The sequence below is a fragment of the Rhizocola hellebori genome (genome assembly GCF_016862955.1).
Classification (GTDB): domain Bacteria; phylum Actinomycetota; class Actinomycetes; order Mycobacteriales; family Micromonosporaceae; genus Rhizocola; species Rhizocola hellebori.
The window spans coordinates 171,025-215,198 of sequence record NZ_BONY01000005.1 but is presented as its reverse complement, the minus strand read 5'-3'; the positions used below and the strand labels follow the sequence as shown (position 1 = coordinate 215,198).

Genomic DNA, 44,174 nt, shown 5'->3' with positions numbered 1-44,174 from the left:
CCGACTGTCCGCCATGCCCGGCCGCGCTTATATCGCCACTGGCGTGAGCAGGCCCCGCCGCCGACTGTCCGCCATGCCCGGCCGCGCTTATATCGCCACTGGCGTGAGCGGGTCCAGGCGCCGACTGTCCGCCCTGGCCGGGCGCGCCGCTGTGACCGGACACTGTCGATGGGCCCGGCTGGCCGGCCTTGCTCGCACCAGATCCACTCTGGACTCCGCCAGAGCGTGACAAGGCCCCGGCCTGCGCAGCCGCCGCCGCAAGACCGGCCGCCGCGCTACCCAGCCCGATGCCGAGGGCGGTGCCCAGCCCAGCGAAGCCACCACCGACCACCGCATGGCCCATCACCGCGCCCGCCCCCTCCGAGCCGAACCACGCGAAGATCCCGGCCAGACCCATGTCAGAGCACGGCTCGCCGCTGTCGGTAACACACTCCTGCCAGCCACCGTCGTCGGCCCACACGCCTCGCGCCCGCAGCACCGACACGGCCAGCGACACCGCGAACAGCAATGCCACCGCTGCCACCCCCGGCCGCGCCGACCCACGGGCGAGCAAGAACGACAACACCGCGCACCCGACTCCAAGTGCCAAGCCGACCCACCAGTTGCCGACCAGCCAGTCCACCAGCAGGCCCAGCGCTTCGCCCACCATCACCATGAACGGCCCGACCAGCAACACCGCTCCGGCGCCGCCTCTCGGCGAGGCTATGCCGCACAACGCTTTCCAGATCCGAATCAGCGCAAAATTGAGAATGACACCAACCGGCGTCGCCGCCAGAGTCAGCAGCACGAGTCCTAAAGCGAGCGACACCGCAGACGAAATCACCGTCGAAATGATCAGGCTGATCGAGGCGCCCCAGAGCAGCATCGCTGTCGCCGTGCCGCGGCTGTGCGACATCGTCTCGCCGAACCGTCGCGGAATCGCAGCCAGATCCGAGGCCATTGTCCGCCAGCCGCGCTGCCATCCATAGCTGACCAGCCCACTGACCAGGCTGAACAGCAGCAGCCAGAACAACCAGTTCTGCGGCTGCCCCTCAGCGGTGGCGATCGTGTCACCATCTGGATCGACGACGTAGCCCTCAAGCTCGACCGCCATGATGTAGGTGTTCCAGAACCAGCCGAAGACGAACGCCAAGACACTCAGCAGAACAGTCATCCCGAGGTGTTTACGGGTCCAGCGCCCCCACTGCGCCAGCACATCCGCCGTCCACACCAGACCCGCGCGAACTGTCACGCTCTCGTCCATCTTGCCCCCTCGTCTCATGTCTCGCGGAGCAAATTTTGCGAGCAGAATAGAGCAAGGTTGACTATCGGGTCCAAACTATTCATCTACATGAGCCGTTCGCACGGTGTCATCGTGACCTGACGACGCATCATTCCGCCCACAAGTCGGCGGGCCGCAGAAAACGGTCTCGGGACCGCCGGGAGGAGGCTGTCCCGAGAACCAGAAGGAAGACGGCCTACTGCTCAGCAGCCGCTCGTCATCTGCTGCCAGCCCACCCACAACTGGCCGTAGGAGCTGATGTCGACGGTGGTGCCCCTAACGCCCACCGTGTTGCTGGCCCACAGCACAGCGCCGCCGTAGTCGTACAGGACGAAGTTTCCGTCCTGCTGATAAATCGCGTACGTGTCATTCCATCCGCGGTCTGCGGTGTTCGAGGCCCAGCACACCTTGGTCGCTTGGTGACTGGAGGAGCCTTTGTACATGACGAGGTTGGTGTCGAGCTGCATGATGAGCCAAAACGTCCTGTTGGTCCCGCCATACGTCACCGAAATGTACTCGCCGGGGTAGAGTGCCTGGCCCCGGGAAAGTGCTGTCCCGCCCGCCGAAGCTGACGCGGGAGCCGCTTGGGAAACGATCAGGGTTCCGGTGAGCGATACGACAAGGACGAGCGCGCTGAGGAGTCGTCCGAGCTTCGTCGATGGCCTGTCGTGTTTGCTGATCGACTCTGTGATCATAAGAATCCCCCACTAGTCGAGTCCGCGCCTCCGCTAGAAGGAAGTCGCGACTTGAATAGGGTCAGCATGCGGTGGCGTCAGCCATGCTGCAACGGTGTTCGCCTGTGACCGAACGATCCACCACATTGGCGACGCGCCATCCAGAATTCTGGATGGCGCGTCGCTTTCTAAGGGGAGGAGTGAAAGTTAGAGGGTTAGGGTCCAGCTGTCGATGAAGCCGGTGTCGGCCGAGGCGTTGTCGTTGACCCGCAGGTTCCAGGTGCCGTTCTTGACCTCGCTGGAGAGGTTGACGGTGTAGGTCTGGTTGATGTTGTCCGCGGATCCGCCGGCCCTGTTGTGCAAGGTGTAGAGGGTGCCGTCGGGGGCGACCAGCTGGACGAGAAGGTCACCGATGTAGGTGTGGACAATGTGGACTTCCACCGTGGAGGCGGTTGAGCCGTTGCCACTGCAGCCGGAGATGGTGACCGGGCTGTTGACGGTGGTGTTGTCGGAGATCGTCACGTTGGTGCCGTTGGTCCCGGTGCATCCTGGCGGCGTGCTGGCGGTCAGGTTGAGGGTCCAGGTGTCGATCGTTCCGATGTCACCGCTTGCGGCGTCCTGGACGCGGAGCTTCCAGGTACCGTTGGCGACCTCGCTGGACAGGTTGACGGTGTACGTCTGGTTAATGTTGTCGGCGGATCCGCCTGTCCTGTTGTGCAGGGTGTAGGCGCTGCCGTCGGGGGCGATGAGGCTCACCACGAGGTCACCGATGTAGGTGTGGATGATGTGGACCTCGACCGTGCTGGCGGTGCCGGCATTGCCGGCGCAGCCGGAGATGGTGAGGGAGGATTCGACAGTCGTCAGATCCGGGATGGCCACGTCGTTGCCATTGGTGCCGGAGCATCCCGGCGGGCCGTTGACAGTCAGCGTGTAGGTGGTGCTGCGGGTGGAGGAGGCGCCCGTGCCGGTGACGGTGATGCTGTAGGTGCCGGCCGGGGTGCTTGCCGTGGTGGCGATCGTCAGGGCCGACGTGCCGCCGGCCGAGGTGATCGACGTGGGGCTGAACGACGCGGTGGCACCGGTCGGCAGGCCTGACGCGCTCAGGGCCACCGTTTGCGCGGACCCGTTGGTCAGCGTCGCGGTCACCGTGGAGGTGGCGGAGCCGCCCGGGTTGACCGATCCGGAGTTGGGCGCAGCCGCAAGCGAGAAGTCATTGCCGGCCGGGCAGGCCGCGTCGCTTCCGGCAACGTTGACGGCTGTCCACGCCGCCTGAACGGCCTTGTACTCGACGCTGCACAGGCCGTAAAGGTCGGTGGCCGCGGTCAGCGTGTAGGCACGGGAGGTGTTGGCCGGGGTGGCCGTGTTCACGTAAGAGGTGTTCGAGGTGAAGTAGACGTCGAGTGCGCGGAACCAGATCTTCTCGGCCTTGGCGCGGCCGATGCCGGTCATCGCGGGCGCCGAGCCGCACAGCGGCGAGGTGCCGAACGGTGTGGCGCCGGTGCCTTCGGCGAGGTTGAAGTAGAAGTGGTTGGCGGGGCCGGACGAGTAGTGCACGTCGACGTTCTTGGTCGTGGTCGACCAGCAGCTGTGCGACGAGCCGTCGAGGCTCGGGTTGTACATGTAGCGCAGCGGGGTTCCGTTGCCATTGATGTCGATCTTCTCGCCCACCTGGTAGTCGCCGGGGTCGGCCGTGGTGTTGGCGTAGAACTCGACCATGTTGCCGAAGATGTCACTGGTCGCCTCGTTGAGGCCACCGGACTCCCCGGAGTAGGTCAGGCCGCCGGAAACCACGTTCTCGGTGACACCGTGTGACATCTCGTGGCCCGCCACATCAAGGGCGACAAGCGGTTTGGCGTTGCCCGAGCCGTCGCCGTAGGTCATCTGCGCGCCGTCCCAGAACGCGTTCACGTAGCTCGCGCCGTAGTGAACCCGCGACGGAGCGCCGGTGCCGTTGCCGAAGATGCCGTTGCGAGCGTGGACATTCTTGTAGTAATCGAACGTCATCGCAGCGCCGAAGTGGGCGTCGACACCCGCGGACTGGCGGTTGGAGTTGGCTCCGGTGCCCCACACGTTGTCCGCGTCGGTGAAGTTGGTGCACGTCGAGGTGCCGTTGTTCATGTCGCAGGTCCGGTTGTTACCGTGCGACGGATCGATCATGGAGTAGGTGCTCCCGGACAGCGTCGCGTCGACCGGCACCGCGCCCGAGTAGAGGCTGTTTCCTGTACCCACAACGGTTTCGATGTCATCGAAGGAGCCGATGAACGCGCCGGTGTTCGCGTCGGTGATCACGTGCAGCACCGACGGGGTCTGGCCGTCCGGGCGCCAGCCTGAGACCACGGTTTCGTAGGCGAGGCGGCCCAGCCCGGAGCTGGCGTCAACGAATAGCTCGGGGGTCGCTACCGCGTTGATGGTGCCGGTGAAGCTGGTTTTCGCCGCGGCGGTGGCCGCGGCCTGGGTGACACCGGCCACAGTGGACAGTGTCAACGGGTTGACCAAGCCGACCGAGCTTCCGGCATAGCTGCCGTCGGCCTTGCTGTGGATGACGAAGTCGCCTCCGTACACACGCAAACCGTTGAAGGTGCGGGTGTAACGGACATGGCTGGCGCCACTGGCGTCAACGATGCTGCGGTAGACGCGATAGCTGTCTCCGCCTGCGGCGCGTACGTCAGCGGGGTGTGCCGAGATGGCCGAAGCGGCGCGAGCCGTCGGCGACGAGCCCGGCCCGTCCGGTGCGGCGGCGCTGCTTGCTGCCGACACTGCCACGAACGCGCCTGCCAGAATGGCGGCGCACGCGGCGGCAAGGGGTTTTCTCACGAGTCCTCCCCGACTCCAAGGGTTCCGTGAACGGTAGTCACGGGTAGCCATCTGGATACCGGAGTTTTGGTGAAAGTGAAAGACCTTCTTATTGTCACTGATGTATGTAACAATCCTTCGATGTGATGCGCGGGTCTGGCACCGTCCACATAGCACCCAGCGATCCAGCCGCAATCAAGGCGGTCGACTAGGTAATGATATCAATAGATGGCATCGTCCAATCGCGACCACGTGGTCCGCTAGCGGCCGCGGGCCAGCCGGCACTATTCGGGCCTAAGAGGGATGGCCTGGAACAATAGCCGCGTTGCTGCCAAAGGGAGAGCCCGGATGGAGTGCCCTACGTGATGATCGATGGATAAGTCCTACGTGGACTCTTGCGGCTTCTGACCCGGAGCTATTTGTTGGCCAGTTCGGGCATGCTTGGTAGGTCCTCGATGACGGCGTGGGCGACGTGCGTCAGGTGCAGATTCCTACTGCGGGCATAGCTACGAATAAGTTCAAAAGCCTCATGGGGGCTGATTCCGCGAGCGTGGGCCAGGACCCCCTTGGCCTGTTCGATGACGATGCGGCTGTTGAGGGCGGATTGAAGCTGCTCGACGAGGATTTCGCTGCGGCTGATAGCCCTTTCCTGCAGCAGGCCAATCGCGGCGATATCAGCCAAAGCTTGCACGATCTGAACTTCGGCGTCACTCAACCGGGCACCGGCCGCGCCGGTGAACACGTTGAGCGCACCGATGGTGTCCTGGCGAAGCCGCAGCGGAAACGCGTGCACAGAATGGAATCCGGCGGCCACCGCGCGGGGCGCGAACTCGGGCCAGCGATCGGTGGCCGCGGCGAGATCGGCATTTACCACGGCACAGTGGGTTCGGAAGGCATCCATACATGGCCCTTCCTGTTCCTGGATCTGGAAGAGCTCCAGCAATCTGAGCGTCTCGCTGGAGGCGGCCATGAACTGCAGACGCCCATCGTGGTTGGTCAGAAGCAGGCCAACCGAGGTGCCCTCCAGCAGCTCGGCAATGCGGTCGGCCAGCCGCTGCAGGAACTCTATGAGATCAAATTCGTCGATGAGCGTGTCGGCGAACTCGACGAATGTCCGCGCGACGCCTTCAGCGGAAATGGTGGTCATGGCTGCGGAGCGCCTCCTATGTGCGGTGTGAATGCGAAGTGATCATGGTTGCGCCGATTCAAGGTGCAGTCTTCCAGCGATGATGTCGGCGGCGATGTCACTGAGGCGCCGATCGTGCCGGTACGCGTGAGCGCGCATACGTGCCAGGGCGTCGGCAAGGCTGATCCCCAGCTGCGCGGTAACCATGCCCTGTGCCTGGAACACTTCGGCGCGTGAGCCCAGCAGGTCCTGCCCAGCCCTTCCCCGTCAACGGCGTCGCCCTCGTTGAGCAATGTGGAGGTTGCCATTTCGGCGAAGGTGAAGGCGAGCCCAAGTTCCTTGTGTGGCAGCATTCCCGCGCTGGCGCGGAAGACATCCAGGACACCCAGGCGCGCCGCACCGACTTGCAACGGAAACGCGAAAACGGCCCGCACCCCCAGAGTGTGCACCGCCAGCCCATAGGCCGGCCAGCGAGCCATCGCCGCGGCGTCCAGGTCCGGGACCAGCACGGGGCGGCGCTGCGTGAACGCCTCCACGCAAGGACCTTCACCCATCGTGAACTGCAGCTCCTCCAGCTGCTCGGCCAGCGGGTCGGAGGCGGCCTACAAGCCGCGGACCATACCCTCGGCCATCAGTGTCACGCCTACGCCTAAGGCGCCCAGCACCGGCGCTGCTGCGGCGCACAACCGGTGCATCCGGTCGGCCGGGCTGGGCGGGGTGGGGCAGGGCAGGCTGCGCGGCGATCAGCTCAGCGACGTGCAGGAATCGCTGATCCACTCTCGGGTCACCCCATGTCCCGGTCGGGGCAAGGGCGCGCACAAGATGCCCACTTACCTGGCATGCCGTGCCTTCCGAGGAGGTGCCGTGTCAGAGCAGTCCCCAGCCCCTAACACCGCGATGCGGCATCCGGGCCGGTTGATCAATCCGAGGCGACACCTGCGGCGATGCCATCGTGCAGGGTGAGGTTGCGGCCGGTGGCGGGGTTGAAGAGGTGGATTCGGTTCAGTGGCAGCCAGATCCGGTGCGGCTGGCCGGCGGTGGCGGTGGACTCGGCGGGGAAACGGACGGTCAGGTTGGAGCCGCTGAGCATCGCTGTGTCGCCGGTGTCGGCGGCTAGTTCTTCGAGCTCTGCGGCGCTGGCCGAGGCGCCTTCGATGGTGAAGTAGACGAATTTGTCTGAGCCCAGCGACTCCACGAGGTCCACTGTGGATTCGAACTGCACCCCAGGCCCCAGGTCTTGCCCTTCCACCAGATCGGCGTCGAGGAAGTGCTCCGGGCGAACTCCCATCACAAGTTCGTCCGGCACGTCCGGGGCCTCGAGCATTTTCTGCATCCGGCGGCCGACCGGCAGGTCGCCGACAGCGGTGCGCAGCATGCCGTCGGCCACGCTGGCGTGGAGGAAGTTCATCGAGGGCGAGCCAATGAAACCGGCGACGAAAATGTTCGTGGGGTTGTCGTAGAGGGCTTGTGGCTTACCGACTTGCTGGACTGCTCCGCCGCGTAGCACCACGACCCGGTCGCCGAGGGTCATCGCCTCGGTCTGGTCGTGTGTCACGTACACCATGGTGGTGCCCAATTGCTTTTGAAGCCTTGCCACGACGGTGCGCATCTGGACCCGTAGCTTTGCGTCTAGATTGGACAGTGGCTCGTCCATGAGGAAGGCCTGCGGGCTGCGCACGATGGCGCGTCCCATCGCCACGCGCTGCCGCTGACCACCCGACAGGTTCGCCGGACGGCGATCCAGCAGCTCGGTGAGCTCCAGAAGCTTGGCCGAATCATTGACCCGCTTGTCGATGGTCGCCTTGTCGATCTTCGCCAGCTTGAGCGGGAAGGCGATGTTCTCCCGCACAGTCATGTTGGGATAAAGAGCGTAGGACTGGAACACCATGGCGATGTCGCGCTCACGCGGTTCACGGTCGTTGACCCGCTGACCGCCGATGCGCAACTCTCCGGAGCTGATGTCCTCCAACCCCGCGATCATATTGAGGAGAGTGGACTTCCCGCAGCCGGACGGCCCGACCAGAATCACGAATTCGCCGTCGGCGATCTGCAGGTCGACCTCTTTCACGGCGATGGTGCCGTCGTCGAATCGCTTGGTTACCTTATCGAGTACCACATCGGCCATGGCTTATCTCATCCCTTTACTGCGCCAGAGGTCAGCCCGGCGACGATGCGGCGCTGGAAAAGCAGGACGAACACAATGATCGGAATCGTGATAACCACGGCCGCGGCGGAGGTCGCGCCGGTCGGGTCTTCGAATTGCGTGGCCCCGGTGAAGAAGGACAGCGCCGCGGGCACGGTGCGGGCGCGTTCGGTCGATGTCAGCGATATCGCGAAGAGGAAGTCGTTCCAGCAGAAGATGAATACCAGGATCATGGTGGTAAACACCCCGGGTGCGGCCAGCGGCACGATCACCTTCTGGAAGGCTTGTGCCTGGGTGGCGCCATCGGTCTTGGCGGCCTTCTCCAGGTCCCACGGAATTTGCTGGAAGAAAGCCGTCAGCGTGTAGATAGCCAACGGTAGCGCGAAGGCGATGTAGGGAATGATCAGGCCCAGCCAAGTGTCGAAAAGCCCAAGCCGCCGCTCGATTTCGAATAGCGGGGTCACCAGGGAGACCTGCGGGAACATCGCTGTGAGCAGTGCGGCGGCCACCAAGGCCTTCTTGCCGGGAAAGTCCAGCCGGGCGATGGCGTAGGCGGCGAGGATGGCCAGCACGACCGCGATCGCGGTGGAGATGACCGCGATGCCGATGGAGTTGATCAGCGATCGGACGAACTGGTCGGTCTGGAAAATCTGCTGGTAGCTGTCCAGCGACCATTGGCGTGGAATGAAATTGCCGTCGGCCAGGGTGGCGGTGGTCTTGAGCGACAGCGAGGCGATCCAGACCACCGGGAAGAGCGCGTAGATCACCACCAGGAGGTCCAGCAGCCCCCAGCGCACATGCCGGCCGGACATCTTGCGGGCCATCAGCGCCTCCCTGTGTCGCTACCGGGCGCGGCGGTGCCGAACAGTTTGACGAACACAAAAGCGATGATCGCGATGGTGAGGAAAATCAGCACAGACATGGTGGAGCCGATTCCCAGGTTCAAGCCTTTGATCAGATTGTTGTAAGCGATCATCGATACCGACGAGGTGTTGTTGGCGCCGCCGGTCAGCACGAAGATGTTGTCGAAAATCCGGAACCCGTCCAGCGTGCGAAACAGAAGCGCCACAAGGATTGCCGGCTTCATCACCGGCAGCATCACCTTGACGAACTTCTGCCACCGCGTCGCGCCGTCCATCGAGGCCGCCTTGAGTAGATCATCAGGAACCAGCGCCAGACCGGAAAGCAACAGCAGCGCGGTGAACGGCGTGGTTTTCCACACTTCGGCCAGAATGATGATGGCGATCGCGCTCGGGCGTTCCGTCAGCGGAGCCCCGCCGGTCAGCTCGGCCAGGTATCCGCCACCGGGCGTCCACGCGTACTTCCACGAGAAGGCGGCAACGACGGTGACGATGCCGTAAGGGATCAGCGCCGCGGTGCGCACCGTGCCTCGCGCCACGATGGTGTAGTGCATGACGAGCGCCAACCCCATGCCCAGAACCATCTCGATCGCCACCGAGATCACAGTGATCAGCACCGTGACTCCGAAAGCGCTCCACCAATACTGATTGGTCAGCACTGTGACGTAGTTTGCCAGTCCGATGAATTTCTGGTCCTGCGGGAACTTCAGATCGGAACGCTGAAGCGAAAGCCAGATCGCATAAATCATCGGGTAGGCGGCCACCGCGGCCAGCACGATTACCGCTGGCGCGCAAAGCATCCAGGCCAGCCTGCGCTCGGCTCGCTTTCCCTCCGAAAGCCTTGCCTTGCCGACCCGGCTGCGCATCTGGTTACTGGCGGCCGCCGTCGCGGCAGCCTGGCTCATGGCAGCACCCCTTTGGACTCAAGCGCATCCTGTATCTCACGGCGCAGCTTGTTCGCGGTCTTCTCCGGCTCAATGTCCTGGGGCGGGGACAGCCCAGCCGAAAGCACAGTGGACACATTCTGATACGCGGGTGTTCGCGGGCGCACGGCCGGATCCCTTAGCTCTTCGAGAATTTCATTTTTCATCGGGTACGCCTCGTCCATCTGCGGATCGTCATAGACGCGCTCGATCGTCGGCGGAACGCCGTCGTGGACCGCCGAGAACAGTTGGTGCTCAGCGTTGCGCAGGCAGGCTGCCACTTCGAAAGCCAGCTCCGGATGGGGAGAGTAGCGGCTGACCGCCATGTTGTAGCCGCCGATGGTCACCTTGCTCGGCACGTTGGGGTCGACCGCCGGATAGCGAGCCCATTTAACGTTTTTGAGCAGGTCGGGTGCGGCTTCTGCCATGGCTGCGTAGACGAACGGATAGTTGAGCTGAAACGCGCCTTGGCCGCTCTGGAACTGCAGTCGCGCGTCGTCCTCCTGGGTGTTGGTGAACGACGGGTTGGTTATCCCGGCGGAGGCGAAGCGCTGCAACAGGGCGAGCGCCTGCACCGCCCCGGCATCCATCACCGCCTCGGTGCCGGCTTCGTTGATGATCATGCCGCCGGCGCTGGCGACCAAGGTGTTGTAGAGCACGACGAGGCCCTCATACTGCGCGCCCATGGTGATGACCTGATACGTCTTGCCCTGCGCCTTGAGAGCCTCGGCCGCTTTGATCATCTCGTCCCAGGTCTTCGGTGGCTCGCTGACGATGTCGGAGCGGTACCACAGCAGCTGGGTGTTGGTGTTCTTCGGCGCCGCATAGAGCTTTCCTTGGTACCGGGCCGACTCCAGCGGCCCGGCCAGCGTGCCGGTCTCGACCTCGGTCCGGCGATCGCCGGTCCACTCCAGAATCCATTCGGCGCTGGCGAACTCGGGCGTCCATGTCACATCCAGGCCCAGCACGTCCATGCCGGTGTCGCCGGCCGCAAGCCTGCGGACCATCTGCACCCGTTGATCGTCGGCGCCGCGCGGCAGAATCCGGTAGGCGATCTGGTATCTGCCCTGCGCCTGGCCAGCACACTGATCGACGACCTGCTGAAAATTCTGCTCAGGCGCGTAGTAGACGTTGATGGTCGGGATGCCGTCGCCGCCGGACCCGCACGCCGCTAGCGGAGCCAGCAGCGTCAGAGTCGTCGCCACTGCGGCAAAACGTAGTCCCGCACGAGAGGTCACGTTCGTACCGTATAAATTGCATCGGCGATATGTGCATCATTTCGCCGTTTTGGTGCCATCGGTGCCGTGGCGAGGCTTCCGCCATCAAGCGACTCGGGCGGGCTGCTGGCGTGTCAGCTCCAGATCGAGCCGGATCGGAAGGTCCGGCCGGTCCAGTGCGTGCCGCGCGTGGGCCAGCGCGCCGTGCTCGATCCGGTCGCGCAGCGCGCCAAGGTCGGCGTCCCCGTCGACGTCCACAGTGACCGCCATCCGTGGCTCCTCGGGATCGCCGATGAGCCACACCCTTGCCGCCCGAACGCTGTGGTATCCCTCGATTTCGCCGCGGACCGCGCGGGCGACGGCAGGAGCCGCGAGAGTCGTGCGGTCGGTGGCGCGGTCGGTGTGCAACGCGAGCACCCGCACCCGATCGGTGGAGAACAGCACCGCGAAAAGCCAGCGCAGCACCAGCAACAACACGATCACGGCGACCGCGGCGGCGACGGGCCAGAGCCAGCGCCCGTTGTCGCCGAAGTAGCGGCTGAGGGCGCTGTCGGCGAGGGTGCGGTCGGCCAACGCCGAGCCAAACGCTCCGGAGCCGGCGAGCAGGCCCGCCACGCCGGCCGCGGTAAGCAGCAATCCGAGTAGCAGCAACAGGATTCGGTTCGTACGGTCGGCATGCATCACGGCCTCCGGGAGATGTTCACCGCGAGCTGCGGTGGGCGACGCAGGTGGAGCCGATCGAGCCGTCGCCTTACCGAGCTGGTGACAGCGTCGCTCAGCGCGGCTGGATCGCTATCGGTGCTGCCTGCCGCGGCCCGGACTCTGATCCGGCGTCTGCCAACTATGACCCGCTGCGGTCGCACCCCGTCGACCTCGCTGACGGCCGCGGTCACGTCGCGCACCAGCCCGCGTCGCGTGATGGACGCGTCGGTCGCAGGATCGGGGCTGTCAACGGCGAGGCGGCGTACCTTCGACGGCCACAGCTGCCCGATCACCAGCGCCAGGCCGATCAGGGCGAGCAGCAGGCTCACGCCCATCACCGCAATATCGCCCCAGGTGGTGCGCTGCGCCCACGCGTATGCCGCGGGCCAGTCCACCAGCACCGGATCGGCGCCGACCAGCTTGGCGACCACCTCCGCGATGACCACCACGGCCAAGGCGATCACGGCCAGGCCGACGATCAGCGCGAGCAGGCGGTTGACGACGATTCTCATGCTTCCCCTTTAGCTAGCGCACCCGGGCCGCAGGCACCGTTTCGGTGACCAGATCGGCAACAGCGACGCGCACCTCACCAACCTGCAAGCCGGTCAGCTGCTGCATCCTCTGGCGCAGGTGCTCGCTCAGGGACGCGGACACCTGCAGCACCGACGCCGGCCAGCGGACGCTGACTACCAGATCGAGGTGTATCTGCCCCTCGTCCAGATGCGCGACCACCTTCGGCTGCCGGTGCAGGTCGGCTCCCCCGCCGCTGAGCATGTCCCCTCCAGGCATTCGCGCCAGCCCTCGCGCCGGCCCACCGACGTCTGGCAGTTCGGTCGCGGCCCGGGCGGCGACCTTGGCGATCGCTTGCTCGCTGATGCGGATCACGCCTAGCTCGGGCGTCCAGGCATCCTGGGCGGGACGCTCGGTGAAGACGGTCATCGTGGGCTCCGCCGTTGCTGCGTCATCGAGGTCAGACTGCTCACGTCAAGCTCGCCGGCCAGGACCTTGGTGACCGCCCAACCGGCCGCCCCGAACAGGGCCACCACCAGCATCGGCCCGAAGCCTGCGAAGACGAGCACCAAACCGAGGACCACGCCCACGACGGTGCCGAATTGTGTCCGGTTCATAATCGGTTACTTCCCTTCCGCCGGGGCGGATCCCCGAGATCGGCGATCGTCACGTCGACCGCGCGCTTGCCGACCAGCGGCGTCACCGCGGCCCGGATGCCGGCGGCGATCTGCGGCACCGGCATATTCCACGCGGCGCGCACCTGTACCTCGACCGCGCCGGTGCCCACCCGGACGCCAACCAACCGGCGTCCGGGCAGATACGTCGCCACCTCGCCCGGGAAGCCACCGTGCAGGTCCTCGACGCCGCGACAGCCGCGCGTGGCTCGCGCCACCGCGTCCACATCGACGCCGTCGATGACGCTGCTCATCACGACACCCGAGCGGGGCTGCGTTCATCCTCGCCCGTGTCGGGCAGGTGCACGTCGTCCACGTTGACGTTGACCTCGACCACTTCCAGTCCGGTCATCCGTTCTATGGACTGCTTGACGTTGCGCTGCACGCCGCGCCCAAGCTCGGCGATGTTCGAGCCGTAATCGACCACGATGTCGAGATCTATCGCGGCCTGCGTCTCGCCGACCTCAACACCGACGCCCTGCGCGACATTGGGTCCAGAACTTCCCGGGATCCGCTCCCGTATGGCCCCGAAGGCACGCGCAGTGCCGCTGCCCATCGAATACACCCCGGAGACCTCCCGGCACGCCAGACCGGCGATCTTCTGCACCACCCCCTGCGCAACACTGATCTTGCCGTCGTCAGTGGTGAGGCGGTCATGCCTGGGCTTGTCTTCCGCGCCTCTCTCGGCACTCTGCGCCGAAAGGCGATCCATCGTCTGCGTCATGAGCCGTGCTCCTTCGCTAAATGGGAAAGCGTGACGAGACCTTATTACCCATATTTGCCCGACTCAGACATATTTTGAGCTTTTCTTCGCTAATATCCAGCGGCTAAGCGGCGCGGTTGTCGGCGGCACGATCCAACAGCCGCATCACCGGGGTGGCGGTGATGCCATGAACCACGACCGAGACCACGATGACGAAGCCGGTGATAGCCCAGATCAGGTCGGCGCGGGGGAACCCGGCGTGATTGGTCGCGTAGGCGAGGTAATAGACCGAACCGACGCCGCGGATTCCGTAGAAGGCGATGACGGCGCGCTGCCCACGCAGCACCGGCCCGCGGTAGAGCGCCAGCCATCCGCTGACTGGCCGGACCACGAAGAGCAGAGCGAGTCCAACCAGCGCACCGGTCCAGGTCAATGGGGTCAGCAGGCCGCCGACCACGGCGCCGCCGAGCAGACAGAGCAGCGCGACGGTCAGCAGCCGTTCGGTCTGCTCGGCGAAATCGTGCAGCACCTGGTGGTACTCATGAGATCGCTCGGCCGCTCGGATGGCCCGGGCGCAGACGAACACGGCCAGAAAACCGTATCCGCCAATCAGTTCGGTGATGCCGTAGGCAAGGGCGGTGGCGGCGATGACAAGGAAACCCTCGGAGTGTTTGGCCAGGCGAAGGGTCTGTGAGCGAGCGCGGAAGAACAACCGGCCCAGCAATCGTCCGATGATGAGGCCACCGGCCACGCCGGCCACGACCTTGTAGAGCACGTCGACGGTGAGCCAGTGGGCGATCCAGCCACCCGGAGCGGTGCCGGCTACCGCCATGGCCATTGCCGCATAGACGAAAGGAAAGGCCAACCCGTCGTTGAGCCCGGCTTCGGAGGTGAGGGCGAAGCGCACCTCGTCCTCGGCTTCTTCCGGCGCGGCGTCCGTTGCGCTGTCCTCATTGGGTTCGCCGACCTGAACATCAGCGGCCAGGACGGGGTCGGTCGGGGCCAGCGCAGCGGCCAGCAGCAGCGCGGCGGCGGGGGCCAGTCCAGCCCACCATCCCAGCAAAGTCATGGCGGCGATGGTCAGCGGCATCGCGACCGCCAGCAGCCGCCACGTCGACGACCAGCGCCGCCAGCCCAGTGGGCGATCGATCTTCAGGCCCGCACCCATCAGCGCGATGACCACGCAGACCTCGGTGAGGTGTTCAACGAATGGCAGGTGGGCTTGTGGATCTGGTTCGGGCAGGCCGGTGGGCAGCGCGAACAGGATCATGCCCAGGCCGAGGAACACGATGGGCATGGACAATGGCCGTCGTTCCAGCAACCGGGGCAGCAGCCCGGCCAATAAGGCTCCCGCGCCAACAAGCGCAAAAACAAGATCGTTTGTTTCCACCTCACCCCCAAGACCATTCTGTACCCCGAGGGACCACGCCACACGCATGACCGGGGACAGGCCTCGGTCAGACTGTCCGGAATGGACCGCCGGAGCTGCCTGGGCGTCGGCGCTTATGACGTGCGCAGAGCGTCGGTGGGGTTCAAGCCAAACCCGGGTGCCTGCGTCGACAAGGTTGATGCCCAGCTGGGTGGCGGCCTCGTGGCCGAGCACGACGACCGGGGACCGCATAGTGGCCTTGTTGAGGAAGACGCTGCCGTGGCGGTGACCCGCTGGACACCGCTGGTGCGGGCGATGCCGGTGGCCGCCGACTGCGGCAAGGCCGCCTCCTCACCGCCGACCCTTTGCCCGTTGACCACGGTGAGCAGGTTGGTGCCCAGCCGATCGATGCGGGCCAGCAGGTCGGACTGGCTGGAACGGGTGATGCCGAGCACGCCGATGATGGCCGCGATGCCGATGGCGATACCCAATGTGGACAGTGTGGCGCGCAACGGACGGCTGCGCATACCTATGGTGGCCAACGGAAGCAGGCCGGTGGCACGTACCCGGGAAATCATGCGGTCCATCCAGAGTCGGCGACGATCCGGCCGTCGCGCAGGTCGACCCGCCGCGGGCAGGCGGCGGCGACGGTGGTGTGCCTTCGGTCAGCGTGTCGCCGGTGACCTCCACCGTCGCGGTGGCTTCATCGAACAGTCCCGTCTGCACCGGCACTAACCGGCGACCGTTGTCGTCGATGACGGCGACCTGATACCCGCCGGATTCGCCCGCGAGCAGCGCGGTCACCGGGACCAGCGGGCACACGGGCTCAGCTAATCCACAGGTGGAGGGATGTGTACTCGGTATAATACTGTGTATAGTACCGGGTATGCTTACCGAAGGTGATCGGCTATGAGCGTCCGCCACGCCCTGCTGGCGCTGCTGGCGGAAGGCCCGAAATATGGGCTTCGCCTGCGCCAGGAGTTTCAGGCTCAGACCGGCGAGGTCTGGCCGCTGAATGTGGGACAGGTCTATACGACGCTGCACCGGCTCGAAAAAGAGGGCAACGTCGAATCCGACGAGGTCGACGGCACCCAGAAACGCTTCCGGATCACGGCAGAAGGCTCGCGTGAGCTGCAGCGGTGGTTGCACACACCCCCGGACACCGATGCGCCGCCCCGCGACGAGCTGGTGATCAAGGTGCAGGTGGCCTTGCGGATGCCGGGCGTCGACGTCATGGAGCTGCTGCAGGTCCATCGCCGCCACATGGTGGAGGCAATGCAGCGCTATACCCATCTCAAGGCCGAGACCCCACCCGGGGAGGTCGGCCTCGGCCTGGTGATCGATGCCCAGCTGTTCCGGCTCGAAGGCATCGTGCGCTGGCTTGACGCCGCTGAGGCCCGCCTGCGTCACCTGCCAGATCAGTCCTGGGCAGCGTCCGATGTGGACCTCGCCCCGGACACGGGATCCCTGCGCCAGCGGGCGAACGCCTTGGGAGGCAACCGATGAGCGCAGTGCTTGAACTACGCACAGTGTCCAAAGTGTACGGTGAAGGGTCGGCGCAGGTGCATGCGCTACGGGAGGTCGACGTCACCGTCAGCTCCGGCGAGCTTGTGGCGGTGATGGGCCCGAGCGGGTCAGGCAAGAGCACTCTGCTCACGATCGCCGGCAGCCTTGAGGAACCGACCGCGGGCGAAGTGCTGATCGGCGGGAACGACATATCGCGGATGTCGGGCAACGACCGCGCCCGGGTACGCCGCCGTTGCATCGGATTCGTCTTCCAGGACTTCAACCTGCTCGCCGGGCTGACCGCGCTGGAAAACGTGGCGCTGCCCCTCGAGCTCGACGGCCTCGCCACCAAGGACGCCCGCAAAGCCGCCCTCAGCATGCTCGACGAGCTCGGGCTCGGTGAGCGGGCCGCCCACTTCCCCGACGATCTGTCCGGCGGGGAAAGGCAGCGCGTGGCGATCGCCCGTGCCGTGGTCGGCGACCGCAAGCTGCTGCTCGCCGACGAACCCACCGGCGCGCTCGACTCGGTCAACGGCGAGATGGTGATGCGCATGCTGCGCGCCGCGTGCAAGAACGGCATGGCCGGTGTGGTGGTCACCCACGATGCGCAGCTGGCGTCGTGGGCCGACCGGGTCGTGTTCATCCGCGACGGCAGGATCGTCGACCAGACCAGGACTCCGGATGGCCCGGAAACCTTGCTCAGCACGGGATCTCCATCATGACGGCGCTGGCCGAACCGGCGGTCAAACGGGCCGCCGGGGGTGGCCTGCCCGCCCGGCGCGCGGTGATCCGGTGGGCGGTAAGGCTTTACCGGCGCGAGTGGCGTCGCCAGATCCTGATGCTGATTCTGCTTGCGGTCGCGGTGGCCGGTTCGGCGTTCGGCGTGGCCGCGACCTACAACATGTCGTCGACCAGCGACGGCAAGTTCGGTAGCGCAGGACATCTGCTGACCTTCGACGCCTCCGACCCCGCACAGCTTGCCGCCCGCATCGCCGCCACCCGGCAGTGGTACGGCGCCACCGACGAGATCGGGCACCGGTTCGCTGCGGTCCCAGGTCTTTTCGACCCGGTCGACATCCGCGCCCAGAAGCCCGGCGGCGTTTACAGCACACCGATGCTGGCCCTGCGTCAAGGCCGCTATCCTCAGGGCCCCAACGAGATCGCGCTCACCGACAAGGTGGCCGGCACCCTCAAAGCCGCGATCGGCGCGCCGGTCAGCCTCGATGGCAAGACCCGCACCATGGTCGGCCTCATCGAGAACCCGTCCGACCTCAACGACGAATTCGCTGTCGTCGACCCGGCCGCAGCCGACCCGGCGCAGTCGGTGACGGTACTGGTCGGGGGCAGCGTCCAGAACCTTCAGGACTTCCGCCAAACCCTTGCCGGCCCGGTGGCACGCGAGTCGCGCCCCGATCTGAGCCGCACCTCGATCGCGCTGATCGTGCTCGCCCTGGCCGCTGTCGGGCTGCTGCTCGTGTCGCTTGTCGCCGCGGCGGGATTCGTGGTGGCCGCCCAGCGCCGCTTGCGCCAGCTCGGCATGCTCGCCGCCATCGGCGCCACCCAGCGGCATCTGCGGCTGGTGATGCTCGCCAACGGCGCGGTCGTGGGCCTGATCGCCGGCGTCGCCGGCACCGCGGCCGGAATCGCCGCATGGCTAGCTGTGGCAACGACGGTCGAGACCGCGGCCGGGCACCGCATCGATCGCTTCGACCTGCCCTGGACCGTGCTCGGCCTGGGCATCGTGCTCGCCTTCCTGACCTCGACCGCCGCCGCGTGGTGGCCGGCCCGGGCCATCGCCCGTACCCCGGTCCTGAACGCCCTTTCCGCCCGGCCGGCCAAGCCCCGGCCCGCTCGACGCTCCGCGCTGCTCGCCATCATCCTTCTCGCCGCAGGATCCGCGGCGCTGTGGGCATCCGGCGGCACCAGCCCGGCATTGCTCGTCGGCGGCGCTCTGGCGACCGCGATCGGCGTGCTTTTCGTTGGCCCGCTGGCGATCCGGGCCCTCGCCGCGCTCAGGCGGCTGATGCCGGTGCCGATCCGGCTGGCACTGACCGACCTGGTCCGCTACCAAGCCCGCTCGGGTGCCGCCCTCGCGGCGATCAGTCTCGCCCTGGGCATCGCCGCCGCGATCGTCATCGGATCGGCCGCCGCCGAATACACCGCCCACCGCGAGGCCGGGCTGGGCAACCTCGCCGACAGCCACCTGCTGGTGCGCATCGGCGAGCCCGCACCCGTCATCCCCGAACGCACAGCGCAGCAGTCCGCTGCCCTGCAGGCACAGGCCGATGCCATCACCGCCGCCCTCGGCGGGAGTTCCTCGGTGATCCCGCTGGACATGGCGGTGGTGTCGTCCCACACCGACAGAGGTGGCAGCGGCCAGCCGGGGCATCCGGCGGTCGAGCTCAGCATCGAGATACCCGGCGAGGAATACCTTGCCTCTTACCCGCTTTTCGTGGCGACACCGCAAATCCTTGCCCTCAACGGGATCGACCCGGCCACTATCGCCAACGACGTCGACGTGCTCACCTTCCGCACCGGGCGGTTTCAGCTGTCCAACATCCCCATGCGGGACCTGGTACCCGTCACCAAATCCATCCCTAAGCCGGACTATGCCTCATCGCCCAGCTCCCTGATCACCCCTGCCGCCATGGCCCGGCACGGCTGGGAGGCGGCCCGCGTCGGCTGGTTGATCCAGGCCGACCACCCGCTGACCGCGACTCAGCTAAATGCCGTACAGGACTTGGCGGCCAGCTCCGGCCTGACCGTGGAAACCCGCCGCGAGGAGGCCTCGCTCGGCTCCTTGCGCAGCGGCGCCACGGGAGCCGGTGCGCTACTTGCCCTGGCGGTGCTGGCCAGCACGGTGGGCCTGATCCGCAGCGAGGCCGGCAACGATCTGCGGTCGCTGACGGCGATGGGTGCGCCAGGGCGAATCCGGCGCACCCTGACCGCAGCCACGGCCGGCGCGCTGGCGCTTCTCGGCGCGATCCTCGGTGCGGCAGGGGCCTATCTTGTCCTTGCCGGCGCCTACCAGAACGACCTCACCGTTCTCCAGCAGGTACCGGGCTGGCACCTCGCCGCGATCGTCGTCGGAATCCCTTTGCTGGCAACGCTCGCGGCCTGGCTACTGGCCGGACGCGAACCCGTCGTCTTCGCCCGGCGCGTCCTCGACTAACTTTTTTGACGGGTACGAGGTCAGCGCGCGCCGACGCTGACCTCGGTCGATTTCACCAAGGCGGTTACCTCGTCGCCGGCGGCCAGACCCAGGTCCTCGGCGCCTTCCCGGGTGATCGCGGCCGTAAGCTCCTGTCCGCCTGCCAGGTCAAGCTTGACTGTGGTCATGACGGCGCCGTGGTCCACACCGGACACTGTGGCCGGGATCTGGTTGCGGATGCTGACCAGACCCACCGGGCCGACCGCCACCGCCACCTCCGTCGACTTGATCAACACGAGGGCCGGGCTGCCCACCGCGAGGCCGAGCTCGTCGATCGCTTCCAAGGTGATCGCTGCGAGGATCTCCGTTCTGGCGGTGAGGCGGATCCGGACAGTGCCCATCACCTCGCCCCGGATGACGTCGGTGACCTCGCCGTCGAGCTGGTTACGGATGCTCAGGCGCATGTTGCCCCAATCTCGAGCCGGTCGTGGTCATACTCCTATCATGCAATCGCTGCCCTCGTGCCGCCAATAGGTCTGATTCTGCGAGCTTAGAGACCGCTATGAGCTAGCAAATGCGGAAGGTATCGTGGCGGGCGTGACATCGTTTCGGATCGGTGAGGCAGCGGCGCTGCTAGGTGTCAGCCCGGACACGATTCGCCGCTGGGTGGACGCCGGCCGGTTGGCAGCCGTCCGTGACGAGCACGGGCACCGCACGATCGAAGGCACCGACCTGGCGGCGTTCGCCACGACACTGGCCGCCGAGACCGATGAGCACAGTGAGGTTTCCTCGGCGCGCAACCGGCTGCGCGGCATCGTCACCGCGATCGTCAAGGACACGGTCATGGCCCAGGTCGACATTCAGGCCGGACCGTTTCGGGTGGTGTCGCTGATGAGCCGCGAGGCCGTCGACGAGATGGGCCTGCAGGTCGGGTCGCTGGCCGTCGCGGTGATCAAATCGACGACCGTGGTGGTGGAAAAGCTGAGCAGATGAATGGCCACCGCACCGGCATTGAGGGAGGGCTTGCATTGAAGATAAGTCGTTTACTGGCCGCGACCGTCGCAGCGGGCGTCATGCTGCTGGCCGGTTGCGCCAATGAGACCCCAAGCGCGCCGGCGACCAGCGCGGCCGGGGTGACCGGCAACGTGACCGTGTTCGCCGCTTCGTCTCTGACCGAGGCGTTCAAGAAGATCGGCACGGAGTTCGCGGCCGCCAACCCGGGGGCCAAGGTCACCTTCAACTTCGCCGGCAGCTCGGCGCTGGCCACGCAGATCAATCAGGGCGCCCCGGCCGACGTTTTCGCCTCGGCCGCGCCTGCGAACATGAAGACGGTCACCGACGCCGGAAACGCCGAGGGCACCCCAGCCGTCTTCGTCAAGAACCAGCTCGTCATCGCGGTGCCGAAGGGCAACCCGAAAGGCATCAAAGGCCTGTCCGACCTAACCAAACCTGGGCTCAAGGTGGCGTTGTGCGCTGAGCAGGTGCCCTGCGGCGCGGCGGCGAAGAAGGCTTTGGACGCCGCGAAGGTGACACTGACCCCGGTGACCCTCGAACAAGACGTCAAGCAGGCGCTGTCCAAAGTGAGCCTAGGCGAGGTGGATGCCGCTCTGGTCTACCGCACCGACGCCAAGGTGCCCACCGCCAACGTTGACGGCATCGAGTTCCCCGAATCAGCCGGGGCGATCAACGACTATCCGATCGTGGTGCTCAAGAACGCCCCCAATAAGACTGCCGCGCAAGCGTTCCTGGCCTACGTCCAGTCCGACAAGGGCCTCGCCGTGCTGACCACGGCCGGATTCCAGAAACCCTGACCCAGCACCCATGACATCGGATACCAGCATCGGGACCGCATCCAGACGGGTGCGGTCCCGCCGCCACGGCCGGTCCCGAATCCCACTGGCTCTCCTCATCCCTGCCGTCATCGGTCTGGCATTCCTGGTCATGCCCCTGGCCGGCCTGCTCATCCGCACCCCCTGGGCCACCCTGCCACAGCGTCTGGCCGAGCCCGGAATCCTTACCGCCCTTGGGCTCTCGCTGCAAACCGCCACCCTCGCCACCGTGTTGTGCATCCTGTTCGGTGTCCCTCTGGCGTGGCTGCTTGCCCGCGCCGAGTTCCCCGGCCGGCGCCTGGTGCGCGCTCTGGTCACGGTGCCCCTTGTGCTGCCCCCGGTCGTGGGGGGTGTCGCGTTGCTGCTGGTTTTCGGCCGCCGTGGGCTGATCGGCTCCTGGCTCGACGCCACCTTCGGGATCACGCTGCCGTTCACCACCGCCGGGGTGGTGCTCGCCGAAGCGTTCGTCGCCATGCCCTTTCTTGTCATCGCCGTCGAAGGCGCCCTGCGCGGCGCCGACTCCCGCTACGAGGAGGCCGCGGCCACCCTGGGCGCTACCCGCTGGGCCACCTTCACCCGCGTCACCCTGCCGCTGGTCGCCCCGGGCATCGCCGCCGGAGCGGTGCTGTGCTGGGCCCGCGCGCTGGGCGAATTCGGGGCCACCATCACCTTCGCCGGCAACTTCCCCGGGCGTACCCAAACCATGCCCTTGGCCGTCTATCTCGCGCTGGAAACCGACTTGCAGGCAGCCATCGTGCTCAGCCTCATCCTGCTCACCGTCTCCGTCGCCATCCTCGCCGCCCTGCGCGACAAATGGATTGCCAGCCCATGAGCGCATCGCCAGCGTCCGCATTGGACGCTCACATCAAGGTCGGCCTGGGCGGATTCGACCTAGACATCAATCTCACCGTGGCCGCGGGGCAAGTCGTCGCGCTGCTGGGCCCGAACGGCGCAGGAAAAACCACCGCTCTGCGCGCTCTGGCCGGGTTGCGTCCGCTGTCGGGTGGACACATCCGCCTTCAGGGCGACACCCTCGATGACCCGGACGGCAATGTCTTCACACCGCCCGAAAAACGCCCCATCGGCGTGGTGTTCCAGGACTACCTGCTTTTCCCGCATCTGTCCGCATTGGACAATGTGGCCTTCGGGCCGCGCCGTCACGGTATGGCCAAGGCCGAAGCCCGTGCTCTGGCGGCACGTTGGCTTGACCGGATGGGTCTTGCCGAGTTCGTCGGCCGCAAGCCGCGGCACCTGTCGGGCGGGCAGGCGCAGCGGGTCGCGCTGGCTCGCGCCCTGGCCGTCAACCCGGCGCTGCTGCTACTTGATGAACCCCTTGCCGCCCTTGATGCCCGCACGCGCGTGGACACCCGCGCTGAGCTGCATCACCACCTTCACGATCACCCCGGGGCCACCCTGATCGTCACCCATGACCCGCTCGACGCGATGATGCTGGCCGACCACCTCGTGGTCATCGAAGACGGCGCCATCGTCCAGCAAGGCGACGCGCAGACCGTCACCGCCCGGCCTCGCACCGACTACATCGCCCGCCTTGTTGGCCTCAACCTCTATCAGGGCACCGCCACCGCCACCGCTGTCGCGCTGCCGGGCGGGTTCATCCTCACCACCGCACAAACCCATAGCGGGCAAGTGTTTGTGGCCTTCCCGCCCGCAGCGGTGTCGCTTCACCAGAACAGGCCCGAAGGCAGCCCGCGCAACACGTGGCAGGCCACCATCACCGGCGTCCACCGCCACGGCGACAACCTGCGCATCCAGCTCGGCGGCCCGCTCACTACCGCCGCCGACATCACCCCGGCCGCGGCCGCTCAGCTACACCTCACCCCGGGCCAGCAGATCTGGGCAGCCGTCAAAGCCACCGAAACCCATGCTTACCCCGCCGAGTAGCGACCACCGGCTCGCCCCGCGTTCGCCGTGCCGGAGCCGTCCAATTGAGATGGTCTCACTGCAGCGGGAGTAGCCACACCGGTTGTCCCGCATGCCATTCGGGCTCCACTACCGCAACCGCGTCGGCTGTCGCCGCTGCGACAAGGCTCGCCGGTCGTGACGCAGCCACCACCGTGGCGTGACCGCCGTCGATGAGGACAGGCACCAACCGGGTCCACCCGGCAGCTGGTTGGGGGTCGCCGGACAAGGGAAGCATCAGCGGATTGCGTCGCGTGCGGCCGGCCAGGCCGCCGAGGAGCGGCTCCAGCAAGGTCAGGCAACCCACCAGGCCCGCGTAGGGGTTTCCCGGCAGACCCACCACCCAGCGTCCGTCTCCGTTGCGCGCCAGCAGCTGCGGATGACCGGGACGGCACGCCACCCCGTCAACCATCATCCGTGCCCCCAGCCGGTCCAGCACCGGATGCAGGTGATCCGCACGGCCGACCGACGATGAGCCGGTCACCACCACCACGTCAGCCTGCCCGCCCAGCAGCGCGTCCGCCAACGCCGCCGCGTCATCGCGCACCCGGATCACGTCCGCCACCACCGCGCCGGCCCGCGTGACGACGGCGCAGACCAACGGCCCCAGCGCGTCACGTATCTTGCCCACGTCCGGCAGGCCGTCGAAGACCAACTCGTCACCGGTGACCACGATGCGCACCAGCGGAGGCCGCCACACCGCCAGCTCATCCAGCCCTGCCTGCGCGGCCAGCCCGGCCAGGGCGGCACCGGCTACCGCACCGGCTTCGGCCAGCACCTGGCCCGGCAACACATCCTCACCGGCCAGCCGAATGTTGCTCCTGCCCGGCTCCGAACCGGTCACCACCCCCGCCTCGCACCGGCACACCTCCACCGGCAACACCGCCCGCGTGCCCGCTGGAACCATCGCCCCGGTGGCGATCTCCACTGCCGTCCCCGCACCCAGCACATCGGCGTGCGGCGCGCCGCCCGCCAAAACCCGCCCTACCAGCCTCCACGGGCCCGCGCCCGCCACCGCGAAGCCGTCCATCGCCGAGGTATCGAAGCCCGGCAGCGCCACCAACGCCACCAGGTCGGCCGCCAGCACCCGGCCCACCGCATCGGCCACCGGAATCCGCTGCACTTCCGTGGGCGCACCCGCGGTGGCGGCGAGGTCATAGGCGGGCCGCCAGCCCATGCCTGCGCTGAGCCGGCCCGGCCTGCCGTCCGCCCGCGGCGGCAACGGCGACATCACTACGCCCACGCCATCATCCAAGGACATCAGAATCGCTCTGATAAGGCAATTGCCGTAAATCGCAGGCAACAAACATCGCTCAACCGCTACCGGGCCGAGGTGAGCCGCAGGCAAGATCAGTCGCCAAGTGTGTGCCGTCCGCTACTTGCTGCGACGGCCCTCGCTCCGCTATCCTTTCCTCATCCCGAGCCGCTCCCCCCGTGGCAGCTCGGGATCTTTCTATGCAGAGCGCAGCTCGCGCCTTGGTCCTAATCGGACGACGTGCGGCCAGGCCTCATGCTTGATCAATAGCAATATCAAGGCAGAGGCCTGGCCGAACATCCTTCCCAGGATCAGTACGCCTACATATTCTATCGGTTTTATAGGAGAGCAGTCAACCGCAGCTCACCAGGTCCCGACGCTAGCGCTGCAATGTCAGTAGACCCGGCCGGTAGGGCAGGAGGCCGTAATCGCCGCCAGAGCTGGGAGAACGTCCCTGGTAGAGCAACTGCAGGTTGCACGGATCAACGGTCATCGTCTGATCAGCGTTGGTGCGAAGGAGCTCGCCATGGCTGATGTCGTTGGTCCAAGTAGCGCCGCTATTGGCTTTGCCGGCGAAGGGATTGCCCTCGCTCGCCGCCTGCGGTGTCCACGAACCGCCCAGACTGGAGGCCGTGAACGAGCGGAAGTAGCGACCCTGCGCGCCGATCGCCTCGACCAGCATGAGGTATCCGGTCTGGCCCTGAAGTTTGTAGACCTGAACCGCTTCGAACAGATTGTTCGTCGAGTCAGTCATGATGACCGTCGATGATGAGCCGAAGCTGCCCGGGAAGTTCCCGATGGGCATGCTCGCTCGGTAGATCCTGCCGTTGTCACCGGCGAAGAACAGGTACATGTTCGAGCTGTCACCGATGACCGCCTGATCGATGGGGCCGGTGCCGGAGCCGGAAATGCTTCCGGAGAACAGCACCTGTTCCGATGACCAGCCGTTCGCGTTGGTGGGGTCACTCGACGTCCGGTAGGAGAAGGCCGTGCCACCCCACTGGTAGGTGAGCACCCAAATATTTCTCGGGGCAAAGTAGAAAAGCGACGGTGCCACAGTGGAGAAGGACATCGTGTTCTGGCTCGCCGAGCCCATCTCGGACCAGTTGGTGAACAGGCCGAAGTTCATCGAGCCCCACCTCGTACCCGTGTCATGCGTGGTGGCATAGACGAGTTGCCTGCCGTTGTACGGGGCGTGGGTGAAGTCCTTGAGCGAAACCCATCCCGACTTCGGGTTCGCCAGCTGGCCCGTTGAGCTCCAGCGATACGTGGACGGGAGAGGGCACGTGCCGGGCGGCGGCGTTGTCGGCGGTGGCGTCGTGGGGGTGCCTCCGCCAACCGCGATGAGTTGCCATTGCTGGTTGTTGCCGCCCCAATCGTCGTACTGCACGATGTTGCCCCCATCGTTGGTGGCAGCACCTTGCACCTCCAGGGCCTTGTTGCTGTGCCTGCTGATGAACCGGACATAGCCACCGGCGGAGTCAGCCAGACGCCACTGCTGGTTGTTGCCATTGGTGTCGGCCCACTGGACGATGGCACCGCCGTTGGCGGTGGAGAAGTTATACACGTCAAGGACCTTGCCGGAGTGCCGGGACCTGATCCGGTAGTAGCCACCGCCGGAGTCGACGAACTGCCACTGCTGGTTGTTAGCGTTGGTACGCGTCCACTGGGTGATACGAGCACCATCGTTGGTGGCGAAGTTGTACACGTCGATAGCTTTGCCGCTGTTGCGGTTGACGAGCACATACCACGCGTTCGGGTCCACGGTGGCGGCCGAAGCGGGAACGGTGTTGAATGCGAGCACAGCACCGCCGGCCAGGACAGTGGCTATGAAAGCGGCAAGCAACGGCCGCCAGCCACGCCGAGCAGGCCTGCCCGGTAAGACGGGGACAGACGCGGGGAGCATAATGTCTCTCCTTCATTCGTGCGGGAAAAGGAACGCCGGCAGGGCTAGCCGACGCGGATGAGTTGCCATTGTTGGTTGTTGCCGCCCCAGTCGTCGTATTGGACGATGTTGGCTCCGTCGGTGGTGGCGGCGCCTTGAACTTCCAGGGCCTTACTGCTGTGCCTGCTGATGAACCGGACGTAGCCGCTTCCAGAGTCGGCCAACCGCCACTGCTGGTTGTTGCCGTTGTTGTCAGCCCACTGGACGATGGCGCCGCCGTTGGCGGTGGACAGGTTGAACACATCAAGGACCTTGCCCGAATGCCTCGACCTGATCCGGTAGAAGCCGCTGCCGGAGTCGACGAACTGCCACTGCTGGTTGTTAGCGCTCGTACGCGTCCATTGAGTGATGCGAGCACCGTCGTTGGTGGCGAAGTTGTACACATCAAGAGCCTTGCCGCTGTTGCGGTTGACCAGCACATACCACGCGCTCGGGTCGACCGGGCCGGGCTGCGGGGTGCTGCCGGCGTTGAGGGCGTTGAGGGTGGCGGTGTAGGCGGCCTTCTTGTTGCCCGAACCATCGAACAGCAGTGGATTCTGGCCAGTGCGCCACGAGTCGCTGTCGCGGATGCCCCACACGGTGAGGCCGTTGCACCTCGACACCGCCAGGCACGAGTTCACCACGCTGGCGTAGACGTTGGCCTGGTTGGAGCCGGCGATGTCCAGCTCGGTGATCTGCACGTCGACACCGAGATTGGCGAAGCGCTGCAGATTGGCCTGATAGTCGCCGGGTACCGAATTGGTGAGATGCGATTGGAAACCGACACAGTCGATCGGCACGCCGCGGGCCTTGAAGTCGGCAACCATGTTGTAGATACCGGTCGACTTCGGGTTGATGCCGTCGGTGTTGTAGTCGTTGTAACACAGCTTGGCGCCCGGATCCGCCGCCCTGGCGGTACGGAAGGCCACCTCGATCCAGTCGTTGCCGGTGCGCTGCAGGTTGGAGTCACGGCGACCGCCCCCGCCGCCGTCGGCGAAGGCCTCGTTGACCACATCCCAGGTGTAGATCTGGCCACGGAAGTGGGTGGCCACCTGGGTGATGTGATTGACCATCGCCGACCGCAGCGTGCTGCCCGACAGGCTCTGCGCCCAGCCGGGCTGCTGCGAATGCCAAGCCAGCGTGTGGCCGCGCACCGACATGCCACGCGAGCGGGCGTGGCTGACGATCCGGTCGGCGTTGGCATAGCTGAAGCTGCCGCGGGACGGCTCGGTGGCATCCCACTTCATCTCGTTTTCTGGCGTGACGCTGTTGAACTCGCGGTTCAGGATCGTCACATAGTTGCTGTCATTGAGCTTGCCGGCCGCGATCGCAGCGCCGAAGTAGCGGCCTTTCTCGGCGGCTGACGCGCCGAGTGTGGTGGCTGCGGTGGCGGAGCCGGCGAACACCAGCGCGCTCGTGGCGGCGAGCAGCCCCGCCATCAGCGGGATCAGTGCACGCCTGGGTGGAAATTTCATGGCTGTGGTACCTCTCGGAGCGGGGCGCCACCGGCCCGCCGGGCAGCGGACGTGGTGGCGCCGAGGCGAACGGGACGTATTCAGGGAGTCGTGAGGTCGAACCTTTCGAAGGTGACGGCGCCGCCCAGGGCTTGGGTGGCGTAGTTGAACATCGCGTATCGGTAGCCCATGAAGAACTGCCACGCGTTGTTGAGGGTGAACGCGGGGCCAAGGGACGTGAAGTTCACGCCATCGGTGCTGTAGGAGAACCGGCCCTGCCGCCCGGAGCCCGGACGGATGTCGGCGTTGGCTCGCAACCAGATCCGCCCGCCGGAGACGTTGGCCGAGGCGGCTTCTGTGCCGGTGCCGGTGGTATTCCAGCTGCTGTCCATGCTCAGCCCGTTGGTCATGACCACTCTGGCGGCACCGTTGTCGCGCTTGATGCCGATCCATGCCGACGAGTCGCGCAGCAGGGCCAGCCCGGCCCGATCACCGTTTTGCATGGCCGAGTAGTTGAGCACGACCGTCGCGGTGGAGGTGGGGCCTTGTATTCGGTGTGTCAACGTGTTGCGGGCCGTGTACAGGTCGTTGGTGACGGTGGCCGCCTGCAACCGCAGGCCGCTGCCCACTGACCAGCGGGCGTTGTCCGGGTTGTGGTTCCACTCCCATTGCGGTCCCAACGTGCTGCCGGTGAAGGTGTCGGTGCCGATCATCGGCTTGACCGTGCGAGAAGTGGTTATCGGCCGGGGATAGGACGTACCCCAGGCATTGTTGACCGTTTGCAGGATGGGCCAGCCGTCGGCGCTCCAGCTGATGGGGGCCAACGCAGGTACCCGGCCACCGGGGAACGCGTCGACGAAGGACATGTAATACCAGGCGCCGCTTTGCGTCTGTACGAGCCCGCCCTGGTGCGGCACGCCGCCACCCGAGATCGGGCCGGGCAGGTTGAGAAGCACCTGGCGCATCTCGTACGGACCGAAGGGACTGCTGGACTTCAACACGTACTGGCCGTTGGCCGGACGGGTCAGCCAGATGTAGTAACTGCCATTCCGCTTGTAGAACCGCGCGCCTTCCAGCGTGCCGACGCTGGAAGGAGTGGTGAAGACCTGCTGGGTGCGAACCTGGCTCAGCCCGTCGGCCGACAGCTGAGCCACGCTGATGTTGGTGTTGCCGTAGGCGACGTACATGGTGTCGTTGTCGTCGACCAGCAGCCCCGCGTCGTAGTAGCAGTTGTTGATCTGCGATCGCTGCTGCCATGCGCCGTCGACCGAGGTCGCCGTATAGACATAGGTTCGGTTGAATTCGACACAGCCGATCCAGTAGTACGTGCTGTTGCTCGGGCGATAGTTGAACGCCGACGCCCAGATCCCCTTCACGTAGGCGCGTCCGCCGCTGAGATTGTAGGCATTGGACCCGAAGTTGAGGTTCGGCACCGAGTGCCCGGCGAACTCCCAGTTGACCAGATCGTAGGAGCGCAGAATCGGCGCGCCCGGTGAGTAGTGCATGGTGGAAGCCGAGTAGTAGTAGGCATCACCAACGCGGATGATGTCGATGTCGGCGAAGTCCTGCCACAGCACCGGATTGGTGAAGTTGGTCCCGGGCGAGCTGCTGTTGCTCGGGGTCGGTGTGGGGCTGGCGGCAAGGGGGACGAGTTGCCACTGTTGATTGTTGCCGCCCCAGTCGTCGTATTGAACGATGTTGGCTCCGTCGGTGGTGGCTGCGTTTTGGACTTCCATGGCCTTGCCACTGTGTCTGCTGATGAACCGGACGTAGCCTCCGGCGGAGTCGGCAAGACGCCATTGCTGGTTGTTGCCATTGGTGTCAGCCCACTGAACAATCGCCCCGCCGTTGGCGGTGGAGAATCCGGACACGTCAAGGTTCTTGCCGGAATGACGGGACCTGATCCGGTAGTAGCCGCCACCGGAGTCGACGAATTGCCATTGCTGGTTGTTGGCGTCGCTACGGGTCCATTGGGTGATGCGGGCACCGTCGTTGGTGGCGAAGTTGTACACGTCGAGCGCTTTGCCGCTACCTCGGTTGACCAGCACGTACCACGCGTTCGGGTCCACGGTGGCGGCTGAGGCGGGAATGATACTCAGGACGAACACGGCACCGGCGGTGAGGACGGCGGCTATCGCGGCGGCAAGGACCGGCCGCCAACCACGCCGACGAGGCGTGGAGCCGGACGGTAGCTCGTTGCTGGCGGTCATTGTTGAACCTCCTTCGATAGGACGTTCCTATTGGAGTGACACGTCGTCGATGTAGAAGCTGTCGGTGCCCGAGGTGGTTTCGACGTAGAAGGTGGCGCTGGACAGCGTCCCGGTCCACGAGACCGTGGCGGTGCCGGACAGCTGGGTCCAGCCGCCCGAGTTCACTGCGGCAGCTGGGGTCAGCGCGAGGTAGTTCGTGGTGCCGTTGACGGTGTAAGCCAACGTGGCTTTCGCGCTTGGCGTCCCGCTCTGTGTCCTCACCCAAACACTTGTCGTGTAGCTCTTGCCATTGGTGAGGTTCGCGGTCACGTTCTGGCTCGGGCCGTTCCACGAAGCGGTACGCCCCGTGATCGCCAGGGAACGCGTGCCGTCGTGCACCACGCTGGTGTTGGAGGAGAGTGTTCCACCGAAGGCGCTCCAACCGGTTGTGCCGCTCTCCGTGTTGCCGTTGGTCAGAATGTTCCCGCCGCCTCCACCGCCGGTGGGGGTGAACTGCCACCAGTTGAGGTTGATGCCGCCGGTAAATCTGAGGTAGAGGTCGTGTGTTCCGGTGGTGTTGTTGACCGGGCAGGTGATGGTGGTCCAGGTTTGCCAGCCGCCGGTGCCCGGCGCGGTGCACGTCCCGACCACGGTGCCGGTGGCGCTGTCCAGGCGGACTTCGATGTTGCCGCCACTGCCCGCGGAGGCGACTCTGGCGGTGAACGAGGCAGCGCCGGTACCAAAAGCGACGCCTTTGGTCTTGGTCCAGTCGCCGTTGTCGATCCAGCCGATGTTCATGCCGCCTTCGCTGGCCGGTTCGGTTTCGATGCCGTTGCTTTGGGCCAGCGTTTCGGCTTCCTGACGCACATACGGGTTGAGGGTCCCGATCTGAGGTGCGCCACCGGTGCTCATGTTGATGGTGGGGATGGTGCCGTCGCCGTTGTAGGTGAACTTTTCCACCGCCACCGAGCGGGTGAAGCCGCCGCCGCCGGGTAGGGCGCCGTTGTGGTAGAAGAAGTAGGAGCCGCCATTGAAGTCGATCAGGCCGGCGTGGTTGGTGAAACTGGCCCCTTGGGTGGGCATGATGGTGCCCCGGTAGGTCCACGGCCCGGTCGGTGAGGATGAGGTGGAGTAAGCGATGAACTCCGAGCAGCATTTCGCGGCGAACACCATGTAATACAGCCCGTTACGCCGGTAGAACCAGGGCCCTTCCTCATAAAGGGTGGGCCGGTTCGCGTCCCCGGTACGGGTGCCGAACCCGGCCGTGGTCAGCGGGATCTGAGTCGGGCTGCCCGAGAAGGAGATCATGTCGCTGTTGAGGCGCACAAACCACAGGCGTGGGTTGCCGTAGTACAGGTAGGCCTGCCCATCATCGTCGATGTAGACCGTCGGATCGATCTCAGCGTTCTGGATCAGCGGACGGCCCAGCGCGTCGCGGAACGGCCCGGTTGGGCTGTCGGCCACACCGACGCCGATCGCGTTGGATCCGTTGGCCATCCGCACCGGCACGTACCAGTAGAACTTGCCGTTACGGAAGATGGCCTGCCCTGCCCACGCATCCGAACTCGCCCAGCTGAACGTGGCCAGGTTCATCGGCGAGCCGTGATCGGTCCAGTTCACCATGTCCGCCGACGACCACACCCGCCACTCACGCATCGTGAAGAACGTGGAGCCGTCCTCGTCATGGCCGGTGTACAGATAGACCCGGCCGTTGAACACCAACGGCGCCGGGTCGGCCGTATAGATATGCCGCACAATCGGGTTGTCCGCCCTAGCACCAACAGCCGGAAGCAACGCCGCAAGGCATAGCAGGCTGGCAAACGCCACGACAAGGCGCCTGGAGATGATCATGTGAAGTCCTTTCTCATTCCCGAAGGGTTATGCGCGTGTCCAGCGTTGATTGGCCGCACCGTGACAGGTCCAGGCGATGACAGCCGAACCGTTTGCGGTAGCGGCGCCGTTGACGTCCAGGCACAGCGCTGGGAATCGCACGCTGGAAATGGTTCCGTTGCCGTTAAAAATCCATTGCTGGTTGGTGCTGCCATTGCAGTCCCAGATCTGCACCCGCGTTCCGGCGACGGTGCTGGTCGGCGCGTCCAGGCACTTGCCGAGGACCTGCAGCGCTTGCCCGTTCTGCGTGAACTGCTGGTTGGCGGCGGTGTGGCAGTCCCAGATCAGAAGCTGCGTGCCGTTGGCTGTGCCGCTGTTGTTCACGTCAAGGCAGCGCCCCGACGCCTCGCCGCGCAGCCGGAATGTGACCGGTGGAGATGCCGTCCCGCCACCGCTGACCCGGTAGACGACCGTGCCATGACCGGGCACGGACGCCGAGATGCTTCCCGACGTGGTGGAGGTGACGTCGGTCCAGGCGTCGCGCAGCGTAAAGGAACTGCCGCTCTTGCCTATCGCGGCCGCTGTGGTGCTGACCGTGGTGGTGGAGGAGCCCTGGTTGAACAGAGCCACCGCGACATCCCCATTGGACAGTCGCTTGGCCAGTACCCGGCGGGTGCCATCGTTGGACACCTGCGCCGCCTGCAAGGCCAGCGCATCCTGATTGATCGCGATCAGGTTCTGGTTACGCAGAATGGTCAGTGTCGCGGCCGACGCGCTGCGCAGGTCGTTGCCGGCGATCAGCGGCGAGGCCATGACGGCCCACAGGGCGAAGTGTGAGCGCATCTCGGTGTCGGTCATCCCGCCGCGGCCGACCTCCATCATGTCGGGATCGGTGAATCCGCCGGGCCGGGCGTAGGAGGCCAGCGGCACGTTGACGTTGACTATGTTCTGGATTCCCATCGGAAACCCGTTGCTCTGCCCGGTGTCCCACGCGTTGGTGATGTCCTCCGTGGTACGCCACATGTTCGCCACGTCACCCCAATTGCGCAGCGGGCCGGTCTTCTCGTGGATGCTGTTCGGGTTGATGCTGTAGACAATCGGGCGTCCCGTCGCCGCCAGTGCGTCGCGCATCCGGGCGAACGCCACAACCTGGTCGTTGATGCTCCCGGCCGGCGAGCACCAGTCGTATTTGAGGTAGTCGACTCCCCAAGCGGCGAACTGGCGCGCGTCCTGCGCCTCATGGCCCAGGCTGCCGGTCGCGCCCGGGTAGCCATTGAAATACTGCGCGCAGGTTTCCGCCGCCGGCACCTGGTAGATCCCGAAGAGCAGCCCTCGGGAGTGCAGATAGTCGCCCAGTGCCCGCATCCCGCTGGAGAACCGGCTCGGGTCACCCTGCAGATTGCCTTGTGAGTCGCGGTTCGGGTTGAACCAGCAGTCGTCGACCACCACGTACTTGTAGCCCAGATCCCGCATGCCGTTGCTCACGATCGCGTCGGCCATCTGCCGGATGAGCGTCTCATTGATGTTGCAGCCGAACGTGTTCCAGGTGTTCCAGCCCATCGGCGGGGTTCGCGCCACCCCATTCTCGAGGGCCTGCGCCGGCGGTGCCACGCGCAGCACGGCGACCAATCCCACAGCGAGGGTCAATAGCGCAGCCGCGCTCGAAACAAGTATTTTCCTCATTCGCTTCTCCCTAGTGGAGTCTGCGGTGTCTTCTTTAGACAGTGGCCAAGGTCCAGTGATTGTTGGTGTTGCTGTTCGGAGTCCACAGGCCCACGGTGGAGCCGACCGCGGTGAGGCCCATGCCGTCCAGGGCGGTGTTGGTGCCACGGTTGACGATCTGGTACCGGCCGTTGCCGACGCTGGTGAGCCGCCATTGCTGGTTGTTGCCGCCGTTCCACGCCGCCTGCCGGCAGGGCGCGCCGTTGGCCGTGTTGCCCCAGCTGTCGGCGACCATCGCGTTGGTACGGTTGACGATCCGGTAGAACCCGCCACCCACGTCGACCAGTTGCCACTGCAGGTTGGTGCTGCTGCCCGAAGTCCACTGCTTCACGTTGGACCCGGAGGCGACACTCCCGCCGCTGTCGAGGACCAGACCGGTGGTGACGTTGACGATCCGCACGTAACCGGTGGGAACAGAGCTACCCGAGCCCTGCACGCGATAGACGTGACCCGCGCGGACGCTGAGCTGGACGGCATCGGTCTCAAGCCGCACCACGCTCGGCGTTGTGCCGTCGGTGGTGTCGAGCACGGTGAAGGTGGTGGCGAATATCCTGGCACGCAACTTGACCGTGCCGTCGCGATCGGGCGTGATGAGGAACTCCTGACCCGAAGCGCTCCACGCCACGGTGACCGTGTAGCCGCCCCTAGCCCGCAGCCCGGTGACCCGGCCGGTGGGCCAGGCGGGCGGCAGCGCGGGCAACAGGTGCAGCTCGCCGGCGTGACTGTGCAACAGCATCTCGGCGATGCCGGAGGTGGCGCCGAAGTTGCCATCGATCTGGAATGGCGGGTGCAGGTCGAACATGTTCGGCGCGAGCCGGGCGGTGGTCGCGAGGAGGCGGATCAGGTCATGCGCCCGCGCGCCTTCCTCCATCCGCGCCCAGTAGTTGATCTTCCAGGCGAGCGACCACCCGGTCCCGTCGTCACCGCGTAGTTCGAGGGTCCGCCGCGCGGCGTTGTACAGCGTGGGGGTGCCGCGTTTGGTGATCTGGTTGCTGGGGTGAAGGCCGTAGAGGTGGGAGACGTGCCGGTGGTTGGTCTCCGGCTCGACCCAGTCGTAGAGCCACTCCATGACGTTGCCACGGGAACCCACCTTCATCGGGGGCAGCCGGTCGCGCGTGGCGAGCACGCGGGTCCGGAAGTCGGCGTCGACGCCGAGCACCTGGCTCGCCTGGGCGCACCCGTTGAACAGGTCCCGCAGGATCTGGTTGTCCATGGTGGGCCCGGCGCACACGCTGACGCCCGAGTGATGGGCCAGTTCCGGCGAGTTCGACGGGTTGGTGACCAGGTAGCCGAGGGCCGGCTCCTGCACCAGCGTGTCGAGGAAGAACTGTGCGGCCCCTTTCAGAGCCGGATAGTACTGGCGCAGCTGGTTTATGTCGCCGGTGAACAGATAGTGGTCCCAGATCGTGCTGGCCAGCCAGGCGCCACCGGTTTGCCACATGCCCCAAAACGCCCCGTCGACCACCGAGCTGGCCCGCCACCCGTCGGTGTTGTGGTGCGTCACCCAGCCGCCCGCACCGTACTGCACCTGCGCGGTTCGCGCACCGGTGACTGTGAGGTCGTTAATCATCCGCAGCAACGGCTCGTGGCACTCCGCCAGATTGGTGGTGTCGGTGTGCCAGTAGTTCATCGGCAGATTCGCGTTGATGGTGTACTTCGAGTCCCACTGCGGGGCCAGCGAGTCGTTCCAGATGCCCTGTAGATTGGCCGGCTGGCTGCCGGGCCGCGATGACGAGATCAGCAGGTATCGGCCGTACTGGAAGAGCAGCGCGGAGAACTGAGGATCGCTGACTGAGTTGTGCTGGGCGATCCGGACATCGGTCGGCTGGTCGGCCGCGGCGGTGCGGCCGAGATCTATGCTTACCCGCCCGAACAGCCGCTGGTAGTCGGCGACGTGCCTGCTCCGCAAGGTGGCATAGGCGATTCCGGCCGCGGCATTGAGGTGCTGCCGGGCGATGCCCTGGTAGTCGCCGCCAACATTTGAATAGTTGACATAGCTGGATCCGATGGAGATGAGCACCGTCACGGCGCTGGCGTTGCTGACCTGAAGCGTGCCACCGGAGCTGCTGAGCGTGCCACCTTCGACGATGGCCCGAGCCAGCGCCAGGAACCTCACCCGGCCGGTCAAGCCCTCCATGTCGCCGGAGAGACCGTCGATGGCCACCGTCGCGCTGTCCGGACTCGACACGGTTGTCCGTTGTGGACTGTCGAACCGTGCGGAGAAGGTGATGGAGCCGGACCGGTCGGCGGTCAGCCGGATGGCGATCACCTGGTCGGGCGCGCTGGCGAACACCTCGCGCTGATGCCGCACCCCGTTTTGCAGGTACGAGACCGCTGTGGTGGCATTGGTCAGGTCGAGATGACGCAAGTATTCCGAAACCCCTGCGCCGCTGGGAAAAGTGAGCCGCAGGTTGCCGACGGTCTGATAGGCCAGCTGTCCCCCGGGCCTACCGAGCATGTTCTGGTCGACCAGGCTCTGTGCCTGACTCCACTGATTGGCGAACACCAGCCGCCGGATCTCCGCCAGCGCCCCCGCGCCGCGCGTGTTGCTGGCGTCGTAGGGCCCACCCGCCCAGACGGTGTCCTCGTTGAGCTGCAACCGCTCCGTATCAACGTTACCGAACACCATGGCGCCCAGCCGGCCGTTGCCGATCGGCAGTGCGCGCAGCCAATCGGTGCCGGCGCTCTCGTCGTACCACAAAGCAAAGTCATTGATAGCAAGCACTTGCGCAGGCGCGACGGAACCAGCTCGGGCGGCCGCTGTCCATGGTGTCGGCAACAACAGCGCTCCAGCACCAGCAGCTCCCGCTTTCAGCACCTTCCTTCGTGACAGGTCTGACATCCTTCCTCCAATGTTGAAGCAGCAGAGTTTTCGAGGCAGCAACGCGGGGCCGCCGTGACGCTCGGCGGACGAAACGGCAGCCCCGCGGTCTCACCCCACCGCCCGAACATTCGCCTGCCCTTGTTGGCTCGACCAAAGGCATGAATGCGTGTCACGTGTCGGCGTTGCCCGGGTGAGCGGCTGCGGTCGGCTCCCGGCCATCAACCACGCAGCATCATGTGAGCGCAGCATCCTGCCCTTGGAAAAGCCGCGCGGGTATTGTCCTGCGACCAATGTGAGCGCTAACAACTTTGGTCACCATCAAGCTAGCCAAGAAAACAGGCTCAGTCAATGCGACTTTCCTTAAGCCCGCCAAAGGTTTGCGCGACTCTTACCGCCGATTCGGATAACACTTTGCCGAGCCATTTTCTTTGAAGACTCTTCTTTCGACATGTCTATCCGCAAAGTGTTATGGCGGGCCTTGCGAGTTGGTCGCACGGTTGCGGGCAGGCTTCCTAGCACGGACCGTAAATGGCGCCGACCGATCCGCTAGCCAGCCGTTAATGCAGGTCACCCCACGCCGACGCCGGGTCGGCCGCACACTGATCCGCGTAGCGGGATTGGGCATGCCGAGGTTTCCGCGCAGCTGGGCTAGAATCACCTCGGGAGCTGGGCACCTGCGACGTCCCTTTTAGACGTCTCAAGGAGTCCTTGTGTCAAAACGCCTTCTGGTCGCGGTCATGACGATCTTGGCGACCGGCCTGGCCGGCTGGCTGCTCATCGGCAGCCCCGCCAGCGCGGGAACGCTCTCCGGCAGCTTCTATGCCGATCCCAACTCAAAGGTCAAGCAATGGCTGGCCGCCAACCCCGGCGATTCCCGAGCCCCGACCATCGCGGCGCGGATCGGAAGCCAGCCGCAGGGGCGGTGGTTCGCGTCCTACAACCCGAACACCATCCAATCCGAAGTCACCGCCTACGTTAACGCCGCCAACGCGGCGAACCTGATCCCGGTTCTCATCCCCTACATGGTGCCCAACCGCGACTGCGGCGGCGCCAGCGCAGGCGGCGCCCCCACCTACCCGGCCTACAACACGTGGGCGCAGAGCTTCGCCAACGGCCTGGGCAACCGGACCGCCGTGGTGCTCCTGGAGCCCGACTCGCTCGCGCTTCAAACATGTTTGTCGGCAGCGGAGAAGTCCACCCGCAACGCATCGATCAGTTCAGCCGTGCGCGCCATGCGCACCGTGAACCCCAATGTGAAGGTCTATCTGGACGCGGGACACTCGGCTTGGAACAGCGCCTCCGAAACCGCCTCGCGGCTATCGGCAGCCGGCGTGGCCAGCTCGGCCGGGTTCTATTCGAACATGTCCAACTTCCGGTTGACCTCAGAAGAGATCAACTTTGGCCGCAACGTGCTCAACGCCCTCGGCAACTCGTCGCTGCACCAGGTCATTGACGTGAGCCGCAACGGGCGCGGGCCGCTGGGCAGCGAGTGGTGCGATCCGGCCGGCCGGGGCACCGGGGTCGCGGCGACCACCAACACCGGCGAAGCCACCGTGGACGCTTTCGTCTGGGGCAAGCCCCCCGGCGAGGCCGACGGCTGCGCCGCCGCGGCTGGGACATTTGTTCCCGAGCTGGCCTATCAGCTAGCGCTCAACGGAATCGGCCCAACCTCTTCGCCATCACCGACGTCGTCACCCACCCGTTCCCCATCGCCTTCGCCGTCGCCATCGATCTCGCCATCGACCTCGCCGTCGGCGTCACCGTCACCTTCACCCTCGGTGCCCACCGGCGGGTGTTCGGTGGCCTATCGGGTGGACAGCCAGTGGCAGAACGGCTTCACCGCCACGGTGACCATCACCAATCGCGGTCCGGCGATCACGACCTGGACGCTGCTGTTCGGATTCCCGGGCAACCAGCAGATCACCGGCGCGTGGAACGCCGGGGTAACCCAATCGGGCAGCCAGGTAACCGCTCGCGACGGCGGCTGGAACGGCCCGATCGCCACCAACGGCACGGCAAGCTTCGGCTTCCAGGCCACCTACAGCGGCACCAACGGCCCGGCTTCGGGCTTCCGCCTCAACAACGCAACCTGCTCCTAGCCGCGGCTAACGGGTCAGCGCGTGCAGGGTCACCTCGTCGAGGTGACCCTGCACGATCCTCGCGGTGAGGTATGTGGCGTGGGGCTGGCGGCGGCGGTCGGTGGGCGAGCCCGGGTTGAGCAACCGCAAGCCGTTAGGTGTGGTGGTATCCCAAGGGATATGGGAATGGCCGAAGAAAAGCACATCGCTGTCGGGGAATAGCGCTTGGCACCGGCTTTCGCGGCCGGCAGCTGGGCCCGTCTCGTGCACCACGGCGATGCGCACACCTTCGAGATCGGCATAATCGATCTCGGGCAGGCGTGCCCGCAGTGCCGCCCCATCGTTGTTGCCGTACACGGCAATGAGACGCTGCGACCGGCGCGACAGCGCGTCCAGGGTGCCCACATCAACCCAGTCACCGGCATGAACAACCACATCCGCGGCATCCACCGCAGCCCACAGCTGCTCCGGTAGGTCGCGCGCCCGAGCCGGCACATGGGTGTCGGCCATGATCACCAATCGCACCCGCCCACGATACGCCGGTGGCGGGGCACCACCGGAACTACGTTACGTCTTGGCCGGTCGGGGCGGATACCGATTCTGTACCCAGCCGACAAATCCGATCTTCTAGTGTTGAAGACATGGGGGAAGATGCTGTAATCAAGACAAAACACCGCGCTATGTGGGCCATGGGCAACTATGCGGCGGTGGCCAGTGACCTGATCGCTCCGCTTGGCCAGGATCTCGTCGCGGCGTGTGGCGTCCGCGAGGGTCAACAGGTGCTCGACGTGGCCGCCGGCTCCGGTAACGCGGCGATCGCGGCCGCCCAGGCCGGTGCCCAGGTCACCGCCAGCGATCTCACGCCGGAGCTGCTCGACGTGGGCGAGAAGCTCGCGCAAGAGCAAGGCCTGAAACTGGAGTGGCGGGTCGAAGACGCGGAAGCACTGTCCTTTACGGACAGTTCCTTCGACGTGGTCATGTCGTGCGTCGGGGTCATGTTTGCCCCCTTCCACCAGCGCGGGGCCGATGAATTGGTGCGGGTCACGAAGTCCGGCGGCACGATTGGCCTGATCAACTGGACGCCGCAAGGGTTCATCGGGCAGATGTTCGCCGCCATGAAGCCCTTCGCCGCGCCACCGCCGCCCGGGGCCCAGCCGCCGCCGTTGTGGGGCGACCCCGATCACGTCGCCTCGCTGTTCGGCGATCGGGTTGCCAACGTCAAGGCGCAAGTCAAGACCGTCCGCATCGGACACTTCTCGAACGCTGAGATGTTCCGCGACTACTTCAAACAGAATTACGGCCCCACGATTGCCGTGTACCGAAACATCGCCGGCGATCCCGGCAAGACGCAAGAACTTGACGAGGCTCTAGCCGATCTCGGCCGCCGTCATGACCTCGGCGGCGGAGCAATGGACTGGGAATACCTGCGCTACTGCGCTACCAAGCAATAGCCCTGAGAAGCTTCTGCGCGTCCTCCGCGATAGCCGCATCGACGTTCTGCGTTGTGTTGACGATCGTCATCTATACGTCTAATGTGTGCGGCTAGCGACTGACTGACATTCATCGATGGAGGAACGTGCGATGAACAGAATCAGGACCGCGTCGGCAGCGTTAGCCGGCGCCATGCTCCTCGCCCTCGGCGGCATCGTCCTGCCGTCACCCGCTTCCGCCGCCACCTTGGTCGAGGTGACCAACTTCGGGGACAACCCCGGCGGTGCCCGGATGCACATTTATGTCCCGGATGTGCATCCGGCCAACCCAGCGATCCTCGTAGCCATGCACGGCTGCGGCGGATCTGGCCCCGGTTTCTTCTCCGGCAGCCAGTTCGCTTCGCTGGCCGATCAGTACGGCTTCATCGTCATCTACCCGACCGCCACCCAGCAGGCAGGTTTCGGCAACTGCTTCGACGTGTGGTCCGACGCGTCCAAACGCCGCGGCGGCGGCAGCGATCCCGTGTCCATCGCCTCGATGGTCAACTACGCGCTGCAGCGCTACAACGGCGACCGGCAGCGCATCTTCGCCACCGGCAGCTCGTCAGGTGGCATGGAGACCAACGCGCTGCTCGCCCTCTACCCCGACCTGTACAAGGCCGGGGCGGCCTTCATGGGGGTGCCGTTCACCTGCTTCGCCAACGCGGCCGACTTCCCGCCCACCAACAGCCGGTGCGTCAACGGGCAGATGGACCGCACGCCGCAGCAGTGGGGTGACGCCGTGCGCCAGGCGTTCCCCGGCTACACCGGCGCCCGCCCGCGGGTGCAGCTGTGGCACGGCACCAACGACACCCTCGTACCCTTCCAGCTGTTGCAAGAGACCATCGAACAGTGGACCAACGTGTTCGGGCTCAGCCAGACACCGACGTCGACCGACACGCCACAGCCCAGCTGGAACCGCCGGCGCTACGCCAGCGGGGGCACCGTTCAGGTCGAGGCCTACAGCATCCAAGGCGCAGGACACAGCCTGCCCATGAGCGGCATGGCCCTTGCCGCGATCCAGTTCTTCGGCCTCGACCGCGCCGGCCCGTCGCCTTCGCCCAGCGCGAGCCCGTCGCCCTCCCCCAGCCCGAGCCCGAGCCCGTCACCGTCGACGCCGGTCCCGCCTGGATGCCGCATCGGCTACACCGTGAACCCGTGGAACACCGGGCTCACCGCACAGGTCACCATCACCAACACCGGCACGGCCGCCATCAACGGCTGGGCGCTGGCCTTCACTCTCCCCAGTGGACAGACCATCACCGGCGCATGGAACGCGACTATCTCGCCCAATAGTGGTGCGGTAACCGCACGCAACGTGTCCTTCAACGCCACGATCGCCCGCAACGCCTCGGTGAGCTTCGGCTTCCAGGCCAATCACACCGGCAACACCGGCAGGCCCAACGCATTCACCCTCAACGGGACGGCGTGCAGCATCGCCTGAACCACGAACCGGGCGTCCCTGCCATCAGGTTTCTTGGCAGGGACGCCTCGGCTTTCACCTGAGGCCGAGCAGGCGCAGCGCGTTCTCTTTGAGGATGAGGGGACGCGCCTCGTCTTTGACGTCGAGATCGGCGAAGTCGGCCAGCCATCGGTCTGGTGTGAGAAGGGGAAAGTCCGATCCGAAGAGAACCTTGTGCCGCAGCAGAGTACCGGCCTGCCTTACCAGCTGTGGCGGGAAGTATTTCGGCGACCAGCCCGACAGGTCCAGGTAGACGTTCGCCTTGTGAGTGGCGATCGAAAGCGAGCTGTCGACCCACGGCACTGAGGGATGAGCAAGGATCATGGTGAGGTCGGGGAAATCGGCGGCGACATCGTCGAGCAGCATCGGGTCGGAGTAGCGCAGCTTGATGCCGTAGCCGCCTGGCATTCCGGCGCCTATACCCGTCTGTCCGGTGTGGAACAGCGCCACCACGCCCAACTCAGAGAGTGTCTGCCAGAGCGGGTAGTGCTCGCGGTCGTTGGGCGAGAACGCCTGCAGGCTCGGATGGAACTTGAAGCCGCGTACACCGAAATCTTCGACGAGCCGCCGAGCCTGATCGACGGCGTCGGCCCCACGAAGCGGATCCACAGAGCCGAACGGGATCAGCACATCGGCGTGGGCGGCCGCGCCCTGCGCGATCTCGGCGCTTGACAGGGGCGGGTGGCCCCGTGCGGTCCCGGCGTCCACGGTAAAGACCACCGCGGCCATTTCGCGCTCACGGTAGTAGGCGGCGACCCGGTCCAACGTTGGGGCGCGGTCGCTGCCCGCCTTGAAATAGGCGGCCGACGCCTCCATCAGCGGCTGGTCCAGAGAGAAGTGGCCATGGCTGTCGGCTTCGATGTGCACGTGCATGTCCAGCGCCACGATGGCGTTCGGGTCGATGCGGCAGACATAGGAAGCGGTCATTGCGCCCCTCTCGGGTCGGCTGGTTCTCAGGGCAGGGCGGTGTGGCGCGCCTTGTGCTGCAGCAGCAGAACGAGCATTTCGTCGCGCTCGGCGACCATGCGCGACTGGTCGACTCCGTGCAGCTCGTCATCCACCCCGCCGATGAGCAGCCGGGTCAGTTGCGGCGTCAGGCGCGGCTGGCCGAGGTCGTCCATCCACGCTTGCGCCGGTGGGCCGAGATGCGCCAACGTGTGCGCCATTCCGCCGGCGCCGCCGGCGAGGTGTTGGCTGACAAGCGGACCCAGCAGCGCCCAGCGCAGACCCGGGCCATGCGCGATCGCCGTGTCGATGTCGGCCACCGAGGCTACGCCTCGCTCCACCAGAGAGTAGGCCTCGCGCCAGAGTGCGGCCTGGAGGCGGTTGGCCAAATGCCCTGGGACTTCTTGGCGAACGTGAACGGGACGCTTGCCGAGCCATGAATAGAACTCCATGCACCTTTCGGTCACCGCCGGATCGGTACGGGGACTTGGCACCACTTCGACCAGCGGCACCAGATAGGCCGGATGGAAGGGGTGTCCCACGAGCACCCGCTGCGGTGCCACGGTGCACCCCTGCTGGATCTGCGACGGCGTCAACCCCGAGGAACTGCTCACAATCGGCACGTATGCCGGCGTTGCCGCGTCGAGTTGCGCGACGAGCTCCTGTTTGAGCGCCGCATCCTCCGGACCGCTCTCCTGCACGAAATGCGCCGTACGCACGGCGTCGGCGATGCCGGTCGCGAAACGAAGGCGGGAGCGGTCGGCGGTATCGGCCAGCCCGAGCCTGGTCAGCGACGGCCAAGCGTCATCGACGGCTTGGCGAAGCCGCGCCGGCGCGTCAGGGGCCGGGTCGAAGGCCACCACATCCAGCCCGCGGGCCAGGAACAACGCGGCCCAGCCGGAGCCTATGACGCCGGTGCCGATGACGGTGACGCGACGCGGTGTCGGCAACGCATCGACGTTGGAGTTGGCGCTCATGCCTTGGCCTGCAGCCGGTAGTAGTCGACAAACGCGTCGAGCGCACCGGGATCTACCAGAGCGCCCGGGGAGGCCACCGCGTCAGGATCGGCGCCACTCAGAATCCTCTTCACGGGCACCTCCAGCTTCTTACCGGTGCGCGAGTAGGGGATCGCCTGCACCCCGACAATGCGGTCGGGCACGTGGCGCGGCGACAACGCGGTGCGAATCTGGGTGGAAAGCTTATGGCGCAGCGCGTCATCGACGGTGACGCCCGGCTGAGGCACCACGAAGAGGAGAAGTTCGCCGGGTCCACCAGAAGGGTCTTCAAGGTGTACCACGACGCTGTCCGCCACCTCGGCAACGTCTTGCAGCACACGGTAGAACTCCGCGGTGCCCAAGCGCACCCCGCCCCGGTTGAGGGTGGCATCAGAACGGCCCGTGATGACACACGTCCCGGCGGCCGAGAAGCGGCACCAGTCCCCGAACCGGAAGGCACCCGGATATTGGGAGAAGTAGGACTCCCGCAGCCGGCTACCGTCGGCGTCGCCCCAGAGGCCGACCGGCATGGACGGCATCGGCGAGGTGATGACCAGCTCACCCAGCTCGCCCACCACAACGCGGCCGTGCTCGTCGAACGCTTTGATGTCCACCCCGAGGCTCGGTCCTGACATCTCCCCCACCCAGACGGGCAGCAGCGGTGAG

37 protein-coding genes and 2 pseudogenes (1 of these 39 running past the window's edge) are annotated in these 44,174 nt (G+C 65.9%); 10 read left to right on the top strand and 29 right to left on the bottom strand.

Translation table 11 applies throughout. The annotated features are described in order from the left end of the window. The 17 genes and pseudogenes from Rhe02_RS05825 to Rhe02_RS05745 form a co-directional block, all read right to left on the bottom strand. Positions 1-1,243 (bottom strand): annotated as a pseudogene (locus Rhe02_RS05825) (hypothetical protein); the annotation flags it as partial. A gap of 221 nt (positions 1,244-1,464) precedes the next feature. Continuing rightward, positions 1,465-1,956 carry a hypothetical protein gene (locus Rhe02_RS05820; RefSeq protein WP_203907023.1) on the bottom strand — a complete coding sequence of 164 codons (492 nt, stop codon included), beginning with the start codon at positions 1,954-1,956 and terminating at the stop codon, positions 1,465-1,467. A 186-nt stretch (positions 1,957-2,142) separates the two neighbouring features. Continuing rightward, positions 2,143-4,749 (bottom strand): proprotein convertase P-domain-containing protein, encoded by a 2,607-nt coding sequence (locus Rhe02_RS05815; protein ID WP_239123425.1) that lies wholly within the window; start codon positions 4,747-4,749, stop codon positions 2,143-2,145. A 394-nt stretch (positions 4,750-5,143) separates the two neighbouring features. After that, positions 5,144-5,875, bottom strand: a complete 732-nt coding sequence (locus Rhe02_RS05810) for a GAF and ANTAR domain-containing protein (protein WP_203907021.1) — start codon at positions 5,873-5,875, stop codon at positions 5,144-5,146. After that, positions 5,872-6,408, bottom strand: coding sequence for a GAF domain-containing protein (locus Rhe02_RS51120; protein WP_239123422.1), 537 nt, complete (start codon positions 6,406-6,408; stop codon positions 5,872-5,874). Before Rhe02_RS51120 ends, Rhe02_RS05810 begins: the two co-directional genes overlap by 4 nt. Positions 6,409-6,773: 365 nt before the next feature. Continuing rightward, a complete protein-coding gene (locus Rhe02_RS05800) occupies positions 6,774-7,979 on the bottom strand; it encodes an ABC transporter ATP-binding protein (RefSeq protein WP_203907019.1) in 1,206 nt (401 codons plus the stop codon). A gap of 8 nt (positions 7,980-7,987) precedes the next feature. Then, positions 7,988-8,821: a carbohydrate ABC transporter permease gene (locus Rhe02_RS05795; protein WP_203907018.1), complete on the bottom strand. Its 834-nt coding sequence runs from the start codon at positions 8,819-8,821 to the stop codon at positions 7,988-7,990. Then, a complete protein-coding gene (locus Rhe02_RS05790; RefSeq protein ID WP_373320596.1) occupies positions 8,821-9,762 on the bottom strand; it encodes a carbohydrate ABC transporter permease in 942 nt (313 codons plus the stop codon). Before Rhe02_RS05790 ends, Rhe02_RS05795 begins: the two co-directional genes overlap by 1 nt. Next, on the bottom strand, positions 9,759-10,985 hold the full coding sequence (locus tag Rhe02_RS05785) for an ABC transporter substrate-binding protein (RefSeq protein WP_239123420.1): 1,227 nt from the start codon (positions 10,983-10,985) through the stop codon (positions 9,759-9,761). Before Rhe02_RS05785 ends, Rhe02_RS05790 begins: the two co-directional genes overlap by 4 nt. A gap of 117 nt (positions 10,986-11,102) precedes the next feature. Further along, positions 11,103-11,678: an alkaline shock response membrane anchor protein AmaP gene (amaP, locus tag Rhe02_RS05780; protein ID WP_203907016.1), complete on the bottom strand. Its 576-nt coding sequence runs from the start codon at positions 11,676-11,678 to the stop codon at positions 11,103-11,105. Next, positions 11,678-12,211, bottom strand: a complete 534-nt coding sequence (locus Rhe02_RS05775) for a DUF6286 domain-containing protein (RefSeq protein ID WP_203907015.1) — start codon at positions 12,209-12,211, stop codon at positions 11,678-11,680. Before Rhe02_RS05775 ends, amaP begins: the two co-directional genes overlap by 1 nt. A 13-nt stretch (positions 12,212-12,224) precedes the next feature. Beyond that, positions 12,225-12,638 carry an Asp23/Gls24 family envelope stress response protein gene (locus Rhe02_RS05770; RefSeq protein ID WP_203907014.1) on the bottom strand — a complete coding sequence of 138 codons (414 nt, stop codon included), beginning with the start codon at positions 12,636-12,638 and terminating at the stop codon, positions 12,225-12,227. Continuing rightward, complete coding sequence (locus Rhe02_RS05765) at positions 12,635-12,826, bottom strand: hypothetical protein (protein ID WP_203907013.1); 192 nt, start codon at positions 12,824-12,826, stop codon at positions 12,635-12,637. The genes Rhe02_RS05770 and Rhe02_RS05765 overlap by 4 nt, the downstream gene beginning before the upstream one ends. Then, a complete protein-coding gene (locus Rhe02_RS05760) occupies positions 12,823-13,137 on the bottom strand; it encodes a hypothetical protein (protein ID WP_203907012.1) in 315 nt (104 codons plus the stop codon). The genes Rhe02_RS05765 and Rhe02_RS05760 overlap by 4 nt, the downstream gene beginning before the upstream one ends. Continuing rightward, positions 13,137-13,607, bottom strand: a complete 471-nt coding sequence (locus tag Rhe02_RS05755; RefSeq protein ID WP_203907011.1) for an Asp23/Gls24 family envelope stress response protein — start codon at positions 13,605-13,607, stop codon at positions 13,137-13,139. The genes Rhe02_RS05760 and Rhe02_RS05755 overlap by 1 nt, the downstream gene beginning before the upstream one ends. Before the next feature lie 103 nt (positions 13,608-13,710). Then, complete coding sequence (locus Rhe02_RS05750; protein ID WP_203907010.1) at positions 13,711-14,976, bottom strand: cation:proton antiporter; 1,266 nt, start codon at positions 14,974-14,976, stop codon at positions 13,711-13,713. A gap of 113 nt (positions 14,977-15,089) precedes the next feature. Continuing rightward, positions 15,090-15,533: an ABC transporter permease gene (locus tag Rhe02_RS05745; protein ID WP_203907009.1), complete on the bottom strand. Its 444-nt coding sequence runs from the start codon at positions 15,531-15,533 to the stop codon at positions 15,090-15,092. Positions 15,534-15,864: 331 nt separating this feature from the next. Between Rhe02_RS05745 and Rhe02_RS05740 the strand changes: the two genes are divergently transcribed. From Rhe02_RS05740 to Rhe02_RS05730, 3 genes are read left to right on the top strand one after another with little or no spacing between them, the layout of a single operon-like run. Next, entirely contained in the window at positions 15,865-16,461 is a 597-nt protein-coding gene (locus Rhe02_RS05740) for a PadR family transcriptional regulator (RefSeq protein ID WP_203907008.1), read from the top strand. After that, entirely contained in the window at positions 16,458-17,183 is a 726-nt protein-coding gene (locus Rhe02_RS05735; protein ID WP_203907007.1) for an ABC transporter ATP-binding protein, read from the top strand. The genes Rhe02_RS05740 and Rhe02_RS05735 overlap by 4 nt, the downstream gene beginning before the upstream one ends. Then, positions 17,180-19,633 carry an FtsX-like permease family protein gene (locus Rhe02_RS05730; protein WP_203907006.1) on the top strand — a complete coding sequence of 818 codons (2,454 nt, stop codon included), beginning with the start codon at positions 17,180-17,182 and terminating at the stop codon, positions 19,631-19,633. The genes Rhe02_RS05735 and Rhe02_RS05730 overlap by 4 nt, the downstream gene beginning before the upstream one ends. A gap of 20 nt (positions 19,634-19,653) precedes the next feature. On the opposite strand, the gene Rhe02_RS05725 is transcribed toward Rhe02_RS05730, so the two are convergent. Then, positions 19,654-20,076 carry a TOBE domain-containing protein gene (locus tag Rhe02_RS05725; RefSeq protein WP_203907005.1) on the bottom strand — a complete coding sequence of 141 codons (423 nt, stop codon included), beginning with the start codon at positions 20,074-20,076 and terminating at the stop codon, positions 19,654-19,656. Between the two features lie 133 nt (positions 20,077-20,209). Between Rhe02_RS05725 and Rhe02_RS05720 the strand changes: the two genes are divergently transcribed. From Rhe02_RS05720 to Rhe02_RS05705, 4 genes are all read left to right on the top strand, one after another. Further along, complete coding sequence (locus Rhe02_RS05720; RefSeq protein ID WP_203907004.1) at positions 20,210-20,605, top strand: TOBE domain-containing protein; 396 nt, start codon at positions 20,210-20,212, stop codon at positions 20,603-20,605. An 80-nt stretch (positions 20,606-20,685) separates the two neighbouring features. After that, complete coding sequence (gene modA / locus Rhe02_RS05715; protein WP_239123430.1) at positions 20,686-21,423, top strand: molybdate ABC transporter substrate-binding protein; 738 nt, start codon at positions 20,686-20,688, stop codon at positions 21,421-21,423. A 10-nt stretch (positions 21,424-21,433) separates the two neighbouring features. Continuing rightward, a complete protein-coding gene (locus tag Rhe02_RS05710; RefSeq protein ID WP_203907002.1) occupies positions 21,434-22,273 on the top strand; it encodes an ABC transporter permease in 840 nt (279 codons plus the stop codon). Further along, entirely contained in the window at positions 22,270-23,343 is a 1,074-nt protein-coding gene (locus Rhe02_RS05705; RefSeq protein ID WP_203907001.1) for an ABC transporter ATP-binding protein, read from the top strand. Before Rhe02_RS05710 ends, Rhe02_RS05705 begins: the two co-directional genes overlap by 4 nt. 55 nt (positions 23,344-23,398) lie before the next feature. Here Rhe02_RS05705 and Rhe02_RS05700 read toward each other — a convergent pair whose 3' ends face one another. The 7 genes from Rhe02_RS05700 to Rhe02_RS05670 form a co-directional block, all read right to left on the bottom strand. Further along, positions 23,399-24,604 carry a molybdopterin-binding protein gene (locus Rhe02_RS05700; protein ID WP_203907000.1) on the bottom strand — a complete coding sequence of 402 codons (1,206 nt, stop codon included), beginning with the start codon at positions 24,602-24,604 and terminating at the stop codon, positions 23,399-23,401. A gap of 391 nt (positions 24,605-24,995) precedes the next feature. Beyond that, positions 24,996-26,522: a non-reducing end alpha-L-arabinofuranosidase family hydrolase gene (locus Rhe02_RS05695; RefSeq protein ID WP_203906999.1), complete on the bottom strand. Its 1,527-nt coding sequence runs from the start codon at positions 26,520-26,522 to the stop codon at positions 24,996-24,998. A 44-nt stretch (positions 26,523-26,566) separates the two neighbouring features. After that, positions 26,567-28,015 (bottom strand): endo-1,4-beta-xylanase, encoded by a 1,449-nt coding sequence (locus Rhe02_RS05690; RefSeq protein WP_203906998.1) that lies wholly within the window; start codon positions 28,013-28,015, stop codon positions 26,567-26,569. An 80-nt stretch (positions 28,016-28,095) separates the two neighbouring features. Further along, positions 28,096-30,204: a family 43 glycosylhydrolase gene (locus Rhe02_RS05685; RefSeq protein ID WP_203906997.1), complete on the bottom strand. Its 2,109-nt coding sequence runs from the start codon at positions 30,202-30,204 to the stop codon at positions 28,096-28,098. 27 nt (positions 30,205-30,231) lie between these two features. After that, positions 30,232-32,034: a family 43 glycosylhydrolase gene (locus Rhe02_RS05680; RefSeq protein WP_203906996.1), complete on the bottom strand. Its 1,803-nt coding sequence runs from the start codon at positions 32,032-32,034 to the stop codon at positions 30,232-30,234. 27 nt (positions 32,035-32,061) lie between these two features. Continuing rightward, the gene (locus tag Rhe02_RS05675) at positions 32,062-33,696 is read right to left on the bottom strand and encodes a glycoside hydrolase family 27 protein (protein WP_203906995.1); all 1,635 of its coding nucleotides are present in this window, start codon (positions 33,694-33,696) and stop codon (positions 32,062-32,064) included. A 34-nt stretch (positions 33,697-33,730) separates the two neighbouring features. Further along, positions 33,731-36,460 carry a glycosyl hydrolase family 95 catalytic domain-containing protein gene (locus tag Rhe02_RS05670; protein WP_373320595.1) on the bottom strand — a complete coding sequence of 910 codons (2,730 nt, stop codon included), beginning with the start codon at positions 36,458-36,460 and terminating at the stop codon, positions 33,731-33,733. An 809-nt stretch (positions 36,461-37,269) separates the two neighbouring features. Here Rhe02_RS05670 and Rhe02_RS05665 point away from each other — a divergent pair. After that, a complete protein-coding gene (locus Rhe02_RS05665; RefSeq protein ID WP_203906993.1) occupies positions 37,270-38,658 on the top strand; it encodes a glycoside hydrolase family 6 protein in 1,389 nt (462 codons plus the stop codon). A 6-nt stretch (positions 38,659-38,664) separates the two neighbouring features. On the opposite strand, the gene Rhe02_RS05660 is transcribed toward Rhe02_RS05665, so the two are convergent. Next, entirely contained in the window at positions 38,665-39,162 is a 498-nt protein-coding gene (locus Rhe02_RS05660) for a metallophosphoesterase family protein (RefSeq protein WP_203906992.1), read from the bottom strand. A gap of 116 nt (positions 39,163-39,278) precedes the next feature. Here Rhe02_RS05660 and Rhe02_RS05655 point away from each other — a divergent pair, with 116 nt between their 5' ends. Next, on the top strand, positions 39,279-40,088 hold the full coding sequence (locus Rhe02_RS05655; RefSeq protein WP_203906991.1) for a class I SAM-dependent methyltransferase: 810 nt from the start codon (positions 39,279-39,281) through the stop codon (positions 40,086-40,088). Positions 40,089-40,218: 130 nt separating this feature from the next. Next, positions 40,219-41,550, top strand: coding sequence for an extracellular catalytic domain type 1 short-chain-length polyhydroxyalkanoate depolymerase (locus Rhe02_RS05650; RefSeq protein WP_203906990.1), 1,332 nt, complete (start codon positions 40,219-40,221; stop codon positions 41,548-41,550). A gap of 54 nt (positions 41,551-41,604) precedes the next feature. Here the strand turns inward: Rhe02_RS05650 and Rhe02_RS05645 are convergent, their stop codons facing one another. The 3 genes and pseudogenes from Rhe02_RS05645 to Rhe02_RS05635 all read right to left on the bottom strand — a co-directional run. Beyond that, on the bottom strand, positions 41,605-42,495 hold the full coding sequence (locus Rhe02_RS05645) for an amidohydrolase family protein (RefSeq protein ID WP_203906989.1): 891 nt from the start codon (positions 42,493-42,495) through the stop codon (positions 41,605-41,607). A 26-nt stretch (positions 42,496-42,521) separates the two neighbouring features. Then, entirely contained in the window at positions 42,522-43,490 is a 969-nt protein-coding gene (locus Rhe02_RS05640) for a 3-hydroxyacyl-CoA dehydrogenase NAD-binding domain-containing protein (protein ID WP_203906988.1), read from the bottom strand. After that, positions 43,487-44,174, bottom strand: a pseudogene (locus Rhe02_RS05635) (acetoacetate--CoA ligase); it runs 1,292 nt beyond the window's last position. Before Rhe02_RS05635 ends, Rhe02_RS05640 begins: the two are co-directional and overlap by 4 nt.

Bases quoted from the DNA above. Each gene is read 5' to 3' on its own strand.
- Rhe02_RS05820 (WP_203907023.1), bottom strand. From the start codon at position 1,956: ATGATCACAGAGTCGATCAGCAAACACGACAGGCCATCGACGAAGCTC.
- Rhe02_RS05810 (WP_203907021.1), bottom strand. From the start codon at position 5,875: ATGACCACCATTTCCGCTGAAGGCGTCGCGCGGACATTCGTCGAGTTC.
- Rhe02_RS51120 (WP_239123422.1), bottom strand. From the start codon at position 6,408: ATGGGTGAAGGTCCTTGCGTGGAGGCGTTCACGCAGCGCCGCCCCGTG.
- Rhe02_RS05800 (WP_203907019.1), bottom strand. From the start codon at position 7,979: ATGGCCGATGTGGTACTCGATAAGGTAACCAAGCGATTCGACGACGGC.
- Rhe02_RS05795 (WP_203907018.1), bottom strand. From the start codon at position 8,821: ATGGCCCGCAAGATGTCCGGCCGGCATGTGCGCTGGGGGCTGCTGGAC.
- Rhe02_RS05790 (WP_373320596.1), bottom strand. From the start codon at position 9,762: ATGAGCCAGGCTGCCGCGACGGCGGCCGCCAGTAACCAGATGCGCAGC.
- amaP (WP_203907016.1), bottom strand. From the start codon at position 11,678: ATGCATGCCGACCGTACGAACCGAATCCTGTTGCTGCTACTCGGATTG.
- Rhe02_RS05775 (WP_203907015.1), bottom strand. From the start codon at position 12,211: ATGAGAATCGTCGTCAACCGCCTGCTCGCGCTGATCGTCGGCCTGGCC.
- Rhe02_RS05770 (WP_203907014.1), bottom strand. From the start codon at position 12,638: ATGACCGTCTTCACCGAGCGTCCCGCCCAGGATGCCTGGACGCCCGAG.
- Rhe02_RS05765 (WP_203907013.1), bottom strand. From the start codon at position 12,826: ATGAACCGGACACAATTCGGCACCGTCGTGGGCGTGGTCCTCGGTTTG.
- Rhe02_RS05760 (WP_203907012.1), bottom strand. From the start codon at position 13,137: ATGAGCAGCGTCATCGACGGCGTCGATGTGGACGCGGTGGCGCGAGCC.
- Rhe02_RS05755 (WP_203907011.1), bottom strand. From the start codon at position 13,607: ATGACGCAGACGATGGATCGCCTTTCGGCGCAGAGTGCCGAGAGAGGC.
- Rhe02_RS05745 (WP_203907009.1), bottom strand. From the start codon at position 15,533: ATGATTTCCCGGGTACGTGCCACCGGCCTGCTTCCGTTGGCCACCATA.
- Rhe02_RS05740 (WP_203907008.1), top strand. From the start codon at position 15,865: ATGAGCGTCCGCCACGCCCTGCTGGCGCTGCTGGCGGAAGGCCCGAAA.
- Rhe02_RS05735 (WP_203907007.1), top strand. From the start codon at position 16,458: ATGAGCGCAGTGCTTGAACTACGCACAGTGTCCAAAGTGTACGGTGAA.
- Rhe02_RS05730 (WP_203907006.1), top strand. From the start codon at position 17,180: ATGACGGCGCTGGCCGAACCGGCGGTCAAACGGGCCGCCGGGGGTGGC.
- Rhe02_RS05725 (WP_203907005.1), bottom strand. From the start codon at position 20,076: ATGCGCCTGAGCATCCGTAACCAGCTCGACGGCGAGGTCACCGACGTC.
- modA (WP_239123430.1), top strand. From the start codon at position 20,686: ATGCTGCTGGCCGGTTGCGCCAATGAGACCCCAAGCGCGCCGGCGACC.
- Rhe02_RS05710 (WP_203907002.1), top strand. From the start codon at position 21,434: ATGACATCGGATACCAGCATCGGGACCGCATCCAGACGGGTGCGGTCC.
- Rhe02_RS05705 (WP_203907001.1), top strand. From the start codon at position 22,270: ATGAGCGCATCGCCAGCGTCCGCATTGGACGCTCACATCAAGGTCGGC.
- Rhe02_RS05695 (WP_203906999.1), bottom strand. From the start codon at position 26,522: ATGCTCCCCGCGTCTGTCCCCGTCTTACCGGGCAGGCCTGCTCGGCGT.
- Rhe02_RS05690 (WP_203906998.1), bottom strand. From the start codon at position 28,015: ATGAAATTTCCACCCAGGCGTGCACTGATCCCGCTGATGGCGGGGCTG.
- Rhe02_RS05685 (WP_203906997.1), bottom strand. From the start codon at position 30,204: ATGACCGCCAGCAACGAGCTACCGTCCGGCTCCACGCCTCGTCGGCGT.
- Rhe02_RS05680 (WP_203906996.1), bottom strand. From the start codon at position 32,034: ATGATCATCTCCAGGCGCCTTGTCGTGGCGTTTGCCAGCCTGCTATGC.
- Rhe02_RS05675 (WP_203906995.1), bottom strand. From the start codon at position 33,696: ATGAGGAAAATACTTGTTTCGAGCGCGGCTGCGCTATTGACCCTCGCT.
- Rhe02_RS05655 (WP_203906991.1), top strand. From the start codon at position 39,279: ATGGGGGAAGATGCTGTAATCAAGACAAAACACCGCGCTATGTGGGCC.
- Rhe02_RS05650 (WP_203906990.1), top strand. From the start codon at position 40,219: ATGAACAGAATCAGGACCGCGTCGGCAGCGTTAGCCGGCGCCATGCTC.
- Rhe02_RS05645 (WP_203906989.1), bottom strand. From the start codon at position 42,495: ATGACCGCTTCCTATGTCTGCCGCATCGACCCGAACGCCATCGTGGCG.
- Rhe02_RS05640 (WP_203906988.1), bottom strand. From the start codon at position 43,490: ATGAGCGCCAACTCCAACGTCGATGCGTTGCCGACACCGCGTCGCGTC.